Raw genomic sequence first — 55,029 nt, 5'->3', positions numbered from 1 at the left:
GCGCGCATTCCCGCCGCGGCGGCTTGTCGCCGCCCTTGGCATCGAGGCCGGGAAAGCAATGGCCCATCGGCACGATCGCGACCTTCGCCGCGTCGTAGAACGCGGCCTCGTCAATGCCGAGCCAGTCGCGCAGCCGCACGCCCGAGGGATCGGTGAAGGGCCGGCCGCTGGCATGGACGCGCGTGCCCGGTGCCTGGCCGGCGATGCAGAGCCGCGCCGTTGCCGCCGCCTGGATGACCGGGCGAGGCTGATGCGGCAGCGGCGGCAGATAGAGGGGCGCATCGCGGCAGATGCGGCAGGCGCGCAGCTCCGCCAGCACCTCGTCCAGCGTCTCGGCAGCGCTCATCGGCTGGCCAGCCGCGACCGGCCCGGCGCCTGCGAGATCAGGCCGTCGCAAACCCAGTCGGACTTCTTCGCGGTGTAAGTGTAGGGATCGCCCTTCTCGATCCGGGCAAGGCCGTTGATGCGGCCGCTCGGGCGATTGCGGATGACGATGAGGTCGCCGCTGGTCTCGATGGTGAAGCAATAGGTGCGCCGCTTCTCCTGCGGACCATAGTAGTAGCAGACGGCATCCGGCGTCGTGATCCAGCAGGCATCGGTGTTGGTCACATGGCGATTGTGCCCGCTCGCCCGGCCATCGGCGTGATGATACTCGCTGAACGGCAGGTTGCTGCCGGAATAGCGGCCGGAGACGGTATTGCCCTCGAAGAGCTGCTTGATCTGATCGCCGGTCAGCCGCTCGGCTGCCGACGCCTGCGCGGCTGCAACCAGTCCAAGAACAACAGCTGCGATGCCTGCGACCCGAGACATCAGCGCCGCGCCAATTTCCGGCTCATCGGGTGTTCGGGCGCCCGCGAAATCAGCCCGTCGCAATACCAGGGCGTGCCGTTGTCGGTGTGATTGCGCGGGTTGCCAAGCTCGACCTTGGCCAGTGCATTGACCATGCCGTTGCCGCTGTTGCGCAGGACGTAGAGATCGCCGCTCATCTCGACCGAGAAGCAATGCACGGTGCGGTCGCTCGGCGGGCCGTAATAATAGCAGATGCGGTCGGGCTTGGTGATCCAGCAGGCATCGGTATTGGCCTGCCAGCCATTATGGCCGAGCGCCTGGCCGTTCGCGTCGTGATATTCGGTGAAGAAGCCACCGTTGGTGTAGCGGCCAGAGACCGTATTGCCCCGGAAGGCGCGCTCGATCGCCTCGCCGCTCAGGCGTTCTGCCGCCTGCGCGACCACCGGCACGGCCACGACGGCGAGCAGGGCCAGGACGAAGCGGCGCATCAGACCTTCCAGCTCGGCCGGCCGGACAATTCGCCATGCCAACGGCGGATATGGACGAAATCCTCCGGCAGCGGGATGCGCGACGGCTTCATGAAATCGATGGCGATGCCGGCAGTAATGTCGGCGACCGTCAGCACCTCGCCGCAGACGAAGGGATTGGTGGCGAGCTGCAATTCGAGCAGCCAGAGATGGTCGTCCATCTGGTCGCGATTGGCCTCGGCCCATTCCGGCACCTGATCCTCCAACTCCGCCATCGAGGGATGGCTGTGGCGGAAGACGGCGGCGACGCTGGCGAACAGGCCGAGCTCGACGCGGCGATTCCACATCTCGATCGTCGCCTGCTCCTTGGCGTCGCGGCCAAAGAGCGGCGGCTCGGGATGCAACGCCTCGACATAGCGGCAGATCGCGATCGTCTCGGCGAGCGCGGTGCCGTCGTCGAGTTCGAGGACCGGCAGGCGCTGGGCGGGGTTGATCCGGGTGAAGGCCTCGCTCCTGTGCTCCTTGCGGGCGATATCGACCGGCACGAGCTCCGGCAACGGCACGCCCTTCTCCGCGAAGAAGATGCGGACCCGTCGTGGATTCGGCGCCCGCCCGCCGTCATAGAGCTTCATCAGATCCCCTCCATCTGCCGCCGTACCCGATCACGGCCCACGCCGGAAGGTCAACCGGATTGCCGGCGCTTCATGACGCGAGCATGGCGGAACCATCCCCTCAGCCCTCATCCTGAGGAGCGCCGAAGGCGCGTCTCGAAGGATGCTCCAGGAGGTTCCGGAGACATCTGGAACATCCTTCGAGACGCCGCTCACGCGGCTCCTCAGGATGAGGGCTGCATTTTTCGAACGAGCTCTCAGCGCGGATGGCTGCGGCGCCAGGCTTCCGGCCGCTCGAACTGCGTCGCCCAGATGCCGCGGCCGGCGATGCGCGCCTCGTCCTCCTCGGCACGGTAGGCTCCGTAGGAGACCGCATGCCCCTCGCGCACCAGCGTCGCGTTGATATCGGTCTCGCCTTGCCGGCAGCGGGCGAGGCCACGGCCATAGCGATCGGCTTTGCCGATCTCGCACTGCGTCACGCCGCGCGCCAGGATCGCCTGCAAGGCGCGGCGCGCCTCGCGCCCGCAGGCGACCGGCCGGCCGTCACGCGCGGTACAGCTCTGGCGGTATTCGGGTGCGTCAATCCCCTCCAGCCGCAGTTCCTCGCCGAGCAGGCGCACCGAATCGCCGTCGATCGCCTGGGCAGCGCCGACAAGTTCACGCGCCGGGCCGAGACGGTATTGCAGGATCGCGCCGGCGAGCCCGAGAAAGCCGAGCAGGCCGAGCGCCACGACGAAGTCGACCGGCCGGCCGACGCGGCGCCAGCCGAAGGGTCCATAGCGGGAGCGACCGAATCCGAAGGGTGCCATCAGGAAGAGCTTAACGATTTGGTGTCCATGATGGCGAGCCGGCCCCTGCATGCCGCAGCGGCCGAACGAGGATACACGCTCCCGATCATGGCGGAAGTGACGGCCGAACAGGTGCAGCGCGGGCGCGGTCCCGATCCCTCGGTCGTGGCCCGCCGGAAGCTGGTCACGCGCGAGGTCAAATCCGCGCGCGAACGACTGACCTCCTCGACCGGGCTGGAACGCGCCTTCGACAACGAGTTGCTGCGCGTTTTCGCGCAATATCGGATCGCAGGCTCCGCCGGCACGCTGGTGCTGGTGCTCAGCATCGCCGCCGGCGCCTGCCTCTGGCTGCCGCCGCCACTCGTCGCAGTCTGGAGCGGCACCGTACTGCTCACCACGATGATCATCGTGCTGATGGCGCGGCGCTTCCTCGCCAAGGGTCCCGACGAGGTCCGGCTGAAGCTCTGGCGCCGGCTCTTCGCCGCGGCCGAGGGCGTACACGGCCTGGCCTGGTCGCTGCTGCTGCTGCTGTTCGTCCAGGTCGACGCGCCCGGCGCCAAGGTCTTCGTCACCACCGCGTTGCTGATCGTCAGCGCGCTGACCGTCATGCTCTCGGCGACGATCCCGATGGCGGCCTATGCCGGACTGACCCCGATCATCATGGGGATCATGGTCTTCTTCTGGGACCGACGCGACATGGACAGCGTCACCATGGCGCTGATGGCGGCCTCGGCCCAGCTCTTCTTCATCTTCCTCGCCAACCGACTCTATGCGAGCTCTGTCGCCTCGATCACCTTCCGGGCAGAGAAGGACGCGCTGATCGCGGAGCTGGAAACCGCGAACGCCAATTCGGACGAAGCCCGCCGCAAGGCTGAAGAAGCCAATCTCGCCAAGTCGCGCTTCCTGGCGACGATGAGCCATGAATTGCGCACCCCGCTCAACGCCATCCTCGGCTTTTCCGAGGTGATGAAGAACGAAATCTTCGGCGTGCATGCCAATGCCGCCTACAAGGAATACTCGGCCGATATCCACGCTTCCGGCCAACACCTGCTCAACCTGATCAACGAAATCCTCGACCTCTCGCGCATCGAGGCCGGCAAATACGAATTGAACGAGGAAGCGCTTTCGCTCCCCAGCATCGTCGAGGACTGCCAGCATATGCTGGCGCTGCGCGCCAAGGCCAAGGGCCAGAGCATCCGCGCGCTGGCCGAGCCGGATCTGCCGCGCGTCTGGGCCGACGAGCGCGCTATCCGGCAGGCCGTGCTCAACGTGCTCTCGAACGCGATCAAGTTCACGCCCCAGGGCGGCGAGATCACGATCAAGGTCGGCTGGACCGCGACCGGCGGGCAATATGTCTCCGTCACCGATACCGGCCCCGGCATCCCCGAGAACGAGATCCCGATCGTGATGCAGAGCTTCGGGCGCGGCTCCCTTGCGATCAAGACCGCCGAGCAGGGCTCGGGGCTGGGCCTGCCGATCGTCAAGGGGCTGATCGACCTGCATGGCGGCGGCTTCCATCTGAAGTCCAAGCCGCGCGCCGGCACCGAGGTCACGATCACGCTGCCGGCCGAGCGCGTGATGGATACGCTCGCCGCCCTGCCCGAGCCGAAGGCAAAGCCGCGGGCCGCCTGACCTCCTCGCCCGAATCTCGCCCCATCGCTCGGCGACACCCTCTCACCAGCTTGTGCAGACACCTCCTCCAGCCTCTCGGACCATCGGATCATGAATCGGAAAACGCGCGTCGCCGTGCTCTATGGGGGCAAGTCGGGCGAGCATGAGGTGTCGCTGAAATCGGCGGCCTCGGTGCTGCGCTATATCGACCGCGAGCGCTTCGAGCCCGTTCCGGTCAGCATCGACAAGCAGGGGCGCTGGCAATGCCACGACCTGCGCCTGATCGAGGCGACGAATGGCGACAGCCTGCCGATCCCGGTGGATTCACCCTCGATCCGGCTGGAGCCGCAAGGCGAGCGCACGGCCATCCTGCCCGCCGACAGCACGGCGCCGGCGATACCGCCGGTCGATGTCGTGTTCCCGGTGATCCATGGCCCGCTCTGCGAGGACGGCGCCACGCAGGGCCTGCTGGAACTGGCCGGAGCGGCCTATGTCGGCTCGGGCGTGCTGGCCTCTGCAGTCGGTATGCACAAGGACATCGCCAAGCGACTGGCGGCGCTCGCCGGCCTGCCGGTCGCGCCCTATCTCGCCCTGTCGCGCCGCGACTGGCGCCGCGACCCTCAAGGATCGGCCAAGGCGGCCGAGGGCCTGCTCACGCTCCCCGTCTTCGTCAAGCCGTGCAACATGGGCTCGAGCGTCGGCGTCCATAAGGTAAAGAGCTGGGAGGCTCTCGACGCCGCGCTCACGGACGCCTTCCAGTACGACACCAAGGTGCTGATCGAGCAAGGCATCGACGCCCGCGAGATCGAGGTCGCGGTGCTCGACGGCGATCCGCCAGTGGCGAGCGTCGCCAGCGAGCTCAATGCCGGCCCACAGCACGAGTTCTATTCCTACGAGGCCAAGTATATCGACCAGGACGGCGCCAGCGTCGACCTGCCCGCCAAGCTCGACGCCGAGCAGATGGCGCGTGTGCGGCAGCTCGCGATCGACGCCTTCCTGGCGCTCGAATGTAGCGGGCTCGCGCGCGTCGACTTCTTCCTCGACCGCCAGAGCGGCGCCTTTTACTTCAACGAGATCAACACGCTGCCGGGCTTCACCGCGATCAGCATGTATCCGAAGATGATGGAGGCCTCCGGCCTGCCCTACCCCGCCCTCATCACCCGCCTGATCGAACTGGCGCAGGAGCGCCATGCCGAGCGGGCGGGCTTGAAGACGGATTACGCGGGGTAGCTTCCGCCCTTTGTCATTCCGGGGCGCGCCTTCCCTTCTCCCCTTGCGGGAGAAGGGAAGGCGCGGAGCGCTGACGGACGAGGGGTCTCGCGACCTTCATCGTCATTGCGAGCGTAGCGAAGCAATCCAGAAAGACGTAGCGCTCTGCCGCCCCTGGATTGCTTCGCTACGCTCGCAATGACGAGAAGCGTTGGCGTGACCCCTCACCCCAACCCTCTCCCGCAAGGGGAGAGGGGGCAGGTCGCGGTTCCCGGCCTTCAATCCTTCCGCGCGACCTGCGCCTGCTCGAAGGTCGCCATGCCCGAATGGACCGCCGCCGCGGCCTTGACGAGGCCGGCGGCGAGCGCCGCGCCCGAGCCCTCGCCGAGGCGCATGTCGAGCGCCAGCAGCGGCACCTTGCCGAGGCGGGCGAGCACGTCGGCATGGGCACCCTCGGCCGAGAGATGGCCGGCGATGCAATGATCGATCGTCGAGGGCGCGATCGCGTGCAGAATCGCGGCGGCAGCCGTCACGACATAGCCGTCCAGGATGACCGGGATACGCTGCGAGCGGGCGGCGATGATGGCGCCGCAGATCGCCGCGACCTCGCGCCCGCCGAGACGGCGCAGCACTTCGAGCGGGTCCTTGAGATGGGCGCGATGCAAAGCCAGCCCCGCCTCCACCGCCGCGACCTTGCGCTTGAAGCCCTCGTCGTCGATGCCGGTGCCGCGGCCGCACCAATGCGCGGCATCGCCGCCATAGAGGGCCGCATAGATCGCCGCCGCCGAGGTGGTGTTGCCGATGCCCATCTCGCCAAGGCAGAGCAGGTCGGTGCCGCCGACGAGCGCCTCCATGCCGAAGGCCATGGTGGCGACGCAGGCACGCTCATCGAGCGCATCGGTTTGCGTGAAATCGCCGGTCGGCAGGTCGAGCGCGAGGTCGAAGACCTTGAAGCCGAGATCATAGGCCGCGCAGATCTGGTTGATCGCAGCGCCACCGGCCGCGAAATTCTCCAGCATCTGGCGCGTCACCGTCTGCGGATAGGCCGAGACGCCTTGCGCCACCACGCCGTGATTGCCGGCGAAGACGCAGACCAGCGGACGCCGCACCTCCGGCGGAGCCTTGCCCTGCCAGGCGGCGAGCCATTCGGCGATCTCCTCCATGCGGCCGAGGCTGCCGGCCGGCTTGGTGAGGTTGGCGTCACGGGTCCGCACCGCATTCGCTGCCGCCATGTCGGGGCCGGGCATCGCGGCGATAAGGTCGCGGATATCGTCGAAGGGCAATCCGGAGGCGGCCATGGTCAAATCCATCACGCGAGGGCGCCGCATCAGCGCATCGGCATGGCGGCAGGATTGACGCTGCTGCTATAGGGTCGGGAGCGTGAAGACAATCGAGCGAGACGACGCGGCAGGCATGTCAGAGGCTGAGACCACGATCGAGACGCCCCCGCCGGACTGGCCGGGCTGGGGGATCGCGACCGCGATCTGCCTGCGCTTCTGGTCGCGCCTGCCGGTACCGCTGTTGCCGGGCGAGAACGACGGCCATGGGATTCCCGATTTCCGGGAGGTGCCGCGCGCCCTGCCCTTCGCAGCGCTCGTCATCGCCGCACCGGCAGCGCTCGTCACGCTGGGCGCCGGCCTTGCGGGCCTGAGCGGCTTCGTCGTGGCGGCGCTCGCGCTGACGGCGATGGCCCTGACGACCGGCGCCTTCCATGAGGACGGGCTCGCCGACACCGCCGACGGGCTGTTCGGCGGGCATACGGTCGAGCGCCGGCTGGAGATCATGAAAGACAGCCGCATCGGCTCCTATGGTGCGCTGGCGCTGGGGCTGTCGCTGCTGCTGCGGGCGAGCCTGATCGCCATGATCCTCGACCGCTCCGGCGCTGTGGCGGCTGCGTCGGCGCTGCTCGTTGCGGCTCCGTGGTCGCGTGCCGAGGGGCTCTTCATGCTGGCGACCCAGCCAGCCGCGCGCAGCAGCGGCGCAGCGGCGGCGGTCGGGCAGCCGACCGTGCTCACGGCACGGGTCGCACTGGGCCTGAGCCTCTTCCTCGCGGCCGGAATCGGGCTCGCGGCGCAATTGCCGATCGCCGGCTTGCTGATCGGTTGCGCGCTGGCACATGGCGCGGCGGCGGTTCTATCGCGGATGGCGCGGCGCCTGATCGGCGGGCAGACCGGCGACATCCTCGGCGCCGCCCAGCAGCTCGCCGAGATCGCGATCTATCTCAGCCTCGCGCTGGCACTGGGGTGGGCCGCGCGATGAGCGGAGCCTCGACGCCCTGCATCAAGGTCTGCGTGATCGATCCGGTCAGCAAACTCTGCGAAGGTTGTGGGCGGACGCTCGCCGAGATCGCGCAGTGGGGGCGACTGAGCGAGGCCGAGCGGCTGGCGGTCATGGCTGTGTTGCCGGAGCGACTGGCCGATCGCCGGGCCTGAAAATCAGTCCTTGGCCGCGCCAGCCAGACCGACCAGCGCGTCGCCGGTCAGGCGGTAGAACACCTTCTTCGGATAGGCGGCAGCGCCCAGGCCGTCATAGAAGCGCAGCAGCGCCGCGTCATCGGCATCCGCCGTCCAGTCGATGCGGCGGTGGCCGCGTTCCAGCGCGAGCTCGGCAAGCGCCGCCATCAATCTGCGGCCGAGCCCGGCACCGCGCGCCGCATCGGCAACGTAGATTTCCTTGAGGAAGAAACCGGTCTTCAGGCCCGGCCCCGGATAGAGATTGCAGGCCGAAGCGAAGCCAAGCACCGCCTCGCCCTCCACCGCGACCAGGATATCGACGCCAGCCGGCAGCGAGGCCAGTCCGGCGAGAATCTCTTCGAGGGGCGGGCAAGGCACGCTGTAATGGCCCTGCATCTCGACCATCAGCGCGGCCAGAGCCTGATGGTCTGCGGGCTGGAGCAGCCGGATCGCGGTCTCGTTCATCGTCATCCGCCTCAGTGGATGAGCGACCAGATGAAGCGGCTGGCGACGAAGAGCAGGAACAGGCCGAAGGCGACTTCGAGGCGCCGCTTCGAGAGCCGATGCGCGAGACTCGCGCCGATCGGCGCGGTCCAGATCGAGGTCGGGATGAACAGGATCATGCCGATCAGCGAGACATAGCCGAGCGAGAGCGGCGGCAGGATCGCCATCTTCGGCCAGCCGGCATAGATGAAGCCGAGCGCGCCGGGGATCGAGATCAGCACGCCGAGTCCCGAGGAGGTGGCAACCGCCTGATGGATCGGCCGACCATAGAAGGTCATGAACAGGCTGGAGAGCTGGCCGCCGCCGATCCCCATCAACGCCGAAAGCACGCCGATGATGCCGCCATAGGCGACCATCAGCGGTTTGCCCGGCATGTCCTCGCCGAATTTCCAGCGATCGGCGGCGAAGAGCAGGCGGACGGCCGAGATCGATGCCACAATGACGAAAATGATCTTGAACAGGTCTGCCGGCGCATAGCGGGCGATCCAGCTGCCGACGATGACGCCGATCACGACGGGCACAGCCCAGACCTTGAGGATGGAGAGATCGACAAGCCCCTTCGCCCGATGCGCGTTGAAGGAGCGGATCGAGGTGGGGATGATCACGGCGAGCGAGGTGCCGACAGCGAGTGGCATGCGCACCTCGTCGACAACGCCGATGACGCGGAACACCTCGTAGAGCACGGGCACGATGACCGCGCCGCCGCCGACACCGAAGACGCCGGCGAGAAGACCGGTGACCGCGCCGGCGAGCACGAGCGAGACGGCGAGGAAGGCGAGATCGCCGAGGGGAATGCCAGCAAGCATGACGAGAGATCCGGTGAAGCAACCCGATCTCTCGGCGATTTGGCCGGCGGGGGCAAGATGCCGCCCCCGCATGACCGTTGCGTGTAGCAAGACCTGGGGCTGCCGCGCTTCGATGGAAACGCGGGTCATCCCGGACGGAGCGAAGCGAAGATCCGGGATCCATGCCTGAACCTTGATCGGAGACGTTCCGGCATGGATCCCGGGTCAAGCCCGGGATGACCGCGTGTTTCCGTGCAGAAACGGCACGCTTTCGTCTTGTCCGCCCCAGTGGCCTCAGCCGCGCCCGGTGTCGAAGATCGGCGCGAAACCGCCATAGACGACGCGCTTCCCGTCGAAGGGCATCTTGAGCTGGGCCATGCGCGGGTCCGCCATGATCTTGCCCCAGGCGGCGGCGCGCACCTCCTTGGAAGGCCACTCGACCCAGCTGAACACCACCGTCTCGCCGGCTTGCGCCTTCACCGCGCCCTTGAAATCCGTGAGCTTGCCGTCCGGCACGTCGTCGCCCCAGGCATCGACGACGCGGCGGGCGCCGTATTCCTTGAACAGGGCGGCGTGCCCGGCGGAGAAGTCGCGATAATCGGCCTTGCGCTCGTCGGGCACCGCGACGAGCACGCCGTCGACATAGCCCATCGCGCCGCCCTCGCCCTCGTCGAGGATCGGGGCGAAGCCGCCATAGATCATCCGCTTGGCGTCGAACGACATCTCCTGGCTCATCGCCTTCATGCGCGGATCGCTCATGATCTTCTCGTTGGCAGCGTCACGCGTCGCCCGGTCGGGGTATTCGAACCAGGAGAAGACCACGACCTCGTCCGGCGTCGCTTTCACCGCCCCCTTGAAGTCCGTCACCTTGCCGTCCGGAACGTCGTCGCCCCAGGCCTCGACATGGCGCCGGACACCGAACTCCCTGAACAGCGGTGCCACGTCAGCCGCCTGCTTGCGGTACGCATCCTTGTTCGCCGCGGGAACCGCGACGACGAAACCATCGACATAGGCCATTGCGCTTCTCCTTGCTTGCCGCCGCCGCACGGCGGCTGCCTGTGAAATGTTGATATCAACTCTATGAACCCGATAGGAATCCATGAAACCAGGTTCAGCCGCAGCAGGAACCGACCGCGAGCTCCGGCTGGAAACTCGCCGCGCCCAGCGGCTTGCTTGGGTAGCGGTCGTGATGGCGGACCCAGTCCATGATGCCGACCTCGTTGCGTCCCTTCGGGGTCATGTCGAGGAAGTTATGGGCGCCGATCAGGAGGTCGCCGCCGCGGGCATAGGTCGAGTAGGTGTGGAAGATCTCGCCGGCCTCGTTGCGATAGAACACGCTGAAGCCCGGCATCTCGCCGCCCTGCCCGTCATGCATCGCGTAATTGTACTCGTAGTGGCCGGCCGCCCTCTCCTCCGGGCTCGGCGAGACGTGGAAATCGTGGTTGAAGTCGCTGTTCGCCGAGGAGACCCAGGGGAAGTCCCAGCCCATGCGGTGCCGGAAATTCTGGAATTCCGCGTAAGGCGCCCGCGAGACCACGACGAGGCTGACATCATGGTGCTTCAGGTGCCGGTTGGCGCCGTCGAAATGATCGGCAAGGAAGGAGCAGCTCGGGCATCCCTCCCGGGCGCCGGGCCCGAACATGAAGTGATAGATGATCAGCTGGCTGTTGCCGGCGAAGAGATCGCCCAGCGTGAGCCCGCCATCCCAGCCCTCGAAGCTGTAGTTCTTCTCGACCCTGACCCAGGGCAGCGCCCGCCGCTCGGCCGAGAGCGCGTCGCGACGACGGGTCAGCTCCTTCTCGTTGGCGAGATGCACCTTGCGCGCGGCAAGCCACTCCTCACGGGATACGATCCTGTGTTCCATCGTCTCCTCTCCTCTGCTTCCCGCCGGCGCGATGCCGGCGGCCTTTCGGCGTGCTCCGGCACGCGATCGCTCAGGCGAAATAGGCCTCGAGCTTGACCATGGTCCCCGTCCAGCCATGGGTGTGGCCGCGGACGGCGGCATCGTCGGCGAGCTTCTCATGCAGAAGCGTCAGGATCGTGCCGTCGCCGTCCGGCTTGAGCGTCACGGTGACGCGCGAAACGCGCTCGGGCGTCGTGATCCAGGACCAGCTGAAGACGAGACGCTCATTCTCGACGACTTCCAGATAGCGGCCGAGAACCTCATGGCGCTCGCCGGTGTTCTCGATCATCACGACGCGATAGGCGCCGTCGACGCGCGGATCGATCTCCGCCTCCTGCGCCACGACATTCTCCGGTCCGAACCAGCGGACGAGCAGGTCCGGGTCGGTCCAGGCCTCATAGACCTCGGCCGGCGACGCATTGAGGCGGCGCTTCATCGTGAGGCTCGGCGTTACCGGCTGATGCATGCGCCTGCTCCTTCCCTCACCTTCAGCCTTCGCCCTTGCGCCGCGCTTCGAGCAGCGCCTCCAGCGCATCGAGCCGTTCGGTCCAGAAGCGCTGATAGCGCGCCAGCCAGCCCATCGCCTCCTCCATCGGCTCCGCATTCAGATGGCACGACACGGTGCGCCCCACCTTGGTCCGCGTCAGCAACCCGGCATCCGAGAGGACGTCGAGATGCTTCATGATCGCCGGGAGCGAAACCGGAAACGGCTTCGCGAGCTCGCTGACCGACAGCCCATCCTCCCGCTCCAGCCGTGCCAGCAAGGCCCGTCGCGTCGGATCCGCCAGCGCAGAGAAGGTCCGGTCGAGCTGCGCGTCCTGAAACTTAACCATTGGGTTAAGTGTAGGCAACATCGACGGCCTGTGTCAAGGCGGAGGCGATTGCGCGCCTGCCCAGCGATAATCTGGAGATCGCGCTCAGGCTGCGTAATCAGCCGCCGGCATCACCTCGCCACCGAGCAGGCAGCCGACCGGCCGGCCATCGGCGAAGCCGATCCTGACCCGGATTTCCGAGAGGGCATTCATCGCCCGGCCCTGCAGAATGGTGATGCGGCCGCTGTCGCGGGGGACGAGATCGTTCCGGAGCAGGCCGAAGGCCAGCGCCGCCGCGGCGATGCCGGTCGCGGCATCCTCCGGGTAGCCGGAGGATTTCGGGAATTGCCGGGCCTCGAAGCGCCGCTCGGCCTGATCGGCGACGGCGTAAGGGTAGAGCCCGGTCGAGGCGATACGCTCGCAGCATTTCTCCGTGAGGGCCATGTCGGTCGTCAGTGCCTGCAGATGGGCGACGCTCTTCATCGGGATCAGCGTCTTGACGCGCGAGGTCACCGCATTCTGGATCGGCAGGTCGAGCAGGTCGCCGCGCGAAATCCGGAGCGTCGCAAGCACGTCCTCCTCCTGCTCACGCGTCAGGTCGACGACCTTGCCGACCGGCTGGCTGATCTCGACCGAGGGGTTTTCGGAGGCGCGGTTCTCGACATAGCCGGTGACAGGGCCGCTGCGCGTCTCGATCCGCATCTGCTCGGCATCGAGACGGCCGGCCGTCGCCAGGCACCAGAGAGCGCCGATCGTGGCATGGCCGCACATCTCCATCTCGTGGCGCGGCACCCAGAAGCGGAAGGTGAAATCGGAGTCTGTGCCGGAGGGCGGACGGACAAAGCCGGATTCATGGCCGTATCGGGCTGCGATCGCCCGCATGTCCTCATCCCGCAACGCTGCCGCATCGATCACGATCGGACAGGGATTGCCGCCCTGGCCCTGATGCGTGAACACATTGACCAGCCTGATTCCGTCCTGCGCCATCGCCCTGCCGTCCCGTCGAAGCTGCAATCCCATGCCCCGTGTCCGGGAGCAGCCACGGCTTGGCAGCAAACCGCTCGCCCAGCAACCAGCCGGCGCGTTCAGGCCGCCGCGGCAGCCTCATGGCGCGAGACATGGGCGATAGCCGCGCGCAGATCGTCCAGCGTGGCATCGGCGCCAACGCAGCGCTCGGCGAGATGGCGGCGGAACAGGCGTGCGCCGGGACGGCCCGGGAACAGGCCGACGAGATGGCGGGTGAAGGCATGCACGCGCCCGCCACGCTCCAGATGCGCGGCAAGATGCGGCTCCAGCGCCTCCAGCATGGCGAAAGCATCGGCCACCGGCGCATCCTTGCCGAAGACCAGCGGATCGACCTGGAGCAGGATCTCGGGATTCTGATAGGCCTCGCGGCCGATCATCACGCCGTCGAGCTTCTCCAGATGCGCGGACCATTCGGACCGCGCCCTGATGCCGCCATTGATTGCGACCGGCAGATCCGGATTATCGGCCTTCAGGCGATAGGCGCGCTCGTAGTCCAGCGGCGGGATCTCGCGGTTCTCCTTGGGCGAGAGGCCCTGCAGCCAGGCCTTGCGGGCATGGACGATCAGGGCATCGACGCCAGCCGCCCGGACCGAGGCGGTCAGCGCATCGAGCGCGACTTCAGGGTCCTGATCGTCGACGCCGATCCGGCATTTCACGGTGACGGGGATGGAAACCGCAGCCTTCATCGCCGCAACGCAATCGCCGACCAGCGCCGGCTCGCGCATCAGGCAGGCGCCGAAGGCCCCGCCCTGCACTCGGTCGGAGGGGCAGCCGCAATTCAGGTTGATCTCGTCATAGCCGAAATCGGCGCCGATCTTCGCGGCTTCCGCGAGGAGCCTGGGATCGTTGCCGCCGAGCTGGAGCGCGACGGGGTGCTCCATCGCGTCGAAGCCGATCAGGCGTTCGCGGTCACCACGGATCACGGCCTGCGCGGTCACCATCTCCGTATAGAGCAGCGCGTGGCGTGACATCAGGCGATGGATGATCCGGCAGGCGGAATCGGTCCAGTCCATCATCGGCGCCACGGAGAAGCGCATATTCGGGAGCGGCAAGGTCATGGCCGCTCCCCTAACCCATTCGGCCCGGTTTTGCACGCCCGGACCGAGCCCCTCACTTCTTGGCGCGGGCGACGATCTGTGTCGGATTGACGAAGCGCAGGGCGATGATCAGCCAGATCAGGGTGGTCACCATGTAGATCACTGCCATGGCATCGATCGACTGCACCGCGCGCACACCGGCAGCGAAGACCGCATAGTAGAGCGCGACGACGAGCGTCTGGCTGGTCGGGCCGGCCGTGAGGAAGGTCAATTCGAACATCGCAAGCGTCCTGACCAGCACCAGCAGCAGCGCGGCGAGGATGCCGGGCATGAGCAGCGGCAGCAGCACATGCACGAAGAGCTTGAAGGTGTTGGCGCCGAAGACGCGCGCTGCCGACTCGATCTTGGTGTCGATCTGCTCGATGAACGGGATCATCACCAGGATGACGAAGGGCACGGTCGGCACGAGATTGGCCAGCACGACGCCCGACATCTGGCCGGCAAAGCCGGTCTGGTAGAGCACCGTCGCCAGCGGGATGCCGAAGGTGATCGGCGGCACGAGCAGCGGCAGCAGGAAGAGCAGCATGACGAGCTTCTTGCCGGGGAAATCCCGCCGCGCCAGCGCATAGGCAGCGGGCACGCCGATCAGGCCGGAGAGCGCTACCACCAGGAAGACGATCTGGAAGGTGACGAGCAGCACGTCATAGAGCTGGAACTCCGCCCAGGCGGCCGAATACCAGCGCGTCGTCCAGCCGGCCGGCAGCCAGGTGCCGAGCCAGCGCGTCGAGAAGGACGAGGTCACCACCGTCGCGATCATCGCGAAGAGGTTGACGATGAAGAAGCCGATCAGCGTCCAGTTGGCAGCCGCCCAGAGCTTCGTCGAGAGACGGGTGTCTTTCACCATCGGATCAGCCCTTTCCGCCGCCGGCAGGGCCGCGATACAGCAGGCCGCGCGCGGCCAGCACCACGACGACGATGGCGAGCTGGACCACGCCCATGATCATCGCGACGGCCGAAGCCATGGAGTAGTCGTATTCCTCGAAGGCCGCCTGATAGGCCGCGATCGAGATCACGCGTGTCGGCCCCGAGGGCGCGCCGAGCAACACCGCCGAAGGGAAGACCGAGAAGGCCTGCACGAAGCTCAGGCAGAAGGTGATCGCGAGCCCCGGCAGCAGCAGCGGGAAGAGAATGTGCTTGAAGCGTTCCCAAGGCCCCGCCCCCAGGGTCGCGCCCGCATTCTCCAGCGCGGGATCGATGCCGGAGAGATAGGAGAGCGTCAGCAGGAAGGTGAAGGGGAAGCCGGTGATGACCAGCGAGAGCATCACGCCCCAGTAGTTATGGAGCAGCTTCACGGGCGAGGAGATGATGCCGAAGGTCATCAGGACGCGGTTGAACCAGCCCTGCGGCCCGAGATAGTTCAGCAGGCCTTCGGCGACGAGCACGGTGCCGAGCGTGATCGGAATCACCAGGATCGTGGTCAGCAGGCGCTGGTTCTTCATCAGGCGGACGCGGAAGGCGATCGGGATCGCCAGCAGCAATGTCGCGACCGTCACCGGCAGGGCGAGCCAGAGCGTCGTCGCGATCGTCCCATAGAGGAAGCGGTCGGAGAAGAAGCGCTGGTAATTGGCGAACATGCCGCCCTGCTTCGGCTCGAAGGAGAGCACGAGCCCGTAAAGGAACGGGTAGATGAACAGCGCCAGCAGGAACAGGATCGCGGGAACGACGAGCAGCGTCAGCCCGTCGAGCCCCTTCGCCGCCAGCCGCTGCTTCAGCGGGATGGAAGAGACGTCGGTGCTCACGCCACCGCTCCATAGACGAGGACGCGGTCAGGATCGGCCGCGAGCGTCACCGCCTCGCCGGGGCTGAGCTTGTCATGGGCGAGGAAGGACAGGTCCGTGCCATCGGCCATGCGGGCGAAGCCGACGAACTCACGGCCGCGGAACTCGGTCGAGACGACCTGCGCCTTGAGGCCGGGCTGACCGGAAGCGACCGGATGCAGGTCTTCCGGGCGGATCGCCAGATAACCTTCGGCACCGGCGGAAACCGCATTGCGCGCGCGGCCGGAAATCTGCGCATCGCCCACAGTGACCGTCGCCTTGCCGTCGCCGACTGATGCGACCTTGCCCTTCACCTTGTTGCGGAAGCCCATGAACTCCGCGACGTCGAGATGGTCAGGCCGCATGAACAGGTCCTCCGGCGTGCCGACCTGGCGGACCTGGCCGTCGCGCAGCACCACGATGCGGTCGGCGAGCGAAAGCGCCTCTTCCTGATCGTGGGTGACGTAGATCGTGGTGGCGCCGAGCGTGTTGTGGATGCGGCGGATTTCGGCGCGCATCTCCAGACGCAGCTTGGCGTCGAGATTCGAAAGCGGCTCGTCCATCAGCACGAGCGGCGGCTCGACGACGATCGCGCGGGCAATGGCGACGCGCTGCTGCTGGCCGCCGGAGAGCTGGCCGGGCAATTTCTCGGTCTGGCCCTGCAGGCGCACCAGCGCGGCAGCCTCGGCGACGCGCTTGTCGATCTCCGCCTTGGAGACGCCGCGCATCTTCAGGCCGAAGCCGATATTCTTGTTCACGCTCATATGCGGAAACAGGGCGTAGTTCTGGAAGACCATACCGAAGCCGCGCTCTTCCGGCCTTAAGGGGTCGATGCGCTTGTCGTCGAGCCAGATGCCACCGCCGGTTGCCGGCAGCAGGCCCGCGATCAGGTTCAGCGTCGTCGACTTGCCGCAGCCTGACGGGCCGAGCAGCGCGATGAACTCGCCCTTGCCGATCGTCAGCGAGACGTCCTTGAGCGCGTTATGGGTGCCGAAGTCACGGCTCAGACGGTCGAGCCGAAGCTCGCGGAACGAGGCTGCGTTGATGGTCATGGCTTCCGGATGGATCTGAGAACGGGGTCGAAGGAACCGGCGGCGGGCCTCGGAGCGATACCGATGCCCGCCGCCGCAACCAGTCTTACTTCTTCTTGGCGCCGCCGACCGTCTCGTCCCAGATGCGGAAGGCGATGACCATCTTGTCGGGGTTGAGCGGGGTTTCCATCGGGTTGTCGGCGATCAGCTTCTCGTATTCGGGCCGGCCGAACTCGGCGATGGCCTTCTGGCTGGAAGCCGGCGCCATCGAGAGCGGCACGTCCTTCACCGCCGGGCCCGGATAGAAATAGCCCTCGTCATAGGTATAGGCCTGCTGAGCGGGCGTCAGCATGTGGCGGATCAGGTCGAGCAGCACGTTGAGCTTCTCGTCGGAGACGCCCTTCGGGATCATCATGTACTGGGCGTCGGTGACCCAGTGGAAGCCCTTGAGCGCCTGGACCTTGGCTTCCTTCGGCACGATGCCGAGCACGCGCGGGTTGATGTCCCAGCCGGTGGTCGAGACGATGATGTCGCGCGAGCCGTCGCCGAGTTCTTTCATCGTCTGGCCGGTGCCGCCCGGATAGTACTCGATGTTCTCACCGAGCTCCTTCAGGTAGGCCCAGGTCTTGTCCCAGCCCTTCTCCGGATCCTTCGGGTCCTTGTCGCCGAGGAGATAGGGCAGGCCCATGATCCAGGTACGACCGGGGCCGGAATTGGCCGGACGGCCGTAGAAGAAGCGGTTCTTGTTCTGCTTGGTCCAGGCCAGCAGCTCCTCGGCCGTGGTCGGCACCTGCTTGACGCGATCCGGCATGTATTCGAGCAGCGGGCCGGAGGGGTAATAGACCATCGCCATGGCCTGACCCTGTCCGAGATTGTGCATGGCGAGCGCCGGCTTGAGGTAGATATCCTCCGGCTTCGGCAATTCAGCCTGCAGGCGCGGCAGCAGATCGACCCAGAGCTTCTGGTCAATGCCGGCCGAAAGCACGTCCAGGCCGCCGATGACGAGATCGATATCGAGGCGGCCGGCATTCTGCTGGGCCTTCAGCTTGGCCGGGAGCTCCGGCGCCGGGGCTTTGGTGAAGACCATGCGTGAGACGGCCTTGGGATTGGCCTTCGGATAGTTCTCCAGCGGCGTCTGGACGAGGGCCAGCGCCCCGCCGACGTCGATGACGCTGATCGTCAGTGGGGATGCCGGCAGCTTGAGCTGCTGCGCGAAGACGCCCGGTGCATGCGCCGCGACGCCGAGACCGGCAACGCCGCCGATGAAATGACGCCGATTGATGCTGTCGTGAGCCATGTTTTCTCCTCCAGATGCGGATGCCCGCTTATCAACTTTTTATGTTGTGCTGGTCCGGCTGCCGCGATCCCGTCCCTGCCACTCGACACGGGAACCTGCCAAGTTGACGCAGCCCCCGGTTGGTCGGTATCCTAGTATACTAGTCGTCGAGAGCTTGGCAATGGCCCACCCCGCAACCCGACATAGTACTGACCAGATATACAACGTCCTGCGCAGCGATGTGATCAGCGGCGCGCTGAAACCACGCGAATCGATGTCGGAGGCGCGGATGGCTTTGCGCTTCGGCGTCAGCCGCACTCCGGTGCGCGAAGCGTTCAAACGCCTGGTCGACGAGGGCTTCCTCGTCGCCGTGCCGCAGGTCGGCACCTTCGTCGCGCCGATCGATCTCGCCGCCGTCCATGACAGCCAATTCGTGCGCGAGACGCTGGAGTGCCGCACCGTCGTGCTCGCTGCCCAGCGCATCGGCGACGCCGATTGCCGCCGCCTCGCAGCCTTGGTCGAGGAACAGGCGGAAGCCGTGCGGCGAGGCGAGCGCTCCGAGATCTTCCGCCTCGACGAGGTGTTCCATGCCGAGATCTCGCGCATCGCCGGCCACCGCGCCGTCTGGAGCATGATCGAGGGCGTGAAGGCCCAGATGGACCGCGTGCGCTGCCTCTCGCTGGAGACGCCATCCTGGTCCGAGGTGATCCTGAACGAGCACAGGGTCATCGCCGCCTGCGTGATGAAGCACGACGCGAAGGGCGCGGAGGCGGCGATGCGAGCGCATCTGCGCACTGTCTTCGCGACGATCGACACGATCGCGAAGGACCATGCGGATGCCTTCGACGATTCCCGCCTCGCCCACGAAGACCCCTGACGCAGCTCTGCCGCACAGCGACATTTCTCACAAGGATAGCAGACCATGGAACAATGCTGGCGCTGGTTCGGGCCGGACGATGTCGTGACTCTCGCGCAGGCCCGGCAGGCCGGCGCGACCGGCATCGTCAACTCGCTGCACCAGATCCCCTATGGCGTGGTCTGGAGCATCGAGGAGATCGAGAAGCGCCAGGCGATCGTCCGCAGCGACAAGAGCCTCGGCCTCGAATGGAAAGTGGTCGAGAGCCTGCCGATCCATGAGAGCGTCAAGATCGGCGAAGGCGACCTCGAAACCATCTTCGAGAACTACCGCCAGTCGATGCGCAACCTCGCCGCCTGCGGCCTTGAGGTGATCTGCTACAATTTCATGCCGGTGCTCGACTGGACCCGCACCGAGCTTGCCCACAAGCTGCCGGGCGGCGGCACAGCTTTGCGCTTCAACCTGCATGAATATATCGCGCTCGACCATTTCATGCTGAAGCGCAAGGGCGCCGCCGAGGGCCATTCCGCCGAGGTGATGGACAAGGCCAAGGCCTGGTTCGACAACTCGACGCAGGCCGATCGCGACCGGCTGCTCTCCAGCGTCATGGCCGGGCTGCCCGGCGCTTTCGACCGCTACGACCTGCCCGGCCTTGCCCGCATCCTGGAGTGCTATGCCGGCATGACCCATGACAAGCTGCGCGCCAACCTGAAGCGCTTTCTGGAGGCGATCGTCCCGACAGCCGAGGAAGTCGGCATCCGCATGTGCATCCACCCGGACGATCCGCCGCGCTCGCTCTTCGGCCTGCCGCGGATCTGCTCGACCGAGGACGACATCGCCTACATCCTCGGCTCGGTCGACTCGCCGTCGAACGGGCTGACCCTGTGCTCGGGCTCGCTCGGGGCCAATCCGAAGAACGACGTGCCCAAGATCGCGCGGCGGTTCGCCGACAAGATCTGGTTCGCGCATCTGCGCAACGTCGCCAAGGACCCGGACGGCTCCTTCATGGAGGCAGAGCATCTCGGCGGCGATACCGACATGGTCGCACTGGTCGATGCGCTGATGGCCGAGGAGCAGCGCCGCAGGGCCGCCGGTCACAAGCACTGGCAGATCCCGATGCGGCCCGACCATGGCCACGAACTGCTCGACGATGTCGGCAAGGGCAGCTTTCCGGGCTACCCCGCCGTCGGGCGCCTGCGGGGGCTCGCGGAGCTCCGCGGCGTGATGACCGCGCTGGCGCAGATCAAGGGCTACGCGGCCTGAAATGCGAAAGGCGGGCCTCAGGGCCCGCCTTTGCAACGATTCCGCGGCGCTTGCTGCCTCAATGATCGTGGGAATGGCCCTTGTGGCCATGCGCGGCGCCATGGCCGTGACCATGATCGTGGTGACCGTGGCCGTGATGATCGTGGTCATGGCCGCAGCCGCAACCTTCGCCATGGGCGTGATGGTGCTCGTGCTTATGGTCATGCGCGTGATCGTGGTCATGATGCGCGTGGTCATGCTCATGGCCATGATGATGATCGTGCCCGCAGCCACAATCGTCGCCATGGGCGTGGTGATGGACCTCCGCTTCCGGCTGGAACGGACGCTCGACCACCGTCATCGAACAGCCCTGCCCGCGCACCAGCTCGCCGAGCGCCGCGTCGTTCGGGACGTAGAGCGCATCAGCCGTCATCTCGGCCGGGATATGATGGCCGCCGAGGTGCCAGGCGAGGCGCACCAGCCGCAGCGGGTTCTCGGCGCGGATCTCCAGCAGGCTCTCCGGCGCCGCCTTGATCTGGACCAGCGTGCCGTCTTCCAGCTTCAGCGCGTCGCCGTCGTTCAGCGTCGTCACCTTGTCGAGCGAGATCGCGAATTCCAGCCCGCCCGTCGCCCGCACGGTCACGCCGTTGATCTCGCGATCGCGATGGCCCAGTGGCAGCGTATCGACGACGCGCTCGGCCTTGACGGCGGCCTTGCGGAGAACGGAGGTGGCGCGAAGCATCGGCGGCGATCCCATGGCTTGAGGCCAAGGCGCCACGCGCCCGAGCCCGGATCGCAGCTTAGTAGCACAAACCGGCGGCCGTGCTACCAAGCCTGGATGCCGCAGATGGTCTCAGCGCGGCAGCGCCTTGACCTCGGTGTCGAACTTCTTGAGCAGGCGCGAGCGCTCGGCCGGCGAGCCCCAGCGCGGGGTATCGTAGTCGATCAGCTTCATCTCGGAGAATTTCGGCGCATCCGGCGAGAGTAGCGAATTCTTGTTCGAGGGGATCGAGTTGATCTTCAGCTTCGCATTGATGTTCTGGGCATCGGGCGAGAGCGTGAAATCGACGAATTTGCGGGCGGCTTCCGGGTTCTTGCCGCCCTTGATGATCGAGACCGAGCCGGTCTCGTAGCCGGTGCCCTCACAAGGGGCGACGGTCTCGATCGGCGCGCCCTGCAGCTTCTGCGTCAGCATGTCGTGGATGAAGGCGATGCCGACCGCCGTCTCGCCGAGCGCCGCCGCCTTGACCGGGGCGATGCCGGACTTGGTGTACTGGCTGATGTTCTTGTGCAGGCTCTTGAGGAACTCGAAGCCCTTCTCCTCGCCGAGGCGCTGCACCGTGGTCGCCAGGAAGACATAGGCCGTGCCCGAGGAGCTGGGATCGGCGATCTGGACCTCGTCGCGCAGCTTGGGATCGAGCAGGTCGGCCCAGCATTTCGGCGGGGCGATGCCCTTCTTCTTCAGGACTTCGGTGTTGTAGCCGACGCCGAGCGCGCCGAGATAGATGCCGTTGGTGCGGAATTTCGACTGCTCGGCATGGCGCTGCGCCCAGTCATGCAGCTCCGGCAGCTTCGGTGACTTGTACTCGTCGAGCAGGCCTTCGTCGGCCGCCTGGAGATGCGGCTCGCCCGGCCCGCCCCACCAGACGTCGCCGCGCGGGTTGCTGGCCTCGGCCTTGACCTGCGCATAGACCTCGCCGGTGCTCTTGCGGACCATCGAGACCTTGATGCCGGTCGCCTTCTCGAACATCGCCGCGCCCTCGCGGCACTGCTCCTCGAGGATCGAGCAGTAGACCGTGACCTGCCCCTGGGCGAAGGCCGGAGCCGTGAAAGCCAGGCCGGCGAAGAGCGCGCCAACAGGCGCAAAACGCAAAGCAACCATGATGATCCTCCCGATCGGATTCGTTTGCCGACGAAAAGACCGATGGGAGGTTGGGGAGTCAAGCGAAGGGCGGGATGTTCCTGAAGCGCACGACACTCGTAGAGAGCGCGTCATCCCGGACGCAGCAGAGCGGAGATCCGGGATCCATCGTAGAGCGCCGCACCCGACGATGGATCCCGGGGCAAGCCCGGGATGACGGCGTGGTTCCGCGGAAATTCGAACGGCCTAGTTCTCGCCTTCCGGCTTGTCGGGCAGAGGAGTAGCCACCGCCTCGGCCGGCTTCGTGCGCTTCTTCTTGGCTGCCGGCTTCTTGCGTCGCTTCGCCCGCGCCTTCGGCAATTGCGTCTCCTGCAGCATCTCCAACTGGACCTGCTGGATCTCTGCGAGACGCTGCCATTGCCGGGTGACGAGATGGTCCATCTTCTCGTGCAGATGGCGGATTTCGAGCTCGGCCTTGAGATTGACCTGATAGTCGTTGAGCGAACGCAGGCGATCCTTCGACTCCTGCCGCTTCTGGCTCATCATGATGATCGGCGCCTGCACCGCCGCGATGCAAGACAGCACGAGGTTCAGCAGGATGAAGGGATAGGGATCGAAGGCCTTGGCATCGCCCATCAAGGCATTGATCGCCATCCAGACGACCAGCACGAAACCAAAGCTGATCAGGAAGGCCCAGGAGCCGCCGAAGCTCGCGAGATTGTCGGAAAAGCGCTCGCCCAGCGTGCGGTGCTCCTCGAAATCATCCTCGACATTCTCGGCGATGGTCTCCTGCCGGGCAATGCTTTCGGCGACCTCGCGGTCGAGGTCGGAATATTCGCCGTGCTCCTCGCGCAGGATTTCCTCGACATAGCGCGTGCGGTAGCGCGCGAGTTCCTTCAGGCTGATCAGCGCGTGATCGGGCATATCCGGGAAATCATTGCGGATATGGTCGGCCAGCGCGGGGCGCAGCGTGCCGACCTCGACGAGGTTCTTTCGCGCCGTCTCCTGCCCGCTGATGGCGCAGATGCCGCGCTTCTTGCTGGCCGCGCCGGCGAGGCTCGCCGCGTCGGCCAAGGTCGCGAGAGCGGCCGACGGCGCTTCTGCGACCTGATCGTCATCCTGTTCCTGTGTCATGCCCTGCCCGTCATTGCGTCTCGCGCATTCTGCAGATTGCACCTGATCCCGGCGGATAGCAGCACCCGAAAACGCCGCGCCGATGGCAAACGCCATCAAAACGCGATCGCCCGGCGAGGCGGCTGCCTCTCCGGGCTCATGGTCGTCGCGGGGCCGCCATGGCCCTCGGAAGGCTGGACTTCAGCCCTTCGGCTTCTCACTCTTGTCGGACGTGTCGGAATCCTCGTCCTCCTCTTCGGATTCCTCGGCTTCATCCTCCTCGCCCTCGTCTTCTTCGTCCTCCTCATCCCCTTCGTCGAGGTCGAGATATTCGTAGCCGAAGACGATCTCGCCGGTTTCCGGGTCGAAGGCGCTGGCCGAGGAAGCCTCGAAGGCCTCGATCAGCAGTTCGGCATCCTCGGCGCCGTCGACATCGAAGCGGCGCACGGCCTCCTCGCCATCGGCCCGCAGGACGAGTTCGATCGACCAGCCCTTCCCGGTGGTGTCATAGATGCATTTCAGACCCTGGATCGCCAGCATGATGCTCTCTCCTGAGCTCGACCGATGCGCAGCAGCGCGCGCCGGGTCAGATGCCCGACGCGCGTGACGACTGCGCGACGCTGGAGGGCAGGAATCCATCGACGCCATTTTCGCCGTCATGCTCGGGCTTGACCCGAGCATGACGCATGGTCGTGACGACGGGGGGAGCTAGCGCCCCGCCTCAGCCAGGAAGCGCTCGATCTCGTCCCGCTTGGGCGCACCGCTGCGCCCGCCGAAGCGGGTGCATTTGATCGCCGCCGCCGCCGAGGCGAAGCGGATCGCCGCCGGCTCCGCCTGCCCTTCGGCCAGCGCGAGCGCAAAGGCCCCGTGCCAGACATCGCCGGCACCGAGCGTATCGACCGTCTCGACGACGAAAGCCGGGCTGTGCCGAACCTCGCCGGCCTCGACGAAGAGCACCCCCTCCTTGCCGAGCGTGACCGCAAGCCAGGTCGGCACGCCGGCCGCGACCTTGGCGAGCCCGGCGCGCGGATCGTCCTCGCCCGAGATCTCGCGCAGAGCCTGTTGGCTGAAGGCGACATGGCTTGCCGTGCCCACCAGATCGGGATGCGGCGGCTTGCGGTCCCCGTCGAGCACACCGGGCACGCCGGCGACGCGGGCGAGCTTCAGCGCGGCGAGCGCCCCCTCCCCCCAACGCGTATCGGCGAGCACGGCGCCTGCGCCCTTCGGCAAGCTCCTGGGCAGCCAGGCGGCATCCTCCGGCATGGCCGGGTCGGAATGCGAGATCACCATGCGCTCGCCCTCGGCATCGACGATGACGGCCGAAACCGGCGAGGTCAGGCCCGCGACGCGGCGCGCGAAGGCCGTATCGACGCCTTCCGCTTCGAGATCGGCGACGATCTGGTCGCCGGTCAGGTCGTCGGCAAGGCGCGTCGCCAGCCAGCAGGCACCGCCGAGGCGGGCGATCGCAACCGAGGCATTGCCGGCGCAGCCGCCGCCGACGACGGCGAGCCCGCGCGAGCGGTATTTCTCGCCGCGCGTCGGCATGGTCTCGACGCTGTAGACATAATCAAGCGTTGCGATGCCAAGGCAGAAGACGCCGGCCAAGGCTCACCAGCTCCCGGTGTTCTGCATGCTCAGCCACGGCTCGGCCGGAGGCTTCGGCTCGCCCTTCTGAAGCAATTCGATCGAGATGTTGTCGGGCGACCGGATGAAGGCCATGTTGCCGTCGCGCGGCGGGCGGTTGATGGTGACGCCGGCCTTCATCAGCTTGTCGCAGGTCGCGTAGATGTCGTCGACCTCATAGGCGAGATGCCCGAAATTGCGGCCTCCAGCGTAGTTTTCCGGGTCCCAGTTATAGGTCAGTTCCAGCGTCGGGCGGCCGCGCGAGGCACCGGCCTTCGCCTCCGCCAAATCGTCAGAGGCAGCAAGGAAGACCAGCGTGAAGCGGCCCTTCTCGTTCTCGATGCGGCGGGTTTCGACCAGCCCGAACTTGTTGACGTAGAAATCCAGCGCCTGATCCAGATCGGTCACGCGCACCATGGTGTGGAGATATCGCATCGTCTTTCCTCGTTGAGGGGCGGCAGGGTTGATCCGTTTCCCAAATCAGGCAAGAGCATCGGCACTCCAGACCCACTCGCCAAGGCATCTGAACAGGACGCGCCATGACGACAACGCAAGACGGGCCGGCGACGGCACCGGCCGTGCGCGCCACGCCCGCCCAGATCGCGCAGATCAAGCAGCGCGCCGCGATCCTCTCGGTGATGGCGACGATCCTGCTGACGGCGGCGAAGATCGTCGGCGCCATCATCTCCGGCTCGCTCGCCCTGCTGACCGACGCGCTGCAAGGGCTGGTCGATGTCGGCTCGACGCTGTTCACCTGGTTCGCGGTGCGCGCCTCCGACAAGCCGGCCGATGACGAGCACCACTACGGCCATGGCAAGGTCGAGGCGCTGGCCGCGCTGGTCGAGACCGCGATCCTGTTCACGCTGGCCGGCGCGATCCTCTGGGAGGCCGGCAACCGGCTCTGGACCAGCGTCATCGCGCATGTCGAGGTGACGCCGCTCGTCATCGGCGTACTCGTGCTGTCGATGATCGTCGACGCCATCCGCTGGCGTTCGCTGACCAAGGTCGCCAAGGAAACCGGCAGCGAGGCGCTCGCCGGAGAAGCCACGCATTTCTCAGCGGATTTCGTCGGTTCGGGACTGGTTCTCGTCGGCCTGATCGGCGTCTGGTACGGCATCGAGCGGGCCGATACCGCCGCCGCCTTCGCGATCGCGGCCTATACCGCCTTCTCGGCCTACCGCCTCGCCCGGCGCGTGCTCGACACGCTGATGGACACCGCGCCCGAAGGCGTCACCGAGACCCTGCGCGAGGCCGCCCATAGCGTCCCCGGCGTCGTCGGCATCAACTGGCTGCGCGTGCGCCCGGCCGGCGGACGCGTCCATGGCGAGATCGGCATCAGCGTCTCGCGGACCCTGCCGCTCGACCGGGTGGTGGCAATCAAGGCCCAGCTCACCGACGCCCTGCTCAAGGCGGAGCCCGGCGCCGAGATCACGATCACCGCCGATCCCGTGCAGGTCGACGACGAGACCGCGCTTGAGCGCGTGCTGCTGATCGCGCTCAAGCTGAAGATCCCGGTGCATCACGTCACCGTCCACTCGATCGGCGAGAAGCTCTCGGTCAGCCTGGACATGGAGGTCGACCAGACACTGCCGCTCGGCGAGGCGCATGAGATCGCGACCCGCCTGGAAAGCGCGATCCGGGCCGAATTCGGCGGCGAGACCGAGGTCGAGACCCATATCGAGCCGATGGAGACCGGCCAGCCCCATGGACACAACGCCGCCTGGGAAACCGTCGAGGATATCGGCAAGGCGCTCGCGGGCGAGGCTGCGAAAGTCGCAGGGCCGATCCACGACATCCACAGCGTGCGCGTGCGCCAGACGGCCAAAGGACTGGTGGTCAACTACCATTGCCGGGTCGATCCCACGCTCAACGTCGCAGCCGTGCATGACGCAGTCGACGCGATCGAGCGGGCGGTGCGTCTTGCACGGCCGCAGGTCTGCCGGCTGGTGAGCCATGCGGAGCCGGCGGTGCCGGACGGGAACTGACCCTGCCCAGCCGTCATTGCTTCGTCGCTTCGCTGCGCTCGCAATGACAATCGAGAGGCTTTAGATACGAACCATGCGTACCGAAGACGCCCCGCTGATCCGCCTCGAGGATTACCGCCCCAGCGACTGGCTGATCGACACGGTCGATCTCGACGTCTCGCTGCATCCGCAGAAGACTCGCGTGCGGGCCCTGCTGGCGCTACGCCCCAATCCGGAGGGGCAGCCCGGCGCGCCGCTGCAGCTCGATGGCGACGAGCTCGTGCTGAAATCACTCGCCATCGACGGCAAGTTGCTCGACGCCAGCGCCTATACGGTGACGCCACAGGCGCTGACGATCCCGAACCCGCCGCCGCACGACTTCACGCTGACGATCGAGACCGAGCTCGACCCCTCCGCCAATACCAAGCTGATGGGGCTCTATCGCTCCTCGAAGGTCTATTGCACGCAGTGCGAGGCGGACGGCTTCCGCCGCATCACCTATTTCCTCGATCGGCCGGACGTGATGAGCGTCTACACGGTCAGGCTCGAAGCGGCGAAGGCCGAGGCGCCTGTCCTGCTCTCCAACGGCAACCTCGTCGCAGCGGCGGAACTGCCCGGCGGCGACCGGCATTTCGCCGTCTGGCACGATCCGCATCCCAAGCCCGCCTATCTCTTCGCGCTGGTCGGCGGGGTGCTCGACCATGTCCGGCAGGATTACGTCACGGCCGACGGCCACAAGGTCGAGCTCGCCGTCTATATCGAGCCCGGCAAGGCGGATCGCGCCGGCTGGGCGCTGGATTCGCTGGTGCGCTGCATGCGCTGGGACGAGCAGGTCTTCGGCCGCAACTACGATCTCGACGTGTTCAATGTCGTCGCCGTGTCCGACTTCAACATGGGGGCGATGGAGAACAAGGGTCTCAACATCTTCAACGACAAATACGTTCTGGCCGATCCGCAAACCGCGACCGACGGCGACTACGCCTCGATCGAGGCGATCATCGCGCATGAGTATTTCCACAACTGGACCGGCAACCGCATCACCTGCCGCGACTGGTTCCAGCTCTGCCTGAAGGAAGGCCTCACCGTCTTCCGCGACCAGGAATTCTCCTCCGACGAACGCTCGCGCCCGGTGAAGCGGATCGCCGATGTCCGCACCCTGCGCTCGACCCAGTTCTCGGAAGATGCCGGCCCCCTCGCCCATCCGGTACGGCCGCGCGCCTACAAGGAAATCAACAACTTCTACACGCCGACGGTCTACGAAAAGGGCGCAGAAGTCATCCGCATGCTCAAGGTGCTGATCGGCGACGACGCCTTCAAGCGCGGCATGGACCTCTATTTCGAGCGCTGCGACGGCACCGCCGCGACGATCGAGGAATTCCTCGCCTGCTTCGCCGAGACCTCCGGCCAGAACCTCGACCATTTCGCCCGCTGGTACGAGCAGGCGGGCACGCCGACCATCGTCGCTTCCGGCCGCTACGACGCGGCGGCGAAGCGCTACACGCTCGATCTGGCGCAGAGCACGCCGCCGACACCCGGCCAGAGCGAGAAGCTCCCGGTCGTCCTGCCGGTCAAGCTAGGCCTCGTCGGCGCGAAGGGCGACCTACCGTTGAAGACGGCTTCGAACGCCTATGCCGGCGACGGGCTCATCGTGCTCGACCAGCCCTCGCTGTCCGTCACCTTCGAGGATGTCGCGGAAGCGCCGATCCCCTCGCTGATGCGCGGCTTCTCGGCTCCGGCACGGCTCGATCTCGATCTTGCGGATGCCGACCTGCTGCGGCTGTTCTCAGCCGACAGCGATTCCTTCAACCGCTGGCAGTCGCTCCAGAGCGTCGCGACGCGCGTGCTTGTGGCCGCAGGCAAGCCCGGCGCCGATGCCGGCGCGCTCAAGGCGACCGCCGGCAAGCTCGGCGAAGCGCTGCAAATCTTCCTCAAGAGCGATGCCCTGTCCGATCCGGCCTTCGCGGCGCAGGTGCTGCGCCTGCCCGCGCCTGCCGACATCGCCCGCGAGATCGGCAGGGATGTCGATCCCGATGCGATCTTCGTGGCTCATCGCAAGCTGTCGACGGCTGTCGGCAAGGCCTTGCTTGGCGACCTGCCGGGGCTGCGCGGCGCGCTTGCCGCGAGCGGTACCTATCGCCCCGATGCGGCCTCGGCCGGACGGCGGGCGCTGCGCAACGAATTGCTCGGGCTGGCAGCGCTGGCCGCCCCGACCGACGCTGCAGATCTCTGCGAGGCGCAGTTCGCGGCCGACGACAACCTGACCGACCGGCTCGCCGCGCTCGCAGCGATGACGCTGATCCCCGGCGAGCGCCGGGAAGCCCTGATTGCGCGCTTTGCGCAGAGCTACGCGAGAGAGCCGCTGGTGCTCGACAAATGGCTGATGGCGCAGGCGCTCATCGCCGAGCCCGGCACACTGGAGCGGGTCAAGAAGTTGATGCAGCACCCCGCCTTCTCGCTCGGCAATCCCAACCGGGTGCGGGCGCTGATCGGCGGCTTCGCGGCGAACCTGACCCAGTTCAATCGGGCAGACGGGGCAGGCTACGATTTCGTCGCCGATATCGTCGTTGCGCTCGACAAGACCAACCCGCAAGTGGCCTCGCGCCTGCTCGGCTCGTTCAAGAGCTGGCGCATGCTGGAACCCGGCCGCAAGCGCCTCGCGCGGGAGGCGTTAAGCACCGTCGCGCGGTTGCCGAACCTGTCGCGGGACGTCGCCGACATCGCCGAAAGAGCGCTCGCCTGAGCGCTCTTCGGAACGGTTAACGCCGACCTGTCCAAAAGATTAACGCTTCATTACCCGCGCAGGATTCATCGCGACAAGTACTACAACCTAAAGGGGAATTCGACACTCCTGACTCAACTCAGGGCTAGACAAATCACGGCTCTAGGATTCAACTGACAGTGATTCGCGGGGATGCGGCACGTCTCCCGATCTTACTGACGGTAAAGTTCCGAAGGGGGACCGGGCATGTCGCGTGCCAACGCGGGCTGCGCACCTGTGCGCGCCGATACGATTCTGGGTGTAGCGCGGTCGCTGACGCACCCGCTGTATCATCGCTTCGAAAGCCTCGAGCCCGCCTTCCGCACCGCGATCCCTGCGCTTGTCGGGCTGTTCCTCGTCATCCTCGGCGCCGGGGCGCTCTTCCAGACTTCAGCCATGCGCGAGGATACCCTCGCCGATGCAGCCGGCGACATGGACCTGGTCTCGGCGCTCGTCGCCCGGGAGCTCGACGCCGCCACGCTGACCGGCAAGGAGCCGGCCGCCGTCCTCGCCGCGCTCGCCACCCGCCACCTGGCAGCCCGCGGCCGCTTCGTCCATGTCAGCGGCGCCGACGGCCGCGTCGTCGCCAGCGAGCCGGTGATCGGCCAGACCCAGCGGACGCTCGTCGACTTTCTCGGCCAGACCCAGCCGCTCACCGTGTTCGGCGACCGCGCCGGCGTGATGCGCATCACCTTGCCGAACGGCGCCGATGTCTTCGCCAGCGTGCGCAACCTTGCCGCCCCGCTCGGGCAGGTCGCGGTGCTGCAGCCGGTCTCGCAGGCGCTCTCGACCTGGCAGATCCGCCGCTCCGGCCTGATCATCCTGTTCGGCGCGGCCGGGCTCGTCCTCAGTTTCATCACGCTCGCCTTCATGCTGCAATCGAAGCGCGCGAGCGCCGCCGACCAGGACTGCGACTGCGTGCGCGAGCGCATCGACACCGCCCTCAACCGCGGCCATTGCGGCCTCTGGGATTGGGATCTCGCTCGCGGCCGCATCTACTGGTCGGACTCGATGTACGCCCTGCTCGGCTACGACCGCGCCGGCGAGTACATGTCCTTCGGTGAGGTCTCGAGCTTCATCAACCATGAGGATGTCGACCTCTATGCGCTCGCCGACGCGGTCAGCCGCGGCGAGGCCGACCATCTCGACCGCGAATTCCGCGTCCGCGCCGCCTCGGGCGAATGGATCTGGCTCAAGGCCCGCGCCGAGCTCGTGATCGACCGCCGCACCCGTTCGCGCCATCTCGTCGGCATCGTCGTCGACATCTCCGAGCAGCGCCGCATGGCCGAACGCACCGCCACCGCCGACGCCCGCCTGCGCGACGCCGTCGAGGCGATCTCGGAAGCCTTCGTGCTCTGGGATGCCGACAACCGCCTCGTGCTCTGCAACGCCAAGTACCAGCAGCTTCACCAGCTCCCGACCGAGGCCCTGCAATCCGGCATCTCCTACGACGAGATCATGGAACTCTCCGCCCAGCCGCAGATCGACCGCGAGCCGATGCGGGTGCAGCGCGGCACCTCCGGCGCCTCCTACGAGGCCCGCCTCTCGGACGGCCGCTGGCTGCAGATCAACGGCCGCCGCACCAAGGATGGCGGCTCGGTCTCGGTCGGCACCGACATCACCAAGCTCAAGCAGCAGGAAGAGCGGCTGACCCAGTCCGAGCACCAGCTCCTGATGCATGTCACCGATCTCAAGGCCTCGCGCCAGAAGCTCGAAACCCAGGCCCAGCAGCTCGCCGATCTCGCCGAGCGCTATCTCGAGCAGAAGGCGGCCGCCGAGAGCGCCAACCGCGCCAAGTCCGAGTTCCTCGCCAATATGAGCCATGAGCTGCGCACGCCGCTCAACGCCATCATCGGCTTCTCCGAGATCATGGAGAACGGCCTGTTCGGCCCGCTCGGCGAGAAGTACACCGACTATGTCCGCGACATCCGCACCAGCGGCGGCTACCTGCTCGGGATCATCGACGACATCCTCGACATGTCCCGCATCGAATCCGGCCGGATGCGGCTGGAGAAGGCCGAGATCGCGCTCGGCCCGGTTCTCGACCAGGCACTGCAGAAGGTCCAGCCGGAGGTGGAGCGCAAGCAGCTCGTGCTCGCCATCGAAGGCCCGCTCGACACCCATCTGGAAGCCGATCCGCACGCGCTTTACCAGATCCTCGGCAACCTGCTCGACAACGCCGCCAAGTTCACGCCGGAAGGCGGGCGGATCGCGGTCCGCACCCGCCATGTCCCCGGCGCGCTCAACATCTTCATCGAGGATACCGGCATCGGCATCCCCAAGGAGAAGCTCGACCGCGTCGGCCGGCCCTTCGAGCAGGTCGAGGGCGATCTGGTGCGCAGCTACAAGGGCTCGGGCCTCGGGCTCGCCATCGCCCGCTCGCTCACCGAGCTGCATGGCGGTTCGCTCCGGCTGCGCTCGGCCATCGGCGCCGGCACGATCGTGATGGTCCATCTGCCGCTCGATGGCGGCGCCGGCCGGGTTACCGCCCAGGCTGCGTAAGGCTCCGGCCTCCACCGCCTTGTCATTCTCGGGCTCGACCCGGGCATCTCCCGCCGGAAAGGCTCCCGCGCTCTCTCGTCCTGAGATTCTCGGGTCAAGCCCGAGAATGACGCCTGAAGCCTATCGGATCGTCTAGGAACCGCTTCGTCATCCCGGACAAGCGGCGAAGCCGCGCCGATCCGGGATCCATCGTAGAGTTCCGGAGCCCTCCGATGGATCCCGGGGCAAGCCCGGGATGACGAAGCGGTTCCGAGATCAATCAACGGGCTCTAGCTTCCCTTCCGCGCCTCGCCCAAGACGCGCGTGAAGATCGCCCTCACCGCCCCCCGGACCTCGTCCAGCTCCGCCTTCAGAACCTTCGCATCCGGCCGGCCGACCGCCGTCGCGATGCGGCGCAACACCCGCGGCGGCACGGCCTTGGGATCGAAGGCTTCCTCGACCGTGAAACGCTGCCAGAGCTGGACGTCGCCGATCAGGCGGTGCGCTTCCAGCAGCGTCGAGGCATCCCCTTCAGACAGCAATCCGGCAGCCTTGGCCGCGGCGAAGACCGAAGCGGTATCGTTGACGATCAGGCCGGGGTGCTCACTGGCATGGGCGAGCAGCAGGAACTGGGCGAGGAAGTCGAGATCGGTGATGCCGCCAGCCGCGAGCTTCAGGTCCCAGGGGTCCTTCTCGCCCTTCTCCCTGGCGATCAGCGCGCGCATCTCGGCGACGGCTGTCGCGACCTTGGCCGGTTCGCGCTTGCGGGAGAGGATCGCCCGGATCGAGGCTTCAGTCCGCTGCGCCAGCCCGGCATCGCCGGCGACGACGCGGGCGCGGGTCAGCGCCATCTCCTCCCAGATCTCGGCCTCGCCGGAATGATAGGCCTCGAAGCCGGCGAACTGGGTTGCAGCCGGGCTCTTGTTGCCGGTCGGACGCAGGCGCATGTCGACCTGATAGAGCGTGCCGCGCCGCGTCGGCACCGTCAGCGCCGCAACCAAACGCTGTGTGAAACGGATATGCCAGGTGACGGGATCGAGGCCCTTGGCGCCGTCGCTCGCGCCGGCCTCCTCAGGGCGGTCATAGAGCAGGATCAGGTCGAGATCGGACGAGGGCGTGAGCTCGCCCGCGCCGAGCCGGCCGAGGCCGAGCACAACCGTCTCGGCCCCCTCGATCACGCCGTGGTCTTCCGTGAATGAGCGGCGCGTATCGGCGAAGGCGACGCGCAGGCAGGCTTCGGCCACCGCGCAATAGGCCTGCCCCGCCCCTTGCGCCGGATAGACGCCGGAGAGCAGCCGGGCGCCGACCAGGAAGTTCTCCTGTCGGGCGGCGTCGCGCAGGCGGTCCAGCCCGTCCTCGACGCTGGGCGGCGGGGAACCGACATAGTTGCGGATGCGGCGTTCCAGCGCCGCGACATCGAGCACCGCCTGCCCGAAGGCGGGATCGATGACGCCGTCGAGCACATGCGGGTGCAGGGCAGCGACCTTGGCGAGGCGCGGCGCGCTGCCGAGTATCTCGGCGAAGAGCGTCAGCAGGGAATCGTGCGAGCGCAGCAGCGTCAGCAATTCGACAGCCGCCGGCATGCGGACGAAGGCATTGTCGAGATGAGCGAGCGCGCCATCGGGATCGGCGGTGCGGCCGAGCGCGACGAGCAGCGCGGGTGTCAATTCCGTCAGCACCTCGCGGGCCCGGGCGCTGGTGACGGCAGCACGGCGGCCGAAATGCCAGCCGCGCACCGTCTCCGCCGCCGTCGCGCCATCGCGGAAGCCGAGCTTGCCGAGGGTCTCAATGGTCTCAGGGTCGGCCACCGAGCCGGTGAAGCTCAGCGTGCCTGCCTCGGAAGCGAGGCTCGGCCCTTCCTCGAAGAGCAGGGCGTAATGCCCTTCGACGCGCTTCGCATGCGCCGTCAACGCCTTGCCGAAGGCGGCCGTCGAAGGATAGCCGCAGAAGCGGGCGAAGCCTTCGAGCTCGCCGGCCGCCTTGGGCAGCGTCTGGGTCTGCTCGTCGGCCTGCATCTGTAGGCGGTGCTCGATGGTGCGCAGCCAGCGATAGGATTCCGACAATTCGTCGCGGGCCTGCGGGGTGATCCAGCCCTCGGTCGTCAGTTCCCCGAGCATGTCGAGCGTGCGCGGGCCGCGCAGGGCCGGCCGCCTTCCGCCGAAGACGAGTTGCTGCGTCTGGACGAAGAACTCGATCTCGCGGATGCCGCCGCGCCCGAGCTTCACGTTGTGGCCGGCGACGGCGATGGTCTCGTGGCCCTTCACCGTCTGGATCTGGCGCTTCATCGCATGAATGTCGGCGATGGTCGCGAAGTCGAAATACTTGCGCCAGATGAAGGGCGCAAGGTCCCCAAGGAAGCGGCGGCCGAGCTCGATATCGCCTGCGATCGGCCGCGCCTTGATCATGGCGGCGCGTTCCCAGTTCTGCCCCACCGTCTCGTAATAGGAATAGGCCGAGGGCAGCGAGACCGCGACATGGGTCGAGGCCGGGTCCGGCCGCAGGCGCAGGTCGACGCGGAAGACATAGCCGTCAGGCGTGCGCTCCTGGATAATGCGCGCGATCTGCTGCGTCAGCTTGACGAAGAAGCTCGTGGGCTCACCGACGCCGGCCGCTTCCGCCGCTTGAGGATCGAAGAAGACGACGATGTCGATATCGGAGGAATAGTTCAGCTCGCCCGCACCATGCTTGCCGAGCGCCAGCACGACGAGGCCCGAGCCGGTGCCGGGATCGGCGAGATCCGGGAGATTGATCCGGCCGAGATCGGCCGCCTGGCGCAGGACATGGTTCGTGGCGAGACGCGTCGCCATGTCGGCGGTTGCGGTCAGCGCCTGTGTCACGGTCTCGACGTCCCAGGCGCCGCCGATATCGGCGAGCGCGATCAGCAGCGCCATCGAGCGGCGAAAGCGGCGCAGTTCGCGCATCAGGTCGGCGGTTTCGCAGCCCGCCTCGGCGAAGGCCGCGATGCCGCTCAGCAGCGCGTCGCGACGTGACTCCGGCGCTTCCGTCAGGCTGGCGAGCAGCCCGGCCGGGTCGAACCGCGAGATCTGGGTCAGGAAGGGCGAATGGGCGAGGATGCCGGCGACCAGCGCTGCGCTCAGCGGGTGCTCGGCCAGATGCGCCTGAAGCGCCTCGGCGACTTCCTCGTCATGCAGCCGCTCGATCAGCTCGCGCTTCAGCAGCGCTTCGGTCTTGGCCTTCGCCGGCAGGACCGGCGCTGCCTCAAGCCTGTCACAGAGCCGTTCCGCCATCGCGAATTCCCTCGAACACCATACCGAGCCCTCATCCTGAGGAGCCATTCCCTGGGGAATGGCGTCTCGAAGGATGTCCCAGGAGGTTCTGGAACCATCTGGAGCACCCTTCGAGACGCCGCTGACGCGGCTCCTCAGGGTGAGGGCTCGGATATACAAACCCTTAGTGGGTGGGCAGGCCAGCAGGGTTTGACGCCGCTGTCGAGGCGGCCGGCTCCGCGCGGGCCGGCGTGTCCACAGGCTTCGGACTGCCGGCCGGCAGGAGGATGACGACGCGCAGGCCCGGCGCATTGTCCTCCAGCCTGAGCTGGCCCCCGTGCAGCCGCACCACGCCGGCCACCAACGACAGGCCGAGACCGAATCCCGGCTTGCTGCGGCTGGCATCGAGCCGCACGAACCTGTCGAGCACGCGTCCGCGATCGGCCTCGGGGACGCCGGGGCCGCGATCGGCTACCGAGAGCTCCACCTGATCGCCCGCCTGCCGGGCGGAGACCGTCACGGAACCATCACCGCCCTGCTCCGGCGCGCCGTATTTCAAGGCATTGTCGATCAGGTTGTTCAGGGCCTGCCCGATCAGTTCGCGGTTGCCGTGGACCTTCAGGCCGGGCGCGACTTCACAGGTCAGCGAGAGGCCGGCCTCCTCGGCCAGCGGCTCGTAGAGCTCGGCAAGACCGGAGACGACCTCGGAGATGTCGAGGTCGCTCATGTTCTCGCTGACGCGACCAGCCTCCAGCCGCGCGATCATCAGCAGCGCATTGAAGACGCGGATCAGGTTGTCCGCCTCCTCGATCGCGCCATCGAGCGCGCCCCTCAGTTCGTCCGGTGACTGCGCGGTGCGCAACGCCTCCTCCGCGCGGTTGCGCAGGCGGGTCAGCGGCGTCTTGAGGTCATGGGCGATGTTGTCGGTGACCTGCTGCATGCCGGCCATCAATTCACCGATGCGGTCGAGCATGGCGTTGAGATTGAGCGCGAGCCGGTCCAGTTCGTCACCGGTACCGGTGACGGCGAGCCGCCCCTTGAGATCGCCCTCCATGATGCCATGCGCGGTCTCGCTCATGCCGTCGATCCGCTTCAGCACGCGCCGCGCCACGAACCAGCTGGCGAAGCAGCCAAGGATGAAGATCAGGGCCAGCGACCATCCGATCGCCCGGCGGATCACCGCGCCGAGCCGGTCGCGTTCCTCGAGATCCCGCCCGACCAGCAGACGGAAGCCAGCCGGCAGCACGAAGACTCGGACGATGGCGCGGCTCGGTGTATCGATGCCCTCGGCGGTGCGCGAATACTCGATCTCGCTCTCGCCGGGCTTGTCGAGCGTGCCCGGCGGAAGCGCCTCGACATTGCCGGCGACGCGCTCGCCGACCGGCGTCGTCACCAGATAGAGCGAAGCGCCGGGCGCGCGCGAGCGACGCTCGACGATGTTGACCAGCCGGCGGATGCCGCCCTGGCGCTGCTGCTCGGCGAGCCCCTGGATCTCGGCGTCGATGGTCGAGCGGATCTGGTCGTTCAGCAGGCGCTGCGCGTTCCAGGCGACATAGCCGAGCACGAAGGCGGCGAAGAGCGCGAAGATGACGAGATAGGCCGCCGTCAGCTTGAAGGCGGTCGTGCGGAACAGCGTCGGCAGGAAGCGCTGGCGCGGCTGCGGGGAGGCGTCAGCGGGTGTCACGGACCATGTATCCGGCGCCGCGGATGGTATGGATCATCGGCAGCTCGAACCCCTTGTCGACCTTGGCGCGCAGGCGGCTGACATGCACGTCGATGACATTGGTCTGAGGGTCGAAATGATAGTCCCAGACGTTCTCCAGCAGCATGGTGCGGGTCACGACCTGTCCGGCGTGCTTCATCAGATACTCGAGCAGGCGGAACTCGCGCGGCTGCAGGACGACCTCCTGCCCCTCGCGGGTGACGCGATGAGCCAGCCGGTCCAGCACCAGCTCGCCGACCCGGTAGGTGGTGGGTTCGGAGGCAGGCGCGCCGCGGCGGCGCGCCAGCACCTCGACGCGGGCGAGCAGCTCGGAAAAGGCATAGGGCTTGGGCAGGTAGTCGTCGCCGCCGGCGCGCAGGCCCTTCACCCGGTCGTCGACCTGGGCGAGCGCGGAGAGGATCAAGGCGGGCGTCTCGTCCTTCTGTTCGCGCAGGGAGCGGATCAGCGAGAGCCCGTCGAGGCGCGGCAGCATGCGGTCGATGACCAGGACGTCGTAGCCGCCGCCCTCGGCCATGGCATAGCCTTCCAGCCCGTCCGCGGCATGGTCGGCGACATGGCCGACTTCGCGGAAAGCCTTGGTCAGATAGGCCGCAGCCTCGGCATCATCTTCAACAATGAGGAGTCGCATGGCCGGAAACTAGAACCTTTTCCGATCGACCGGAAACACAACTGTCATTCCGGGGCTTCGCGCAGCGAAGAGCCCGGAACCCAGAACCGATGCCCTAACAGCCGGGAGCGATTTCGGTCATCGCCTTTCCGAAGAGAGGCATCGGTTCTGGGTTCCGGGCTCAGGCCTTCGGCCTGCCCCGGAATGACGGCGAGATTCCGGACAAGATCAACATATCTAACCCGTCAAAACGAAAAACGGCAGGCCGGAGGATACGCATCCGGCCTGCCGCCGCGACGGCAAGGTCTCTCGGCTGGGGCGACAGGAAACCGAAGAGACCCTGCTTCAGCATCGGACCGGAAAGCGGAACCCGCTTTCCGGGGAAGCCCGATGCACTTCCGGTTCAGGCCGCCGGCTGGCGGCCGATCTCGAAGGTCACGTCACGCGACTTGCCTTCGCGGAAGACGGTGATCGTGGTCTTGGTACCCGGCGCGAAGGTCGCGATCTTGCGCGAGAGCTCGCGCGCGTCCTTGATCGCCTCGCCGTTGACCGCCGTGATGGTGTCGCCGCGGCGGATGCCCGCCTTGGCTGCCGGGCCGTTGCCCTGCGCCTCGGCGACGAGTGCGCCCTTGGCCTCCTTGAGGCCGATCGCATCAGCCATCTCGGTGGTGACCGGCTGGATCTGCACGCCGATGAAGCCGCGCGCCACCGTGCCGTCCTTCTTCAGGGAGTCGACGACCTGGCGGACGGTCGAGGCGGGAATCGCGAAGGCGATGCCGACATTGCCGCCGGACGGCGAGAAGATCGCGGTGTTGACGCCGACGACTTCACCCTTCTGGTTGAAGGTCGGGCCACCCGAGTTGCCGCGGTTGATCGGCGCGTCGATCTGGATGAAGTCGTCATAGGGGCCCGAGCCGATATCACGGCCCTGCGCCGAGACGATGCCGGCCGTGACCGTGCCGCCGAGGCCGAAGGGGTTGCCGATCGCCAGCACCCAGTCACCGATGCGCGCCTTGCCGTCGGCAAGCTGCACGAAGGGGAAATCGCCGGCGTCCTTGACCTTCAGCAGCGCCAGATCGGTGCGCGGATCGGTGCCGACCACCTTGGCGTCGAGCGTCTTGCCGGCGTCGGTGACGAGCTGGACCTCGACAGCGTTCTCGACGACGTGGTTGTTGGTGACGACATAGCCGTCCTGGCTGACGAAGAAGCCGGAGCCCTGGGCCATGCCGACCTGCGGTTTCGGCTTGCTCTGGCGGCCGCCGTCCTCTCCGCCGAAATCACGGAAGAAGCGGCGCAGTTCCGGCGGCAGGTCATCGAGGTTCTGCCCGTCCTTGGCGGCCGCGGTCTGCGTCTTGACGCGGACCGAAACGACGGCCGGCTTCACCTTGTCGACGAGATCGGCAAAGGAGGGCAGCGTCGCCTGCGTACCCGACAGCTGGATCGGCTGGGCGACGGCATTGTGGTTCTGCATCAGGGCGCTGTCGGCGATGCCCGCGGCGAGGCCGATGCCGAGAATGGCGGTGCCGGCGAGAAGGGCGCCGCGCTTCAGGATGGATTTGCGATTTTCGTTCTGTGTCGTCATGGCGGGAACCTCTTGGAGCGACAGGGTGCCTTCCCCTGCTCGTGACGAGGACCATGACGCCCGCCGCCTTACGCGGCTTTGGCCTGAAGATGACGGTTTCGTAAGATTCGACCTAAGGCCGAGCCCGGTCGTCTTGACGTAAGGTCATATCTCGATGCCCTCTTGCTTCAGAACTGGGGGACTATGCCGATGCGTATGATCTGGGGGATGTCGCTTGTCGTGGCCTGCCTGAGTGGGCCGGCCCTGGCGCAGCAAGGTTCGGCCTATAGCGCCGGGTTGGGGGTTGCGCAGTCGCGCGGATACGAAAACGCCGAATGCTATGCGCGCGTCTTCGCGAAACATGCCGTCGTCGTTGAAAAATCGAACGGCCGGCGCGGCTGGTATGCCCCTTCGACCCCCGCCTTTAATGCGGAGCAACGCTCCCGCTGCGGCATCGACCGGTTAGAGGATATCGCGGCGCGGCGCGAAGCTAGTCGTTTCGCCGCGCCCGGAGCCCCCGGTCCACGAGGTGGAGCCTACGGCATCGGCCTGAAGGTCGCCGCTGAGCGCGGCTACAGGGGCAGCGAGGCGGGCTGCTTCGCACGGGTCTATGCAACCTACGCTTCGCCACGGCCGGCCGAACGCGGCCGGGTGCATTACGCGATCAGCGGCGCGTCGACGCACGCCTATTCGCAGGAACTGTTTCAGCGCTGCGGGATCAGCCGATAGATTTGTCGTCTGGTCCGACCAGGGCGGCGAGCCGCACCTGTTCCTCGGGCGACAGCGGGTTCGAAGCGCCCGCTTCGACCGTTCGCCGGCGCGCACGCCGCCAGAGGAAAGCCAGCGCGAAGAGCAGGATGACGAAAGGCGCACCCCAGAGCAGCAAGGTATGCGCGTTGAACGGCGGGCGCAGCAGGACGAAATCGCCGTAGCGGGCAACGACGAAATCGACCACCGCCTTGTCGTCGTCGCCCGCGACGAGACGCTCCCTGACGAGGATGCGCAGGTCACGAGCCAAGGGTGCGTCGGAATCGTCGATCGACTGATTCTGGCAAACGAGGCAGCGCAGGCCGCCCGAGATGTTGCGCGCCCGCTGCTCCAGCGCCGCGTTGGGAAGGATCTCGTCGGGCTGCACGGCCCGCGCGGCGGGCATCGCCAGCAGCATCAGGCCGAGGATGAAAGCGATCCGCCGCATCGGCTTCACTCCGCCGGCTGCGCGGCGGCTACGGCCGCGGCGCGCTTCGGCGCCGCCAGCCGAAAGCGCCGGTCGGTCAGCGAGAGCCCGCCGCCGAGCGCCATGACGAGCGAACCGATCCAGATCAGCAGGATCAGCGGCTTGTCGTAGAGGCGAACGGCGACGCCGCCATCCTGCGCTTCGCCGAGGCTGACATAGGCCTGGCTCAGGCCGTCCGTGCGGATGCCGGCTTCGGTCGTCGGCATCGCGCGGGCCGTGTAGACGCGTTTGGAGGCTTCGACCGGCGCAAGCTCTTGCTCTCCCGAGAAGAGTTGGAAGCGGGCGACCTCGGCCCGGAAATTCGGCCCGGTCCGCGGCGATAGGCCCTCCAGCACGATGGTGTAGCGGCCGCTGGTCAGCCGCTCGCCCGGTTTCAGGACGGCGATGGCCTCGCTGCTCCAGGCCTGGGCGGCGATGCCGATGATGCTGAGCCCGATGCCGGCATGGGCGAGCGCGGTGCCCCAGGCCGAGCGCGGCAGGCCGCGCGCCCGCGACAGCATCGCCCGCCAGCCGCTGGCGCGGGTCACGATGCGCTCGCCGAGGTCGAAGCCGGCGCCCAGGACGAGGAAGACGCCCAAGCCCACGCCGAGCGGCGCCAGCACCGGGCCGCCACGCGTGAAGAAGAGCAGCGCAAGAGCCGCCATCACCGCGAGCCCGAAAGCAAAAGCATTGCGCTGCGCCGCGCCGAGCAGATCGCCGCGCTTCCAGGCCAGCGACTGGCCGACCGGCAGGATGAGCAGCAGCGGCACCACCACCGGCACGAAGGTCGCGTTGTAGAACGGCGCGCCGACCGAGATCTTGTCGCCGGTCACCAGTTCCAGCAGCAGTGGATAGAGTGTTCCGACGAAGACGGTGGCGCAGGCCGTGGCCAGGAAGACGTTATTGACGACAAGCGCGCTCTCCCGCGAGACCGGCGCGAACAGTCCGCCCTGCCGCAGCAGCGGCGCGCGCCAGGCGAAGAGCGCCAGCGAGCCGCCGACGAAGAAGATCAGGATGAAGAGGATGAAGAGGCCGCGCGCCGGGTCGGTGGCGAAGGAATGGACCGAGGTCAGCACGCCGGAGCGGACGATGAAGGTGCCGAGCAGCGAGAGCGAGAAGGTCAGGATCGCGAGCAGGATCGTCCAGACCTTCAGCGCGTCGCGCTTCTCCATCACCACGGTCGAGTGGATCAGGGCCGTTCCGGCGAGCCAGGGCATGAAGGAGGCGTTCTCGACCGGATCCCAGAACCACCAGCCGCCCCAGCCGAGCTCGTAATAGGCCCAGTAGGAGCCCATCGCGATGCCGAGCGTCAGGAAGGTCCAGGCCAGCAGCGTCCAGGGCCGGACGGCGCGCGCCCACATCGCGTCGATGCGCCCGTCGATCAGGGCTGCGACCGCGAAGGCATAGGTGATGGAGAAGCCGACATAGCCGATATAGAGCAGCGGCGGATGGATCGCGAGGCCGAGGTCCTGCAGGATCGGGTTGAGATCCTGCCCCTCGGCCGGCACGGGCGACAGCCGTTGGAACGGGTTCGAGGTAAACAAGGTGAAGGCGAGGAAGGCGACTGCGACGAGACCCTGCGCCGCGAGCGCGCCGGCCCGCAGGCGCGGCGGAAGCGAGCGGCGCGACAATGCCACGAGCGCCCCGAACAGCGTCAGGATCAGCACCCACAGCAGCATCGAGCCTTCGTGGTTGCCCCAGACGGAGGTGAATTTGTAGATCAGCGGCTGCGCCGAATGGGAATTCGCGACGACATTGCCGACCGAGAAATCAGAGCGGACATAGGATGTCACCAGGGCTGCGAAGGACAAGGCGACCAGCGCGAACGAGACCAGCGCCGCGCTGCTGCCGACCGAGGCCAGCGTCCGATCTTGCCGGAACACGCCCCAGAACGGCACCACCGCCTGGATCACGGAGACGCCGAGCGCGAGCGCCAGCGCGTAATGGCCAATCTCGACGATCATGCGCAGCTCACGGCTTTGCCGGCGCGGTGGCGGGAGAAGTGCCGGCACCGCTGCCCGTCTGCCAATGCCCCTGCTTCTTCAGGGCATCGGCGACTTCGCGGGGCATATAGGTCTCGTCATGCTTCGCCAACACCGAATCCGCCTTGAAACGACCGCCGCCCTCGTAAACGCCCTCGGTCACGACGCCCTGCCCTTCCCGGAAGAGATCAGGCAACAGGCCGTCATAGCCGACCTTGATCGAGCTCTTGCCGTCGGTGACGGCGAAGGTGACGCGCTTGCCGTCGCTGCGCTGGACCGAACCGGTCTCGACCAGCCCGCCGAGGCGCATGCGGGTGCCGGGCTGCACGCCCTTCTCCGTGATCTCGGTCGGGCCGTAGAAGAAGACGATGGTGTCGCGCATCGCGAAGAGGACGAGGCCTGCCGCCAGGGACAGCACGGCGCCGGCCGCCGCGATCAAGGTCAACCTGCGCTGCTTGCGGGTGAAGCGGCGTTTCGCCGGGAGCGGCCGCGTCGGCTGGGCAATCGTCATGGTGCGGCCTCCTTCAAGGCCAATTCATCGGCGAGAGCGTCGATGGCCGCAAGCGCATCCTTGTCCCCGGCCAGCCGCTCGCGCGCGGTCTTCATCGCCTGTAACGCCGCGGGTTTGTCGCCGAGGACGACGCGAGCGCGGATCAAACGGCTCCATTCGGGCAAAGTACCGCCGCCCGCGCTCAAGCGTTCTGCAAGACCGTCGACCATCCCCTTGATCGCCTGCTGGCGTTCGGCCTCAGGAAGGGCGGCCACCGCCTTGCGGCCGGCATCCGCCTGCATCCGTTCCAGCCTGGTGCGGACCGCGCCGGCCCAGTCGGCATCGGCTGGCGCGTCGACGAGGAGCTGGGAAAGTGCGGCCTGCGCGCCTTCGCCGTCACCGTCCTGTTCCTTGGCGAGGGCAAGGTAGTAGCGAGCCCGCGGGCTTTTCGGATCGAGCCTGACGGACTCAGTCAGAGCCTCGCGCGCAGCGGCCGTCACGACGCCGCCGGCTTCCATGATGCGGGCCTCGCCCAACCCGGCATAGAGGTCGGCATCCGGCTTCCCGGAACGGACGGCGGCGGCGAAAGCCTTCGCGGCCTCCTCGTAGCGGCCCTGGCGCAGATAGATCGGCGCAAGCAGCGACCAGCCCTTCGCATCGCCCGGATTGGCGGCGAGATGCGCTTCCATGCGCGCCAGCACGATGGCGAAATCCTGCTGAGGGCCGGCTTTTTCGAGCCGCGCGGCCAGCGGCTGATCGGGCTGGCCGGGAGAGCCGTAGAGACCGTAGATCAGGAGAGCCAGCAACGGCACGACCGAAAGCATCAGGGCGGAGCTCGCCCGACGGCGGCGCAGCGAAGGTTCGGTCTCGCCGGCAGGCCCCGCTTCATCGCCGGCCGCGCGCAGGAGGCGGCGGGCGGCTTCGGTGCGGGCGGCCTGCGCCTCCTCCTCGCCGATCAGCTTGCGCGCGAGATCGCGGTCGATCTCCGTGAGCTGGGCGCGATAGAGGCTGCGAGCGTCCGCCACGTCGGCGAAGCCCTGCGCCCGGCCATGGCTGAGCGGCCAGAGCAAAGCGAAAACCGCCGCTCCCGTCATCGCTGCAAAGATGGCCCAGATCATCATGCGGCGTTCTTAGCCAATCGTCGGCTCGGGTTCATGGTGACAAAGGGTCACGCGGCAAAGAATTCGTCTAGACCGAGGGCAGCTCAAGCCGCGCCCGCAAGCCGCCCAGCGGCGAGCGGTGCAAGGTCAGGCCACCACCATAAAGCTTGGCGATGTCGACGACGATGGAGAGCCCGAGGCCCGAGCCCGGCGTGGTCTCGTCGAGCCGGCGACCGCGCTTCAGGACCTCAGCCATCGCCTCCTCCGGGAGGCCGGGGCCGTCATCGTCGATCAGCAACGCGATCCGCTCGGTATCGGCTGATTTTTCGCTCGCAAGCGAGACCTCGACCGTCGAGGAAGTCCATTTGAAGGCGTTGTCGAGGAGGTTGCCCAGCATCTCCTCCAGATCCTGCTTCTCGCCGCGGAAGCGCAGATTCGATGGGATGGCGTGCGAGCCCAAAATGCCCCTGCCCTGCGAGATCTTGGTGAAGGTGCGCAGCAAGGCATCGAGCGAAGGCGCGATCTCGGTCACGCCGCCGAGCGCGCCGGAGAGGGCCGCCGCCCGCGCCCGGTCGAGATAATACTGGACCTGGTCGCGCATGATCGCAGCCTGCGCACGGACCGTCTGCGGCAATTGGCCGTCACCGCTCGTGCCGGCCTCGTTCATCATCACGCTGAGCGGGGTCTTGAGCGCATGCGCGAGATTGCCGACCTGCGTGCGGGCGCGGTCGAGGATTTCGTGATTGGCGTCGATGAGCTGGTTCAGCTCGCTGGCGAGCGGCGCGAGATCCGGCGGATACAGGCCGACGATGCGCGGGTTTTCTCCCGTGCGCACCGCGCCCACGGCCGCTCGCAGCCGCACCAGCGGACGCAGGCCGAAGCGGACCTGCACCAGCGTCGAGGCGACCAGGGCAATGCCCAGTAGCAGGAAGGTCATCGCCAGCGCGAAGCGGAAATCCTGGATATCGCCCTCGATCTCGTCGGCCGGTGCGGCGACTGCTATCGTGAAACGCCCGTCCTCACCGACATCGATCTCGCGCTCCAGCACACGCAGGCGGCGATCGTCGGGGCCGGAGACATAGCTTTCGCGCAGGCCGCGGCTGTTCGGCGCGATCGACTGGTCGAGCAGCTTGGGGAGCTGCCCGCCGACGAGCGAGCGCGAGGCGCGGACATTCGGCCGCTCGCCGTCGAGCCTGGTAATTTGCCAGTACCAGCCGGTCAGCGGCAGGTCGAAGCGCGGCTCGCCGAGATCGCCGACGGTCTGGCGCTCGGTCTCGGGCGGTGCGGCCAGGTCCGCGACCAGTTGCTTGATATAGACCGACAGCCGCTCGTCGAAGCCGCGCTCGGCCGAGCGGCGATAGAAGGTGGTGAGGCCGACACCGGCCAGCACGAGGATCAGCACGCAACAGACGGCCGCGGAGAAGAACAGCCGCGTTCCCAGCGAATAGCGATGGGATTTGAGCGGCATCGCTCGCGATCAGACCTTTTCCGGAGCGGCGGCGATATAGCCGAGCCCTCGGACGGTCTCGATGATGTCAACGCCGAGCTTCTTGCGGAGCCGGCCGACGAAGACCTCGATCGTATTGGAATCGCGGTCGAAATCCTGATCGTAGAGATGCTCGACCAGCTCGGTGCGCGATACGACCCGCCCCTGATGATGCATCAGATAGGAGAGCAACCGGTACTCGTGCGAGGTCAGCTTGACCGGATTGCCGTCGACAACGACACGGCTCGCGCGCGTGTCGAGGCGGACGGGGCCACAGACCAGTTCCGAGGTCGCGTGGCCGGCGGCGCGACGCAGCAGGGCGCGGACGCGCGCCAGCAACTCCTCGATATGGAAAGGCTTGACGACATAATCGTCGGCGCCGGCGTCGAAGCCCGAGACCTTGTCGCTCCAGCGATCGCGCGCGGTCAGGATCAGCACCGGCATGGTCTTTCCGGCGCGACGCCAGCCTTGCAGCACGGCAACGCCATCGACCTTCGGCAGGCCGAGATCAAGGATCACCGCGTCGTAGGGCTCGGCCTCGCCGAGATAGAGGCCCTCCTCGCCATCGAAAGCCTTGTCGACGGCATAGCCGGCATTCTCCAGCGCGGTCACGATCTGGCGGTTGAGGTCCTTGTCGTCCTCGACGACGAGCAATCTCACGGTAGGGTCGCTCCAGTTTGGGGGATAGCCGCAACGGCTGTCAGCGGATGGTGGCGATCTTGCCGGATTGTCCTTCCAGCGTCACCCTCGCAACGCGGCCATCACGTTTCAGCGTCGTCACCACATAGACGAAATCATCGCCCTGTCGACAGAGCCTGATGCGGACGACCTCGCCCGGCGCGGCGTGGCGGGCATGGCGCGAGGCTTCGGCCGGCTGCATGACGCGCCCTTCGGCGACGGCGTCACGCGTCTCTTCGGAAGACAGGCAGGAGATCGGCGTCGCGTCGTCGACGCGGATAACCGGCATCGGCGAGGAGGCGATGAGCGCAAGAGCAAGGATCGGTTCGACCGGCATCATCGACTTGGGCTAATCCCATCCGCGTGAACGCGCCATGAATGCATCGCGGCGTTCACAACCCACAGTAGATCAACGCACCGGAATCCGTCCACGCCATTCATGACCGTGGCCGACCGTCGTGCTGAGCTGACGGAGCGAAATTGCGATCTCCGGCAGCGGCGTGCCGAAATCCGCAAGCTCCTGCGCCGCCGCATAGAGCCATTCGGGCGCGTTCACGATTTCGGTACGAAGCAGATCCTCGCCATCGAGAATGCCGAGCTCGTAGCGCTCGCTCTCCTCTCCCAAGGGCACCTCCGCCAGTTCCCAGGAATCGCCGTCGATTCGCGTCCGCCGGAGCCATGTCAGCGCAACGCCGGCCTCGGTCCGAATCGCCTTCGGCCGGATCGGCGATAGCGGGAGGAGCGCCTCGCCGGCGACCGAGGCTTCGAACTCGACCATCGTCGCATCGCCGACATCGTCGCGGACAGGACCGACTCTGTAGCGCCGCGCCCGGCCGAGATCAGCCAGGTCGGTGGTCAGCGAGACGGCCGCGCCGTCCAGTACCACGACGCGGGCGCCGGCTGGCAAAAGGCGCGCCGCGGCGGCCTCGCTGCCACCGATTCCCCGAATCAGGCCGGATAGGCGGAAGCGCTGCGGCCCGATCAGCTCGACCTGCGAAACCGTGACGATCTCGACCACGCCGTCTGTTCCGATCAAGGCCAGCGCGTTCGCGCCGGCCAGCGCCGCCTCCGTGGGAACAGACGACAGCACGCCGCCGCGCAACCGCACTTCCAGCGTCGCACGCCGGTCCGTCCGCCAAAGCGGCCCCGGCGGCAATGCCGTCAAGGTCTCGCCGACGATCGAGGGGGCCTCGACGAAACCGTCGAGCGCGAACAGCCCGGCCTCGTCCGCGCGCCAGATTGCCAGTGCGCCAGGCCAAGGGGCGGCGAAAGCAGCCAGCGACAGCAAGGGCGGCGGCTGCACGGTGACGATCGGGAGGGCCAGCGGCACGGCCAGCGGGCGCCCTGGCAGAGCGGGCGGTGTGCGCGGCGGGCGCGTGCCGCCGCCTGCTCCCGCTGAAACATAGATCGCCGCCTCGACGGCGCGGGCGCTGATCCGCCGCGTCGGGCCGTCAGCGATGCGGGTGACGCGAAACAGGCGGCGTCCGGCCTCGGTCGGAACCGAGAGGACATCGCCGGGCTCGATCGCGATGCAGCGCGGCGAGAGCTCGCATTCGAGCGTCTCGCGCGCGGCCCAGGCCTCCTGCAGGCGCTGGTCCGCCAGGCGTCGCCCTTCGGCGGGCCGGGTCACGATCGCGGTTTCGACGGCGACTTCACGCCGGGCCGACCCGGCCAGCCGGCGCGAGCGCGCGGCTGCGTTGCGATAATCCGCCTCGCTGTCGCTGAAACCGAGGCGCAGTTCGAGCGGCAGTTCCGTTTCCTGGCTGCGCCGCAGCATGAAGGGCTCGCCATCGCGATCCGGAACGAGATCGTCAGGGCCGAGCAAGCGGGAAACCTTGCCACCCCTGCCCTCGAAACGCAGCGCGCCGCCGCTCATGATCGCATCGAAACCGAAGCTCTGGGCCAGCGGCTCCAGCGCCTGCCGGGCCGACATCGGACGATCCAGCACATAACCGTCGACGAAACCGTCGACGGCAATCCGACCGGCCGCCGGCAACCCGAAATCGGCAAGCAGCTTCGTGACCAGCCGGTCGACCGGAGTGCCTTCGAGGCGCCCGTTCAGCCAGTGGCCGGTCTCGAAATTCGCGCCATCGGCCCAGATACCGGAAAGGTCGGGAAAGGCCGGGAAGGGTCGCGTATCCCAGTTCCAGACGAAAATCCGGGCCGGATCGACCATGCGGATGCCGCTGACCGGATGGACCGGGTTGCGCCCGGCATCGAACCCCACCCGCGCAGGATCGAAGCCCGAGATGATCGCTTCCAGCGCTCTTGCCTGCACGAGATCGTCGCGCGCACCGCTCGAAAACGGCGGGAAGCCGCCCTCGCCCGATTTCGGATCGGGGAACATGTTGGGCGCATTGGCGCCCTTGTCGACCGCCGGCACGCCGATCTCGGTCAGCCAGATCGGCTTCGCTCCTGGCACGAACGAGGTCGCACTCGTCTCGACGCCGCCCGCACGGCGGATATGGACCTGGCTCCACCAGCCCCACAGGTCCTTGGGCCGGAAGATCCAGGGCTTGCCATAGGAGCCGTCGGTGATCGGCAGGCGCGTCTGCGCGGCCCGGCCGGCCTCGTCGGCATAATACCAGTCATAGGCTTCGCCCGCGGTCAGGCGCTGGCGCAGATAGGCGAGATCGGCCGGGCCGCGCGCGATCGCGGCATCGGCGTGGCTGCCGGAATCGCGCCAATCCGAGAGCGGCGGATAAAAATCGATGCCGATCGCGCCGATGGCGGGCGAGGCCCAGAGCGGATCGAGCGGAAAATCGATAGCATCCCCATCATCGCGGACATCCGCGCCATACTCGGTCCAGTCGGCGGCATAGGTCAGTGTCGAACCCGGCAGCATGGTCTTGACGTCCTGCGCGATGGCCGCGAGCTGGTCGACCATCGGATAGCCGGCCGCGCCGCGCAGATGCGTCAGCCCGACCATCTCCGAACCGACGACGAAGCCTTCCACGCCTCCGGCAGCCTGAGCCAGCGCGGCGCAATGCATCGCGAGGCGACGATAGGACCATTCGTCCGGCTTGGCGCAAACGACCGATGTGCCAGCCACGGCCATGTCGGCTGGAGCGACCGTTCCCACGAAAGCCGCGATCTGAGCCGCAACCGCAGCACTGCCCTCCGGGCTTCCCGGCTCGCCCGGCGCCGGATCGCAGGTGATACGGCCGCGCCAGGGATAGCGCGGCTGGCTCGCCGCGCCCGAATAGGGATCCGGTAGGGCGTTTCCGGCCGGGATATCCATCATCAGAAAGGGATAGAGCACGACCTCCAGCCCGTAATCGAAACGCAGGCGCCGGATCAGCGCGACGACGCTCTCGTCCGAGGGCGTGCCGCCGAAGGCTGGCCGGCCGTCGACCTGGCTGACGACGCGGGCCAACGACCGCGACAGGCCGGCGACCGACCATTCCGCCCCGACCGTCGGCTTGTGCGGGATCTCGATCCGGGGCGCCACGGTGCAGGCCCCGGCACGCAGATCGTCGCCGAACCAGGAGACGACCAGCGACACGCGCCGCAGATTGGGACAGAGCGCCATGAGATGGCCGATGGCCGTGTCGACGTCGCTGCCGCCATAGAGCTGGTGGCGCGTCAGGCTTTCGCTGACGCCGGGCTCGGGCTCGTGACTGACCGGGCGGACATCATAGACGAACTCGCCAGCGCCGGGCGTCAGCGCCACCGCCCGGATCATGCCGCCCAGCCCGTCGACCGCGCGCACGACCTCGAAATCGAACTGCGGCACGCGGTTGCCGTAATCGGCCAGCGGAAAACTCTCGAACACGACATAGGCGAGCCCGCGATAGGCTGGCGCATCGCCCGCCTCCTTCGCCGCGATCAGCGGATCAGGCTCCTGCGTCTCGTAGCCGTGATGGACGCGCATCTGCACGGTCTGGACGTCGAGTTCGCGGCCATCGACCCAGATGCGCCGGACGAAGGCGATCGGCCCCTCGCATAGCCCGATCGCGAGATTGGCATGGTAGCTATAGGTCGTCTCGTAGGTCTTCTTCGAACGTCCACCCTTGCCGCCGCTCTTGGTGCGCGTGATCGAGACCGTGACCTCCTCCTCGAAGCGCGTCGCCCAGATCAGCTGCCCACCGAGCCGCGCGCGGCCGTAGAGACGTGGGATCGCCGCGCCCTCCGTTGCCGCAAGGCCGTTGACCTCCTTGAGGCGAGGGCCATCGACGACCTTGTTGCCACCGGAGCCGCCGAGCCAGGCCTGATCGATGGTGGCGCCGGCGAGCCCGCCCAGTGCCTGGCCGATGGCGCCGCCGACCGGCCCGCCCAGAGCCGATCCCAGAGCGGCGCCGGCAACCTGGAGAAGAAGCGTCGCCATCAGTCCGTCACTCCGGGAAAGGAAAAGGCATGGCTGAGATGGCGGCGCCACCAGGGCGTGAAGGCGACCTCGGCGACGGCAGCGCCATCATGAGCGTGGATGAGGCGATCCGGGTCGGCGAGGATCGCGCAATGCTTGGCCGGCAGATGCTCGCGCCAGCGGAAGAGCAGCACGTCGCCCGGCCTTGCTTCCGTGAGAGCGAGCGGCCGCAGGTGGCGCTCAGCCGCCAGGGCCAGCGTCTCCTGCCGCAGGCTTTCGGCCCAGCTCGGCGAATAGGGCGGCGGCTCCTCGGGCTCGTCGCCGCAGAGATCGCGCCAGATGCCGCGCACCAGCCCGAGGCAATCGCAGCCGACGCCGCGCAGCGAGGCCTGATGGTGATAGGGCGTGCCCAACCAGAGCCGCGCGGCATCGACGATCTCGTCGCGCGTCATCGAAACAGGCTCCCGCCGTCGAGCGTCCCGTCGCCGGGGCGGACGCCACCGATGATGAAATCGGTCGTCGGCATATGCGGGAAACCGCGGAAATTGACACCGTTTCCGAATTTGGCGCGGCAGGTCGCGAAGCTCTTGTCGCAGCCCGGCGTGACCCTGAAGCCGTCGCCGGGCAGGATCGCCGCCGCCGGTGCCTGCCAGAGCTGGAACAGCGCCTGCACGCCCTCGCGGCCATGGCGCTTCACCTCGGTGGCGAAGCCCGCATTGGCACCGCTGGTGAAGACCAGCCTCCCGCCGCTGAAGTGGCCGTCTGCGTAGGACTCCAGGCCCTCGGCCGAGAGCGAGAGGCGGCCGTCGCTCCTGACGACCTCCGCTTCCGCCGCAACCAGCGCAAGACCACAGCGCGCATCGCCCAGATCGGCCGAGCAGGAGCGCATGTAGAGCCTGCCGCGCTCCTCATCGAAGGCCTTGGCGAAGCTGCGAACCTCGGCGGTGAAGCTGGCTTCGCCGCGCTTGATCTCGCCGGAAAAGCCCTCCTCCAGCAGCACCCGCTGGCCGGGATCGGCCCAGTTCACCAGCCAGACACGGACGCGGGCGTCGTCATAGAGCCCGCGTGCCAGATCGGCCTCGTTCAGGCCGAGGGCGGCGAAGGCACCGGCGACCTCGCCGCCACCGATGGCGAAGCCGAGCTCGGCGGCGCTTTCCGCCGCTTCGAGACCGGTCGTCGCTGCGAAATCGATGCCGTCGAAGGACAGCTTGCGATCATGGTCGGTGAAACCGAGCACGAGCCCGTCGCGGCGCGTCAGGCTCCAGCAATGGCAGAGCGTTGTCGCGGCCGTCTCGATATGGGCGACGAGACCGGATGGAATGTCACGCATGGATGGGCCTCAGGGGATGATCTCGATCACGGGGACGCGCGGGATCTCGCCGGCCGCGAAGGCGGAGAGATCGACCTCGATGGCGTCGGTGTCGAAACGAACTGGTACGTCGAAGGCAAAGCCGGCGGTCACGACGGCAGCCGGTGGCGGGATCGAGCCGGCGGCGAAGGCGACCTGCCCGATCGCCAGGTTGCAGGAGAAGGCACTGGCGGCGAGTTCGACGCCATCGATTGCGACCCGGACCGTGCCGTCGCAGGGCTTGGTGATCTCGCGGCTATAGGCGGATGCACCGGCCCCATAGGCCTTGCAGAGCTGAAAGACGGCGGTGACACCGTCGCCGACCCCGATGACCTGATCCGTAGCGGCCGGCTGCTGCGAGGGCAGGCAGCTCTTCCAATCCAGTTGGTCGCGCCAGCGAAAGCCGTGGAGCCGGCCGCGGCGCTCCTCGAAGAAGCTCACCACCGCCGCCAGGGCATCGAGATTACGGATGCCGAGCCCGGCATCGTAGCGGCGACGCGAATGGGCCCAGCGGCTGTTGCGCACCTCCCGCCCGGAGGCGAGCGTCACGATCTGGGTCTGGCGCTCCGGCCCGCCGCGCGCACCGCGTGCGACATCGAGCGGGAAACGGACCTCGTGAAAATCCGGCATGCCTCCCCCCTCAGAGAGCCCGCCGGCCGCGCGCGACTGCGCGGGCGATGGCAGCTGAGACCTGCGCCTCCGAGCGGCGGAAGCTGTCGGCATCGGGGGTCGAGACCTGCACCACGACATTGAGCGGCCGGGCCTGCCCACCGCCGCCGCGCACGCCGAGGCGCCCGTCCGGACCGCGGGCGAGCGGCATGATCGCCTCGGCGCCGCGCTCGCCCATCAGACCGAGCCCGCGCCCGGTCGGAAAGTAGGAGGGTGAGGAAACGATGCCGCCCTCGGCGAAGGGCGCGATCGGCACCGTTCCGCCGGAACCGCCGAATCCGATACCTCCGAAGAGACCCGTCAGGCTCTTGACGCCCGAGCTCAACAAGCTCGACAGCCCGGTCTGGAGCGGCTTCAGCGCCGTCTTGAGCAGGCTGTCGGTCATCGAGCGGCCGACGCTGCGCAGCACATCCTCGAAGCGCTTGCCCTCGACGACGCCGCGCGAGAAGGCGCTGACGATCGACTTGCCGAAACTCTCCGAGGAGCGGCTCAGCGATTGGGTCAACCGGTCCATCGCTCTCAGGTCAGAGAGGCGTCCTCCCGACTCGATACCGTCATCATCCGTCATGGCCATCACCTCGATCGATTGGTTGGAAATACCGCCTCAGGCATCGGGAAAGGCGCCCATCAGCGCCGCGAGCGCCGGGCGCTCCGGAGCGGAGCCACGAGGCCACTCCTGATGAGCCCGCAAAGCTGCCGCGATCTCGCGCGGCGTCGCTGCCCAGAAGCGATCGGGCGGCCAGGCCAGCCGGCCAAGGCCGAAGGCCATCACCTCGTCCCAGGGAAAACCCGCCGGCGCACCTACGCCGGCGGCTGCGGAGGGCGGGAAGCGTCGCCCTCGCCGAAGGTCGCCTCGAGCAGCGCGATCGCCGCCTTGATCGCGCCGTTCAAGCCGCCGTCGAACGAGAGTTCCGCGACATCCTCGTCGCGGATCACCCGGCCCGCTCCGCGCAGGCCGGCCGCGATAATGCGGATGATATCGCGGGCGGAGAGCCTGCCCTCGACGAAGCGCTCGCCGAGCGCCGGCAGGCTGTCGACAGCGAAGGCATGTTCGAGTTCGGCGAGAGCGCCGAGCGTCAGGCGCATCGGCAGGGTTTCGCCGGAGACCATGAGCGCGGTCTCGCCGCGATGACGATTGACCATGACCGCCTCCTCAGAGCGCCGCGAAGGCCAGGAGCCCGGCGGATTCCAGCGACAGGTCGAAAGTGACCTCGCCGGCATGATCGCCGCGATATTCCAGGCCCGTGAGCTGGAACGGCCCCGAAATCGTGCCGAAATCCGGCACGACGATCTGCCAGTCGCGGATCAGCCCGTCGAAAAACGTCTGCCGAACCAGCGCATCCGAGGCCTCGTCCTTGAAGATGCCGGCGCCGCTGATGCTGGCGCGGCGCACGCCGGCCCCCGCCAGCAATTCACGCCAGCGCCCGGCCGATTCCGAATGCGTCACGTCGACGGTCTCGGCATTGAAAGCGATCTGTCGCGCCCTCAAGCCGGCAACCGTGACGAAGCCGCCGGCGCCGTCCCCCGCCTTGAGCAGCAGGTCCTTGCCCTTCTGTGCCGCCATGCGGTTTCTCCTTTATGAGCTGAAGCATTTTCGAGCGAAATGGAGGCCGGTTCGCGTGAAGAAAATGCGATAAAACAAAGGCCTAGAGCGTTTCGGTGACGGCGCGGAAGCGGATCGTCACTTGCGGCAATCCATTGCGCATCTCGCGGGCGAGCCGGCTCGACAGCCAGCGCAGATTGACCAGCGCATGCCCGTTCACGGTGAGATCGACCTGGTCGAGCGCCGCAACGATCAAGCCGGCCGCCTCCAGCGCCTGCCGCGACGAGCCGCTTTGCGCTGCCCAGACGACAAGCGTGAATTCCTGCTCGCAGCCGCGGTCGCTGCCGGTCGACCAGTCGCGCGCCTCGACCTCGCCATGGACGACATAAAGCCCGCGAGCCGCACGCGGCGCCTCGTCGAAGATGCGATCGGGGCCGATCAGCGTCGTGAGCGGCGTATCCGCCAGGAGGCGCGCCTGAACGGCGACTCGAAGGGCCAGAATGGCATCGCTCATGGCGTCACCTCCTCGGCCAGGCAGACCAGCCTCCGGCGCGCGCCATCCGGGTCGGCGGCGGAGCGGATGTCGAACAGGCGGTCGCCATCGCGCAGGCGCCGACCGGCATCGACATCACTGCGCCAGCGCATGATGATGCGGTAGTGGCGGGACTGCTCAGGCCGACCCTGGCGCCAGGCTTCGGTGCCGGAGATCCATTCGACCTCGCCCCATAGCGCCGCTACGGTCTCGAAAGCCTGCGTCGCGCCGCCGAGACCGTCCGGCGCGGCCACCGGCGCTTCCAGCACAAGCCGGCGCCGCATCCGGCCGATGGCGGGAGGTTCCTGCGCCATTCAAAGCCTCCCGCGACGAAATGGCGCGACCAGCGCGGCAATGGCAGCGGGGAGTGCCTGCGCATCGCGCCCGGCGACATCGCCGCGCTGCTCGAACCAGCGGGCGGCGAGACGGAGCACTGCCTGCCGCAGCGGCGCGGGGACGGCGGAGGCGGTTGCCCCATAGCCGGCGGCGATGTCGATCTCGATCGCGCCATGGGCGCGGCCGATCTCGGGCACCTCGCCCGTCAGGC

Annotated in this window: 53 protein-coding genes and 3 pseudogenes (1 of these 56 only partly in view); 10 read left to right on the top strand and 46 right to left on the bottom strand. The window is 67.4% G+C overall.

The window, feature by feature from the left end; translation table 11 throughout:
• From Q0Q02_RS07275 to Q0Q02_RS07255, 5 genes are all read right to left on the bottom strand, one after another.
• A protein-coding gene (locus tag Q0Q02_RS07275; protein WP_293808157.1) for a uracil-DNA glycosylase family protein crosses the window boundary here: on the bottom strand, positions 1-346 show its 5' portion. It extends 281 nt beyond the left edge of the window; the window shows 346 of its 627 coding nt (coding positions 1-346); it begins with the start codon at positions 344-346; the stop codon falls past the left edge of the window.
• Complete coding sequence (locus Q0Q02_RS07270) at positions 343-810, bottom strand: hypothetical protein (protein WP_293808155.1); 468 nt, start codon at positions 808-810, stop codon at positions 343-345. Before Q0Q02_RS07270 ends, Q0Q02_RS07275 begins: the two co-directional genes overlap by 4 nt.
• The gene (locus Q0Q02_RS07265) at positions 810-1,277 is read right to left on the bottom strand and encodes a hypothetical protein (RefSeq protein WP_293808154.1); all 468 of its coding nucleotides are present in this window, start codon (positions 1,275-1,277) and stop codon (positions 810-812) included. Before Q0Q02_RS07265 ends, Q0Q02_RS07270 begins: the two co-directional genes overlap by 1 nt.
• On the bottom strand, positions 1,277-1,888 hold the full coding sequence (locus Q0Q02_RS07260; protein ID WP_293808152.1) for a glutathione S-transferase: 612 nt from the start codon (positions 1,886-1,888) through the stop codon (positions 1,277-1,279). The genes Q0Q02_RS07265 and Q0Q02_RS07260 overlap by 1 nt, the downstream gene beginning before the upstream one ends.
• 236 nt (positions 1,889-2,124) lie before the next feature.
• Positions 2,125-2,676, bottom strand: coding sequence for a thermonuclease family protein (locus Q0Q02_RS07255; RefSeq protein ID WP_293808150.1), 552 nt, complete (start codon positions 2,674-2,676; stop codon positions 2,125-2,127).
• 87 nt (positions 2,677-2,763) lie between these two features.
• On the opposite strand from Q0Q02_RS07255, the gene Q0Q02_RS07250 reads away from it, so the two are divergent.
• Positions 2,764-4,287: a HAMP domain-containing sensor histidine kinase gene (locus Q0Q02_RS07250; RefSeq protein ID WP_293808149.1), complete on the top strand. Its 1,524-nt coding sequence runs from the start codon at positions 2,764-2,766 to the stop codon at positions 4,285-4,287.
• Between the two features lie 90 nt (positions 4,288-4,377).
• Complete coding sequence (locus Q0Q02_RS07245; RefSeq protein ID WP_293808147.1) at positions 4,378-5,496, top strand: D-alanine--D-alanine ligase family protein; 1,119 nt, start codon at positions 4,378-4,380, stop codon at positions 5,494-5,496.
• Between the two features lie 257 nt (positions 5,497-5,753).
• Here Q0Q02_RS07245 and cobT read toward each other — a convergent pair whose 3' ends face one another.
• Positions 5,754-6,773, bottom strand: a complete 1,020-nt coding sequence (gene cobT / locus Q0Q02_RS07240; protein ID WP_293808145.1) for a nicotinate-nucleotide--dimethylbenzimidazole phosphoribosyltransferase — start codon at positions 6,771-6,773, stop codon at positions 5,754-5,756.
• Between the two features lie 115 nt (positions 6,774-6,888).
• On the opposite strand from cobT, the gene Q0Q02_RS07235 reads away from it, so the two are divergent.
• Both Q0Q02_RS07235 and Q0Q02_RS07230 read left to right on the top strand, forming a co-directional pair.
• Complete coding sequence (locus Q0Q02_RS07235) at positions 6,889-7,734, top strand: adenosylcobinamide-GDP ribazoletransferase (RefSeq protein ID WP_293808143.1); 846 nt, start codon at positions 6,889-6,891, stop codon at positions 7,732-7,734.
• A complete protein-coding gene (locus Q0Q02_RS07230) occupies positions 7,731-7,907 on the top strand; it encodes a DUF1289 domain-containing protein (RefSeq protein ID WP_293808141.1) in 177 nt (58 codons plus the stop codon). Before Q0Q02_RS07235 ends, Q0Q02_RS07230 begins: the two co-directional genes overlap by 4 nt.
• 3 nt (positions 7,908-7,910) lie before the next feature.
• Here Q0Q02_RS07230 and Q0Q02_RS07225 read toward each other — a convergent pair whose 3' ends face one another.
• The 12 genes from Q0Q02_RS07225 to Q0Q02_RS07170 form a co-directional block, all read right to left on the bottom strand.
• A complete protein-coding gene (locus Q0Q02_RS07225; protein ID WP_293808139.1) occupies positions 7,911-8,393 on the bottom strand; it encodes a GNAT family N-acetyltransferase in 483 nt (160 codons plus the stop codon).
• An 11-nt stretch (positions 8,394-8,404) separates the two neighbouring features.
• Positions 8,405-9,238, bottom strand: coding sequence for a sulfite exporter TauE/SafE family protein (locus Q0Q02_RS07220; RefSeq protein ID WP_293808138.1), 834 nt, complete (start codon positions 9,236-9,238; stop codon positions 8,405-8,407).
• 273 nt (positions 9,239-9,511) lie between these two features.
• A complete protein-coding gene (locus Q0Q02_RS07215; protein ID WP_293808136.1) occupies positions 9,512-10,234 on the bottom strand; it encodes a DUF1428 domain-containing protein in 723 nt (240 codons plus the stop codon).
• 94 nt (positions 10,235-10,328) lie between these two features.
• The gene (locus Q0Q02_RS07210; RefSeq protein WP_293808135.1) at positions 10,329-11,081 is read right to left on the bottom strand and encodes a thioredoxin family protein; all 753 of its coding nucleotides are present in this window, start codon (positions 11,079-11,081) and stop codon (positions 10,329-10,331) included.
• Positions 11,082-11,151: 70 nt separating this feature from the next.
• Positions 11,152-11,586 (bottom strand): SRPBCC domain-containing protein, encoded by a 435-nt coding sequence (locus Q0Q02_RS07205; protein ID WP_293808133.1) that lies wholly within the window; start codon positions 11,584-11,586, stop codon positions 11,152-11,154.
• A gap of 22 nt (positions 11,587-11,608) precedes the next feature.
• Entirely contained in the window at positions 11,609-11,953 is a 345-nt protein-coding gene (locus Q0Q02_RS07200; protein ID WP_293808131.1) for a metalloregulator ArsR/SmtB family transcription factor, read from the bottom strand.
• A gap of 84 nt (positions 11,954-12,037) precedes the next feature.
• Complete coding sequence (locus Q0Q02_RS07195; RefSeq protein WP_293808129.1) at positions 12,038-12,952, bottom strand: PhzF family phenazine biosynthesis isomerase; 915 nt, start codon at positions 12,950-12,952, stop codon at positions 12,038-12,040.
• A gap of 65 nt (positions 12,953-13,017) precedes the next feature.
• On the bottom strand, positions 13,018-14,016 hold the full coding sequence (dusA, locus tag Q0Q02_RS07190) for a tRNA dihydrouridine(20/20a) synthase DusA (RefSeq protein ID WP_293808128.1): 999 nt from the start codon (positions 14,014-14,016) through the stop codon (positions 13,018-13,020).
• Positions 14,017-14,068: 52 nt separating this feature from the next.
• Positions 14,069-14,899, bottom strand: coding sequence for an ABC transporter permease subunit (locus Q0Q02_RS07185; protein WP_293808127.1), 831 nt, complete (start codon positions 14,897-14,899; stop codon positions 14,069-14,071).
• Positions 14,900-14,903: 4 nt separating this feature from the next.
• Positions 14,904-15,794, bottom strand: a complete 891-nt coding sequence (locus tag Q0Q02_RS07180) for a sugar ABC transporter permease (protein ID WP_293808126.1) — start codon at positions 15,792-15,794, stop codon at positions 14,904-14,906.
• A complete protein-coding gene (locus Q0Q02_RS07175; protein WP_293808280.1) occupies positions 15,791-16,858 on the bottom strand; it encodes an ABC transporter ATP-binding protein in 1,068 nt (355 codons plus the stop codon). Before Q0Q02_RS07175 ends, Q0Q02_RS07180 begins: the two co-directional genes overlap by 4 nt.
• A gap of 91 nt (positions 16,859-16,949) precedes the next feature.
• Positions 16,950-18,140, bottom strand: coding sequence for an extracellular solute-binding protein (locus Q0Q02_RS07170; RefSeq protein ID WP_293808124.1), 1,191 nt, complete (start codon positions 18,138-18,140; stop codon positions 16,950-16,952).
• On the opposite strand from Q0Q02_RS07170, the gene Q0Q02_RS07165 reads away from it, so the two are divergent.
• Both Q0Q02_RS07165 and uxuA read left to right on the top strand, forming a co-directional pair.
• Positions 18,139-18,996, top strand: coding sequence for a GntR family transcriptional regulator (locus tag Q0Q02_RS07165; RefSeq protein WP_367275024.1), 858 nt, complete (start codon positions 18,139-18,141; stop codon positions 18,994-18,996). The genes Q0Q02_RS07170 and Q0Q02_RS07165 overlap by 2 nt on opposite strands.
• A gap of 45 nt (positions 18,997-19,041) precedes the next feature.
• Complete coding sequence (gene uxuA / locus Q0Q02_RS07160) at positions 19,042-20,238, top strand: mannonate dehydratase (protein WP_293808121.1); 1,197 nt, start codon at positions 19,042-19,044, stop codon at positions 20,236-20,238.
• A 58-nt stretch (positions 20,239-20,296) separates the two neighbouring features.
• Here the strand turns inward: uxuA and Q0Q02_RS07155 are convergent, their stop codons facing one another.
• The 6 genes from Q0Q02_RS07155 to Q0Q02_RS07130 all read right to left on the bottom strand — a co-directional run bounded on the left by Q0Q02_RS07155 (position 20,297) and on the right by Q0Q02_RS07130 (position 25,249).
• Positions 20,297-20,959 (bottom strand): urease accessory protein UreE, encoded by a 663-nt coding sequence (locus tag Q0Q02_RS07155; RefSeq protein WP_293808120.1) that lies wholly within the window; start codon positions 20,957-20,959, stop codon positions 20,297-20,299.
• Positions 20,960-21,070: 111 nt separating this feature from the next.
• Complete coding sequence (locus Q0Q02_RS07150) at positions 21,071-22,099, bottom strand: ABC transporter substrate-binding protein (RefSeq protein WP_293808119.1); 1,029 nt, start codon at positions 22,097-22,099, stop codon at positions 21,071-21,073.
• Positions 22,100-22,324: 225 nt separating this feature from the next.
• The gene (locus Q0Q02_RS07145) at positions 22,325-23,212 is read right to left on the bottom strand and encodes a DUF1003 domain-containing protein (RefSeq protein ID WP_293808117.1); all 888 of its coding nucleotides are present in this window, start codon (positions 23,210-23,212) and stop codon (positions 22,325-22,327) included.
• A 180-nt stretch (positions 23,213-23,392) separates the two neighbouring features.
• Complete coding sequence (locus Q0Q02_RS07140) at positions 23,393-23,731, bottom strand: hypothetical protein (RefSeq protein ID WP_293808115.1); 339 nt, start codon at positions 23,729-23,731, stop codon at positions 23,393-23,395.
• A gap of 168 nt (positions 23,732-23,899) precedes the next feature.
• Positions 23,900-24,796, bottom strand: a complete 897-nt coding sequence (locus Q0Q02_RS07135; RefSeq protein WP_293808114.1) for a PfkB family carbohydrate kinase — start codon at positions 24,794-24,796, stop codon at positions 23,900-23,902.
• Positions 24,797-24,799: 3 nt separating this feature from the next.
• Positions 24,800-25,249 (bottom strand): VOC family protein, encoded by a 450-nt coding sequence (locus Q0Q02_RS07130; protein ID WP_293808112.1) that lies wholly within the window; start codon positions 25,247-25,249, stop codon positions 24,800-24,802.
• A gap of 104 nt (positions 25,250-25,353) precedes the next feature.
• On the opposite strand from Q0Q02_RS07130, the gene Q0Q02_RS07125 reads away from it, so the two are divergent.
• The 3 genes from Q0Q02_RS07125 to Q0Q02_RS07115 all read left to right on the top strand — a co-directional run bounded on the left by Q0Q02_RS07125 (position 25,354) and on the right by Q0Q02_RS07115 (position 32,038).
• Entirely contained in the window at positions 25,354-26,799 is a 1,446-nt protein-coding gene (locus tag Q0Q02_RS07125) for a cation diffusion facilitator family transporter (RefSeq protein ID WP_293808110.1), read from the top strand.
• A gap of 73 nt (positions 26,800-26,872) precedes the next feature.
• Positions 26,873-29,518 carry an aminopeptidase N gene (gene pepN, locus Q0Q02_RS07120; RefSeq protein WP_293808108.1) on the top strand — a complete coding sequence of 882 codons (2,646 nt, stop codon included), beginning with the start codon at positions 26,873-26,875 and terminating at the stop codon, positions 29,516-29,518.
• A gap of 225 nt (positions 29,519-29,743) precedes the next feature.
• On the top strand, positions 29,744-32,038 hold the full coding sequence (locus Q0Q02_RS07115) for a PAS domain-containing sensor histidine kinase (RefSeq protein ID WP_293808106.1): 2,295 nt from the start codon (positions 29,744-29,746) through the stop codon (positions 32,036-32,038).
• A gap of 269 nt (positions 32,039-32,307) precedes the next feature.
• Here Q0Q02_RS07115 and Q0Q02_RS07110 read toward each other — a convergent pair whose 3' ends face one another.
• The 4 genes and pseudogenes from Q0Q02_RS07110 to Q0Q02_RS07095 form a co-directional block, all read right to left on the bottom strand.
• Entirely contained in the window at positions 32,308-35,265 is a 2,958-nt protein-coding gene (locus Q0Q02_RS07110; protein ID WP_293808104.1) for a bifunctional [glutamine synthetase] adenylyltransferase/[glutamine synthetase]-adenylyl-L-tyrosine phosphorylase, read from the bottom strand.
• A gap of 163 nt (positions 35,266-35,428) precedes the next feature.
• The gene (locus Q0Q02_RS07105) at positions 35,429-36,928 is read right to left on the bottom strand and encodes an ATP-binding protein (RefSeq protein WP_293808103.1); all 1,500 of its coding nucleotides are present in this window, start codon (positions 36,926-36,928) and stop codon (positions 35,429-35,431) included.
• Positions 36,915-37,595, bottom strand: coding sequence for a response regulator transcription factor (locus Q0Q02_RS07100; RefSeq protein WP_293808101.1), 681 nt, complete (start codon positions 37,593-37,595; stop codon positions 36,915-36,917). Before Q0Q02_RS07100 ends, Q0Q02_RS07105 begins: the two co-directional genes overlap by 14 nt.
• A gap of 424 nt (positions 37,596-38,019) precedes the next feature.
• Positions 38,020-39,156, bottom strand: a pseudogene (locus Q0Q02_RS07095) (trypsin-like peptidase domain-containing protein); the annotation flags it as partial.
• Positions 39,157-39,345: 189 nt separating this feature from the next.
• Here Q0Q02_RS07095 and Q0Q02_RS07090 point away from each other — a divergent pair.
• Positions 39,346-39,864, top strand: coding sequence for a hypothetical protein (locus Q0Q02_RS07090; protein WP_293808100.1), 519 nt, complete (start codon positions 39,346-39,348; stop codon positions 39,862-39,864).
• Here Q0Q02_RS07090 and Q0Q02_RS07085 read toward each other — a convergent pair.
• The 18 genes and pseudogenes from Q0Q02_RS07085 to Q0Q02_RS07000 form a co-directional block, all read right to left on the bottom strand.
• Positions 39,854-40,330, bottom strand: coding sequence for a cytochrome c-type biogenesis protein CcmH (locus Q0Q02_RS07085; protein ID WP_293808098.1), 477 nt, complete (start codon positions 40,328-40,330; stop codon positions 39,854-39,856). The two genes, Q0Q02_RS07090 and Q0Q02_RS07085, sit on opposite strands and share 11 nt — an antisense overlap.
• A 5-nt stretch (positions 40,331-40,335) precedes the next feature.
• Positions 40,336-42,312 carry a heme lyase CcmF/NrfE family subunit gene (locus tag Q0Q02_RS07080; RefSeq protein WP_293808097.1) on the bottom strand — a complete coding sequence of 659 codons (1,977 nt, stop codon included), beginning with the start codon at positions 42,310-42,312 and terminating at the stop codon, positions 40,336-40,338.
• Between the two features lie 7 nt (positions 42,313-42,319).
• Entirely contained in the window at positions 42,320-42,841 is a 522-nt protein-coding gene (gene ccmE / locus Q0Q02_RS07075) for a cytochrome c maturation protein CcmE (protein ID WP_293808095.1), read from the bottom strand.
• Positions 42,838-43,941 carry a c-type cytochrome biogenesis protein CcmI gene (ccmI, locus tag Q0Q02_RS07070; protein WP_293808093.1) on the bottom strand — a complete coding sequence of 368 codons (1,104 nt, stop codon included), beginning with the start codon at positions 43,939-43,941 and terminating at the stop codon, positions 42,838-42,840. Before ccmI ends, ccmE begins: the two co-directional genes overlap by 4 nt.
• A gap of 67 nt (positions 43,942-44,008) precedes the next feature.
• Complete coding sequence (locus tag Q0Q02_RS07065) at positions 44,009-45,388, bottom strand: ATP-binding protein (protein ID WP_293808091.1); 1,380 nt, start codon at positions 45,386-45,388, stop codon at positions 44,009-44,011.
• Positions 45,389-45,397: 9 nt separating this feature from the next.
• The gene (locus tag Q0Q02_RS07060; RefSeq protein WP_257734675.1) at positions 45,398-46,066 is read right to left on the bottom strand and encodes a response regulator transcription factor; all 669 of its coding nucleotides are present in this window, start codon (positions 46,064-46,066) and stop codon (positions 45,398-45,400) included.
• 40 nt (positions 46,067-46,106) lie between these two features.
• Positions 46,107-46,424 (bottom strand): hypothetical protein, encoded by a 318-nt coding sequence (locus Q0Q02_RS07055; RefSeq protein WP_293808085.1) that lies wholly within the window; start codon positions 46,422-46,424, stop codon positions 46,107-46,109.
• A gap of 69 nt (positions 46,425-46,493) precedes the next feature.
• A complete protein-coding gene (locus tag Q0Q02_RS07050; RefSeq protein WP_293808083.1) occupies positions 46,494-50,411 on the bottom strand; it encodes a glycoside hydrolase/phage tail family protein in 3,918 nt (1,305 codons plus the stop codon).
• Positions 50,411-50,842 (bottom strand): NlpC/P60 family protein, encoded by a 432-nt coding sequence (locus tag Q0Q02_RS07045; protein ID WP_293808081.1) that lies wholly within the window; start codon positions 50,840-50,842, stop codon positions 50,411-50,413. Before Q0Q02_RS07045 ends, Q0Q02_RS07050 begins: the two co-directional genes overlap by 1 nt.
• Positions 50,839-51,720, bottom strand: coding sequence for a DUF2163 domain-containing protein (locus Q0Q02_RS07040; protein WP_293808080.1), 882 nt, complete (start codon positions 51,718-51,720; stop codon positions 50,839-50,841). Before Q0Q02_RS07040 ends, Q0Q02_RS07045 begins: the two co-directional genes overlap by 4 nt.
• 9 nt (positions 51,721-51,729) lie before the next feature.
• The gene (locus Q0Q02_RS07035) at positions 51,730-52,368 is read right to left on the bottom strand and encodes a DUF2460 domain-containing protein (RefSeq protein WP_293808078.1); all 639 of its coding nucleotides are present in this window, start codon (positions 52,366-52,368) and stop codon (positions 51,730-51,732) included.
• A gap of 10 nt (positions 52,369-52,378) precedes the next feature.
• Entirely contained in the window at positions 52,379-52,975 is a 597-nt protein-coding gene (locus tag Q0Q02_RS07030) for a phage tail tape measure protein (RefSeq protein ID WP_293808077.1), read from the bottom strand.
• A gap of 36 nt (positions 52,976-53,011) precedes the next feature.
• A pseudogene (locus Q0Q02_RS07025) lies at positions 53,012-53,182 on the bottom strand (phage tail assembly chaperone); the annotation flags it as partial.
• 26 nt (positions 53,183-53,208) lie between these two features.
• Positions 53,209-53,550 (bottom strand): gene transfer agent family protein, encoded by a 342-nt coding sequence (locus Q0Q02_RS07020; RefSeq protein ID WP_293808075.1) that lies wholly within the window; start codon positions 53,548-53,550, stop codon positions 53,209-53,211.
• Between the two features lie 10 nt (positions 53,551-53,560).
• A complete protein-coding gene (locus tag Q0Q02_RS07015; RefSeq protein ID WP_293808073.1) occupies positions 53,561-53,971 on the bottom strand; it encodes a phage major tail protein, TP901-1 family in 411 nt (136 codons plus the stop codon).
• A gap of 82 nt (positions 53,972-54,053) precedes the next feature.
• Positions 54,054-54,464 (bottom strand): DUF3168 domain-containing protein, encoded by a 411-nt coding sequence (locus Q0Q02_RS07010; protein ID WP_293808071.1) that lies wholly within the window; start codon positions 54,462-54,464, stop codon positions 54,054-54,056.
• On the bottom strand, positions 54,461-54,796 hold the full coding sequence (locus Q0Q02_RS07005; RefSeq protein WP_293808069.1) for a phage head closure protein: 336 nt from the start codon (positions 54,794-54,796) through the stop codon (positions 54,461-54,463). Before Q0Q02_RS07005 ends, Q0Q02_RS07010 begins: the two co-directional genes overlap by 4 nt.
• Positions 54,797-55,029 (bottom strand): annotated as a pseudogene (locus Q0Q02_RS07000) (hypothetical protein); the annotation flags it as partial. It abuts the gene before it with no gap.

The sequence above is a fragment of the uncultured Allobosea sp. genome (assembly GCF_945956895.1).
Lineage (GTDB): Bacteria > Pseudomonadota > Alphaproteobacteria > Rhizobiales > Beijerinckiaceae > Allobosea.
Note: the sequence above shows the minus strand (reverse complement) of the source record. Positions and strands in the feature narration are given on the sequence as shown.

What these genes read in the sequence shown, in the direction of transcription:
- Q0Q02_RS07270 (WP_293808155.1), bottom strand. Translation starts at nt 810, where the DNA reads ATGTCTCGGGTCGCAGGCATCGCAGCTGTTGTTCTTGGACTGGTTGCA.
- Q0Q02_RS07265 (WP_293808154.1), bottom strand. Translation starts at nt 1,277, where the DNA reads ATGCGCCGCTTCGTCCTGGCCCTGCTCGCCGTCGTGGCCGTGCCGGTG.
- Q0Q02_RS07260 (WP_293808152.1), bottom strand. Translation starts at nt 1,888, where the DNA reads ATGAAGCTCTATGACGGCGGGCGGGCGCCGAATCCACGACGGGTCCGC.
- Q0Q02_RS07255 (WP_293808150.1), bottom strand. Translation starts at nt 2,676, where the DNA reads ATGGCACCCTTCGGATTCGGTCGCTCCCGCTATGGACCCTTCGGCTGG.
- Q0Q02_RS07250 (WP_293808149.1), top strand. Translation starts at nt 2,764, where the DNA reads ATGGCGGAAGTGACGGCCGAACAGGTGCAGCGCGGGCGCGGTCCCGAT.
- Q0Q02_RS07245 (WP_293808147.1), top strand. Translation starts at nt 4,378, where the DNA reads ATGAATCGGAAAACGCGCGTCGCCGTGCTCTATGGGGGCAAGTCGGGC.
- cobT (WP_293808145.1), bottom strand. Translation starts at nt 6,773, where the DNA reads ATGGCCGCCTCCGGATTGCCCTTCGACGATATCCGCGACCTTATCGCC.
- Q0Q02_RS07235 (WP_293808143.1), top strand. Translation starts at nt 6,889, where the DNA reads ATGTCAGAGGCTGAGACCACGATCGAGACGCCCCCGCCGGACTGGCCG.
- Q0Q02_RS07230 (WP_293808141.1), top strand. Translation starts at nt 7,731, where the DNA reads ATGAGCGGAGCCTCGACGCCCTGCATCAAGGTCTGCGTGATCGATCCG.
- Q0Q02_RS07225 (WP_293808139.1), bottom strand. Translation starts at nt 8,393, where the DNA reads ATGAACGAGACCGCGATCCGGCTGCTCCAGCCCGCAGACCATCAGGCT.
- Q0Q02_RS07220 (WP_293808138.1), bottom strand. Translation starts at nt 9,238, where the DNA reads ATGCTTGCTGGCATTCCCCTCGGCGATCTCGCCTTCCTCGCCGTCTCG.
- Q0Q02_RS07215 (WP_293808136.1), bottom strand. Translation starts at nt 10,234, where the DNA reads ATGGCCTATGTCGATGGTTTCGTCGTCGCGGTTCCCGCGGCGAACAAG.
- Q0Q02_RS07210 (WP_293808135.1), bottom strand. Translation starts at nt 11,081, where the DNA reads ATGGAACACAGGATCGTATCCCGTGAGGAGTGGCTTGCCGCGCGCAAG.
- Q0Q02_RS07205 (WP_293808133.1), bottom strand. Translation starts at nt 11,586, where the DNA reads ATGCATCAGCCGGTAACGCCGAGCCTCACGATGAAGCGCCGCCTCAAT.
- Q0Q02_RS07200 (WP_293808131.1), bottom strand. Translation starts at nt 11,953, where the DNA reads ATGGTTAAGTTTCAGGACGCGCAGCTCGACCGGACCTTCTCTGCGCTG.
- Q0Q02_RS07195 (WP_293808129.1), bottom strand. Translation starts at nt 12,952, where the DNA reads ATGGGATTGCAGCTTCGACGGGACGGCAGGGCGATGGCGCAGGACGGA.
- dusA (WP_293808128.1), bottom strand. Translation starts at nt 14,016, where the DNA reads ATGACCTTGCCGCTCCCGAATATGCGCTTCTCCGTGGCGCCGATGATG.
- Q0Q02_RS07185 (WP_293808127.1), bottom strand. Translation starts at nt 14,899, where the DNA reads ATGGTGAAAGACACCCGTCTCTCGACGAAGCTCTGGGCGGCTGCCAAC.
- Q0Q02_RS07165 (WP_367275024.1), top strand. Translation starts at nt 18,139, where the DNA reads ATGTTTTCTCCTCCAGATGCGGATGCCCGCTTATCAACTTTTTATGTT.
- Q0Q02_RS07170 (WP_293808124.1), bottom strand. Translation starts at nt 18,140, where the DNA reads ATGGCTCACGACAGCATCAATCGGCGTCATTTCATCGGCGGCGTTGCC.
- uxuA (WP_293808121.1), top strand. Translation starts at nt 19,042, where the DNA reads ATGGAACAATGCTGGCGCTGGTTCGGGCCGGACGATGTCGTGACTCTC.
- Q0Q02_RS07155 (WP_293808120.1), bottom strand. Translation starts at nt 20,959, where the DNA reads ATGCTTCGCGCCACCTCCGTTCTCCGCAAGGCCGCCGTCAAGGCCGAG.
- Q0Q02_RS07150 (WP_293808119.1), bottom strand. Translation starts at nt 22,099, where the DNA reads ATGGTTGCTTTGCGTTTTGCGCCTGTTGGCGCGCTCTTCGCCGGCCTG.
- Q0Q02_RS07145 (WP_293808117.1), bottom strand. Translation starts at nt 23,212, where the DNA reads ATGACACAGGAACAGGATGACGATCAGGTCGCAGAAGCGCCGTCGGCC.
- Q0Q02_RS07140 (WP_293808115.1), bottom strand. Translation starts at nt 23,731, where the DNA reads ATGCTGGCGATCCAGGGTCTGAAATGCATCTATGACACCACCGGGAAG.
- Q0Q02_RS07130 (WP_293808112.1), bottom strand. Translation starts at nt 25,249, where the DNA reads ATGCGATATCTCCACACCATGGTGCGCGTGACCGATCTGGATCAGGCG.
- Q0Q02_RS07125 (WP_293808110.1), top strand. Translation starts at nt 25,354, where the DNA reads ATGACGACAACGCAAGACGGGCCGGCGACGGCACCGGCCGTGCGCGCC.
- pepN (WP_293808108.1), top strand. Translation starts at nt 26,873, where the DNA reads ATGCGTACCGAAGACGCCCCGCTGATCCGCCTCGAGGATTACCGCCCC.
- Q0Q02_RS07115 (WP_293808106.1), top strand. Translation starts at nt 29,744, where the DNA reads ATGTCGCGTGCCAACGCGGGCTGCGCACCTGTGCGCGCCGATACGATT.
- Q0Q02_RS07110 (WP_293808104.1), bottom strand. Translation starts at nt 35,265, where the DNA reads ATGGCGGAACGGCTCTGTGACAGGCTTGAGGCAGCGCCGGTCCTGCCG.
- Q0Q02_RS07100 (WP_293808101.1), bottom strand. Translation starts at nt 37,595, where the DNA reads ATGCGACTCCTCATTGTTGAAGATGATGCCGAGGCTGCGGCCTATCTG.
- Q0Q02_RS07090 (WP_293808100.1), top strand. Translation starts at nt 39,346, where the DNA reads ATGCGTATGATCTGGGGGATGTCGCTTGTCGTGGCCTGCCTGAGTGGG.
- Q0Q02_RS07085 (WP_293808098.1), bottom strand. Translation starts at nt 40,330, where the DNA reads ATGCGGCGGATCGCTTTCATCCTCGGCCTGATGCTGCTGGCGATGCCC.
- Q0Q02_RS07080 (WP_293808097.1), bottom strand. Translation starts at nt 42,312, where the DNA reads ATGATCGTCGAGATTGGCCATTACGCGCTGGCGCTCGCGCTCGGCGTC.
- ccmE (WP_293808095.1), bottom strand. Translation starts at nt 42,841, where the DNA reads ATGACGATTGCCCAGCCGACGCGGCCGCTCCCGGCGAAACGCCGCTTC.
- ccmI (WP_293808093.1), bottom strand. Translation starts at nt 43,941, where the DNA reads ATGATGATCTGGGCCATCTTTGCAGCGATGACGGGAGCGGCGGTTTTC.
- Q0Q02_RS07065 (WP_293808091.1), bottom strand. Translation starts at nt 45,388, where the DNA reads ATGCCGCTCAAATCCCATCGCTATTCGCTGGGAACGCGGCTGTTCTTC.
- Q0Q02_RS07055 (WP_293808085.1), bottom strand. Translation starts at nt 46,424, where the DNA reads ATGATGCCGGTCGAACCGATCCTTGCTCTTGCGCTCATCGCCTCCTCG.
- Q0Q02_RS07050 (WP_293808083.1), bottom strand. Translation starts at nt 50,411, where the DNA reads ATGGCGACGCTTCTTCTCCAGGTTGCCGGCGCCGCTCTGGGATCGGCT.
- Q0Q02_RS07045 (WP_293808081.1), bottom strand. Translation starts at nt 50,842, where the DNA reads ATGACGCGCGACGAGATCGTCGATGCCGCGCGGCTCTGGTTGGGCACG.
- Q0Q02_RS07040 (WP_293808080.1), bottom strand. Translation starts at nt 51,720, where the DNA reads ATGCGTGACATTCCATCCGGTCTCGTCGCCCATATCGAGACGGCCGCG.
- Q0Q02_RS07035 (WP_293808078.1), bottom strand. Translation starts at nt 52,368, where the DNA reads ATGCCGGATTTTCACGAGGTCCGTTTCCCGCTCGATGTCGCACGCGGT.
- Q0Q02_RS07030 (WP_293808077.1), bottom strand. Translation starts at nt 52,975, where the DNA reads ATGACGGATGATGACGGTATCGAGTCGGGAGGACGCCTCTCTGACCTG.
- Q0Q02_RS07020 (WP_293808075.1), bottom strand. Translation starts at nt 53,550, where the DNA reads ATGGTCAATCGTCATCGCGGCGAGACCGCGCTCATGGTCTCCGGCGAA.
- Q0Q02_RS07015 (WP_293808073.1), bottom strand. Translation starts at nt 53,971, where the DNA reads ATGGCGGCACAGAAGGGCAAGGACCTGCTGCTCAAGGCGGGGGACGGC.
- Q0Q02_RS07010 (WP_293808071.1), bottom strand. Translation starts at nt 54,464, where the DNA reads ATGAGCGATGCCATTCTGGCCCTTCGAGTCGCCGTTCAGGCGCGCCTC.
- Q0Q02_RS07005 (WP_293808069.1), bottom strand. Translation starts at nt 54,796, where the DNA reads ATGGCGCAGGAACCTCCCGCCATCGGCCGGATGCGGCGCCGGCTTGTG.